35 protein-coding genes and 1 pseudogene (1 of these 36 cut by a window edge) are annotated in these 57,671 nt (G+C 65.7%); 16 read left to right on the top strand and 20 right to left on the bottom strand.

Annotated elements, in window-relative coordinates; translation table 11 throughout:
• Together CVN68_RS24210 and CVN68_RS23270 are read right to left on the bottom strand one after the other, a co-directional pair.
• A protein-coding gene (locus CVN68_RS24210) for a calcium-binding protein (protein WP_100282777.1) crosses the window boundary here: on the bottom strand, nucleotides 1-1,483 show its start. Its footprint begins 8,081 nt before the window's first position; the window shows 1,483 of its 9,564 coding nt (coding positions 1-1,483); it begins with the start codon at nucleotides 1,481-1,483; its stop codon lies beyond the left edge, outside the window.
• A 699-nt stretch (nucleotides 1,484-2,182) separates the two neighbouring features.
• Nucleotides 2,183-2,875: a hypothetical protein gene (locus CVN68_RS23270; RefSeq protein ID WP_233503361.1), complete on the bottom strand. Its 693-nt coding sequence runs from the start codon at nucleotides 2,873-2,875 to the stop codon at nucleotides 2,183-2,185.
• 952 nt (nucleotides 2,876-3,827) lie between these two features.
• Between CVN68_RS23270 and CVN68_RS14200 the strand changes: the two genes are divergently transcribed.
• A complete protein-coding gene (locus CVN68_RS14200) occupies nucleotides 3,828-4,073 on the top strand; it encodes a helix-turn-helix domain-containing protein (protein ID WP_100282775.1) in 246 nt (81 codons plus the stop codon).
• Nucleotides 4,074-5,375, top strand: coding sequence for a type II toxin-antitoxin system HipA family toxin (locus tag CVN68_RS14195; protein WP_100282774.1), 1,302 nt, complete (start codon nucleotides 4,074-4,076; stop codon nucleotides 5,373-5,375). It abuts the gene before it with no gap.
• A 15-nt stretch (nucleotides 5,376-5,390) separates the two neighbouring features.
• Here the strand turns inward: CVN68_RS14195 and CVN68_RS14190 are convergent, their stop codons facing one another.
• Nucleotides 5,391-5,597 carry a helix-turn-helix transcriptional regulator gene (locus CVN68_RS14190; RefSeq protein ID WP_100282773.1) on the bottom strand — a complete coding sequence of 69 codons (207 nt, stop codon included), beginning with the start codon at nucleotides 5,595-5,597 and terminating at the stop codon, nucleotides 5,391-5,393.
• A gap of 817 nt (nucleotides 5,598-6,414) precedes the next feature.
• Here CVN68_RS14190 and CVN68_RS14185 point away from each other — a divergent pair.
• The 3 genes and pseudogenes from CVN68_RS14185 to CVN68_RS14175 all read left to right on the top strand — a co-directional run.
• A pseudogene (locus CVN68_RS14185) lies at nucleotides 6,415-6,756 on the top strand (zincin-like metallopeptidase domain-containing protein); the annotation flags it as partial.
• Nucleotides 6,753-6,953, top strand: a complete 201-nt coding sequence (locus tag CVN68_RS14180) for a sigma factor-like helix-turn-helix DNA-binding protein (protein ID WP_100282772.1) — start codon at nucleotides 6,753-6,755, stop codon at nucleotides 6,951-6,953. The pseudogene CVN68_RS14185 and the gene CVN68_RS14180, both read left to right, overlap by 4 nt.
• 313 nt (nucleotides 6,954-7,266) lie before the next feature.
• Complete coding sequence (locus CVN68_RS14175; RefSeq protein WP_100282771.1) at nucleotides 7,267-7,869, top strand: hypothetical protein; 603 nt, start codon at nucleotides 7,267-7,269, stop codon at nucleotides 7,867-7,869.
• A 15-nt stretch (nucleotides 7,870-7,884) separates the two neighbouring features.
• Here CVN68_RS14175 and CVN68_RS14170 read toward each other — a convergent pair whose 3' ends face one another.
• Genes CVN68_RS14170 through CVN68_RS14160 form a run of 3 tightly spaced genes read right to left on the bottom strand, consistent with a single transcriptional unit; the run spans nucleotide 7,885 to nucleotide 10,087 of the window.
• Nucleotides 7,885-8,163, bottom strand: coding sequence for a hypothetical protein (locus CVN68_RS14170; protein WP_100282770.1), 279 nt, complete (start codon nucleotides 8,161-8,163; stop codon nucleotides 7,885-7,887).
• Nucleotides 8,160-9,752 (bottom strand): PepSY-associated TM helix domain-containing protein, encoded by a 1,593-nt coding sequence (locus tag CVN68_RS14165; RefSeq protein ID WP_100282769.1) that lies wholly within the window; start codon nucleotides 9,750-9,752, stop codon nucleotides 8,160-8,162. Before CVN68_RS14165 ends, CVN68_RS14170 begins: the two co-directional genes overlap by 4 nt.
• Nucleotides 9,749-10,087 carry a hypothetical protein gene (locus tag CVN68_RS14160; RefSeq protein WP_100282768.1) on the bottom strand — a complete coding sequence of 113 codons (339 nt, stop codon included), beginning with the start codon at nucleotides 10,085-10,087 and terminating at the stop codon, nucleotides 9,749-9,751. The genes CVN68_RS14165 and CVN68_RS14160 overlap by 4 nt, the downstream gene beginning before the upstream one ends.
• Nucleotides 10,088-10,199: 112 nt before the next feature.
• On the opposite strand from CVN68_RS14160, the gene CVN68_RS14155 reads away from it, so the two are divergent.
• On the top strand, nucleotides 10,200-12,302 hold the full coding sequence (locus CVN68_RS14155) for a TonB-dependent siderophore receptor (protein ID WP_100282767.1): 2,103 nt from the start codon (nucleotides 10,200-10,202) through the stop codon (nucleotides 12,300-12,302).
• A gap of 221 nt (nucleotides 12,303-12,523) precedes the next feature.
• Nucleotides 12,524-13,069 (top strand): hypothetical protein, encoded by a 546-nt coding sequence (locus tag CVN68_RS14150; RefSeq protein ID WP_233503360.1) that lies wholly within the window; start codon nucleotides 12,524-12,526, stop codon nucleotides 13,067-13,069.
• 317 nt (nucleotides 13,070-13,386) lie between these two features.
• Here the strand turns inward: CVN68_RS14150 and CVN68_RS23265 are convergent, their stop codons facing one another.
• The gene (locus CVN68_RS23265; protein ID WP_158298898.1) at nucleotides 13,387-13,776 is read right to left on the bottom strand and encodes a hypothetical protein; all 390 of its coding nucleotides are present in this window, start codon (nucleotides 13,774-13,776) and stop codon (nucleotides 13,387-13,389) included.
• 1,503 nt (nucleotides 13,777-15,279) lie between these two features.
• Nucleotides 15,280-16,176, bottom strand: coding sequence for an AraC family transcriptional regulator (locus CVN68_RS14145; protein WP_100282765.1), 897 nt, complete (start codon nucleotides 16,174-16,176; stop codon nucleotides 15,280-15,282).
• A 188-nt stretch (nucleotides 16,177-16,364) separates the two neighbouring features.
• Between CVN68_RS14145 and CVN68_RS14140 the strand changes: the two genes are divergently transcribed.
• Complete coding sequence (locus tag CVN68_RS14140) at nucleotides 16,365-17,096, top strand: SDR family oxidoreductase (RefSeq protein ID WP_100282764.1); 732 nt, start codon at nucleotides 16,365-16,367, stop codon at nucleotides 17,094-17,096.
• A gap of 180 nt (nucleotides 17,097-17,276) precedes the next feature.
• Here CVN68_RS14140 and CVN68_RS14135 read toward each other — a convergent pair whose 3' ends face one another.
• Nucleotides 17,277-17,615 carry a hypothetical protein gene (locus CVN68_RS14135; protein ID WP_100282763.1) on the bottom strand — a complete coding sequence of 113 codons (339 nt, stop codon included), beginning with the start codon at nucleotides 17,613-17,615 and terminating at the stop codon, nucleotides 17,277-17,279.
• Between the two features lie 347 nt (nucleotides 17,616-17,962).
• On the opposite strand from CVN68_RS14135, the gene CVN68_RS14130 reads away from it, so the two are divergent.
• On the top strand, nucleotides 17,963-18,283 hold the full coding sequence (locus tag CVN68_RS14130) for a hypothetical protein (protein WP_100282762.1): 321 nt from the start codon (nucleotides 17,963-17,965) through the stop codon (nucleotides 18,281-18,283).
• Nucleotides 18,284-18,488: 205 nt separating this feature from the next.
• Here CVN68_RS14130 and CVN68_RS14125 read toward each other — a convergent pair whose 3' ends face one another.
• Nucleotides 18,489-19,943, bottom strand: a complete 1,455-nt coding sequence (locus CVN68_RS14125; RefSeq protein WP_100282761.1) for an alpha/beta hydrolase — start codon at nucleotides 19,941-19,943, stop codon at nucleotides 18,489-18,491.
• A gap of 112 nt (nucleotides 19,944-20,055) precedes the next feature.
• Here CVN68_RS14125 and CVN68_RS14120 point away from each other — a divergent pair, with 112 nt between their 5' ends.
• The 4 genes from CVN68_RS14120 to CVN68_RS14100 all read left to right on the top strand — a co-directional run bounded on the left by CVN68_RS14120 (nucleotide 20,056) and on the right by CVN68_RS14100 (nucleotide 35,847).
• On the top strand, nucleotides 20,056-21,492 hold the full coding sequence (locus CVN68_RS14120; RefSeq protein WP_199560085.1) for a LytTR family DNA-binding domain-containing protein: 1,437 nt from the start codon (nucleotides 20,056-20,058) through the stop codon (nucleotides 21,490-21,492).
• A 129-nt stretch (nucleotides 21,493-21,621) separates the two neighbouring features.
• Nucleotides 21,622-23,316, top strand: a complete 1,695-nt coding sequence (locus CVN68_RS14115; protein ID WP_158298897.1) for a serine hydrolase domain-containing protein — start codon at nucleotides 21,622-21,624, stop codon at nucleotides 23,314-23,316.
• A 445-nt stretch (nucleotides 23,317-23,761) separates the two neighbouring features.
• Nucleotides 23,762-32,221, top strand: coding sequence for an SdrD B-like domain-containing protein (locus tag CVN68_RS14105; RefSeq protein WP_100282758.1), 8,460 nt, complete (start codon nucleotides 23,762-23,764; stop codon nucleotides 32,219-32,221).
• On the top strand, nucleotides 32,218-35,847 hold the full coding sequence (locus CVN68_RS14100) for a flagellar motor protein MotB (protein ID WP_100282757.1): 3,630 nt from the start codon (nucleotides 32,218-32,220) through the stop codon (nucleotides 35,845-35,847). Before CVN68_RS14105 ends, CVN68_RS14100 begins: the two co-directional genes overlap by 4 nt.
• 352 nt (nucleotides 35,848-36,199) lie before the next feature.
• Here the strand turns inward: CVN68_RS14100 and CVN68_RS14095 are convergent, their stop codons facing one another.
• Genes CVN68_RS14095 through CVN68_RS14060 form a run of 9 tightly spaced genes read right to left on the bottom strand, consistent with a single transcriptional unit; the run spans nucleotide 36,200 to nucleotide 49,366 of the window.
• A complete protein-coding gene (locus CVN68_RS14095) occupies nucleotides 36,200-38,506 on the bottom strand; it encodes a S8 family serine peptidase (protein WP_158298896.1) in 2,307 nt (768 codons plus the stop codon).
• A 9-nt stretch (nucleotides 38,507-38,515) separates the two neighbouring features.
• The gene (locus tag CVN68_RS14090) at nucleotides 38,516-41,344 is read right to left on the bottom strand and encodes an amidohydrolase family protein (protein ID WP_158298895.1); all 2,829 of its coding nucleotides are present in this window, start codon (nucleotides 41,342-41,344) and stop codon (nucleotides 38,516-38,518) included.
• 1 nt (nucleotide 41,345) lies between these two features.
• The gene (locus CVN68_RS23260) at nucleotides 41,346-42,566 is read right to left on the bottom strand and encodes a hypothetical protein (RefSeq protein WP_158298894.1); all 1,221 of its coding nucleotides are present in this window, start codon (nucleotides 42,564-42,566) and stop codon (nucleotides 41,346-41,348) included.
• Nucleotides 42,567-42,569: 3 nt separating this feature from the next.
• Nucleotides 42,570-44,135 carry a glycerophosphodiester phosphodiesterase gene (locus tag CVN68_RS14085; protein WP_158298893.1) on the bottom strand — a complete coding sequence of 522 codons (1,566 nt, stop codon included), beginning with the start codon at nucleotides 44,133-44,135 and terminating at the stop codon, nucleotides 42,570-42,572.
• Nucleotides 44,136-44,148: 13 nt separating this feature from the next.
• Entirely contained in the window at nucleotides 44,149-45,012 is an 864-nt protein-coding gene (locus CVN68_RS14080) for a uracil-DNA glycosylase family protein (protein WP_233503359.1), read from the bottom strand.
• The gene (locus tag CVN68_RS14075; RefSeq protein ID WP_158298891.1) at nucleotides 45,009-45,347 is read right to left on the bottom strand and encodes a Dabb family protein; all 339 of its coding nucleotides are present in this window, start codon (nucleotides 45,345-45,347) and stop codon (nucleotides 45,009-45,011) included. Before CVN68_RS14075 ends, CVN68_RS14080 begins: the two co-directional genes overlap by 4 nt.
• A 1-nt stretch (nucleotide 45,348) precedes the next feature.
• Nucleotides 45,349-47,097 carry a GMC oxidoreductase gene (locus CVN68_RS14070; protein ID WP_158298890.1) on the bottom strand — a complete coding sequence of 583 codons (1,749 nt, stop codon included), beginning with the start codon at nucleotides 47,095-47,097 and terminating at the stop codon, nucleotides 45,349-45,351.
• A 14-nt stretch (nucleotides 47,098-47,111) separates the two neighbouring features.
• Nucleotides 47,112-47,621, bottom strand: coding sequence for a gluconate 2-dehydrogenase subunit 3 family protein (locus tag CVN68_RS14065; protein ID WP_100282752.1), 510 nt, complete (start codon nucleotides 47,619-47,621; stop codon nucleotides 47,112-47,114).
• A 5-nt stretch (nucleotides 47,622-47,626) separates the two neighbouring features.
• Complete coding sequence (locus tag CVN68_RS14060) at nucleotides 47,627-49,366, bottom strand: DJ-1/PfpI family protein (RefSeq protein WP_158298889.1); 1,740 nt, start codon at nucleotides 49,364-49,366, stop codon at nucleotides 47,627-47,629.
• Between the two features lie 142 nt (nucleotides 49,367-49,508).
• Between CVN68_RS14060 and CVN68_RS23255 the strand changes: the two genes are divergently transcribed.
• The 3 genes from CVN68_RS23255 (at nucleotide 49,509) to CVN68_RS14045 (ending at nucleotide 54,685) form a co-directional block, all read left to right on the top strand.
• The gene (locus CVN68_RS23255; protein WP_158298888.1) at nucleotides 49,509-50,195 is read left to right on the top strand and encodes a Crp/Fnr family transcriptional regulator; all 687 of its coding nucleotides are present in this window, start codon (nucleotides 49,509-49,511) and stop codon (nucleotides 50,193-50,195) included.
• Between the two features lie 112 nt (nucleotides 50,196-50,307).
• Nucleotides 50,308-51,123 (top strand): hypothetical protein, encoded by an 816-nt coding sequence (locus CVN68_RS14050; RefSeq protein WP_100282750.1) that lies wholly within the window; start codon nucleotides 50,308-50,310, stop codon nucleotides 51,121-51,123.
• A gap of 1 nt (nucleotide 51,124) precedes the next feature.
• Nucleotides 51,125-54,685, top strand: coding sequence for a hypothetical protein (locus tag CVN68_RS14045; RefSeq protein ID WP_100282749.1), 3,561 nt, complete (start codon nucleotides 51,125-51,127; stop codon nucleotides 54,683-54,685).
• Here the strand turns inward: CVN68_RS14045 and CVN68_RS14040 are convergent.
• Nucleotides 54,666-57,602: an ATP-binding protein gene (locus CVN68_RS14040; RefSeq protein WP_100282748.1), complete on the bottom strand. Its 2,937-nt coding sequence runs from the start codon at nucleotides 57,600-57,602 to the stop codon at nucleotides 54,666-54,668. The two genes, CVN68_RS14045 and CVN68_RS14040, sit on opposite strands and share 20 nt — an antisense overlap.
• Nucleotides 57,603-57,671 lie beyond the last annotated feature (69 nt).

Genomic DNA, 57,671 nt, shown 5'->3' with positions numbered 1-57,671 from the left:
GCTTGACGCCACCGTACAGCGGGATGCCGCCATAGCTCGCAGTGTCGTGCGTTTCGCCGTCCTCGACATGGGTGCTGGCGCGTAACTCAAATCGGTCCTCGCCCGCGCCGCCATAGAGGTGCGACTCCCAGCCGCCCCCGACCAGCAAGTCGTTGCCGCCGCCGCCATAGAGGGCGGAATAGCCCTCACCCGCATCGCGACCGCCCCCGTTCGCAATCAGCACGTCATCAAATTGCGTACCCGTTACGCTATTCGCGTTTGCGGCGGTGAGCATGACTTCGGATCGGCCAAACAGGCCACCGAAGAATCCGGTCGCCGTCGTCAAGGCGCTGTTGCTCAGATACTGGATTGTCTGGCTGTCCGTGTTCCGCAGGTCCACGCGAACGCCATATTTGATAGTGCCCCCGAAGAGGCCGGTGATCGTCTTCCCCGCTTGCGAAAGGTCTATCGTGTCATCTCCGTAGGATGGTTCGCCCGCAGAGCCGAAATCGATCGTCAGATTCCGGAGAGGCGACCCGTTCCCGGACCCAAAGTCTCCCAAATCGGTAATCTTGAGCTTGTCCGACTTGTCAGTCAGATGAATCATCTCGACGCCGACGATCCGGTCGCGCCCGCCAAATCCGTCATCTACGACGACAACCTGGGTTCGCGTGTCGCCCTCCAGGTTGGTGAAGGCATTATCGAACTCGCCAATTTCGAGTGATACACCACGGTCCGGAGCAATCTGAACGCCGGCAATGTTTGCGATCTGATAGTGAACGACGTCATAGTCTTTGAGCGGAGAGTTGTTTACATTGAGATTGTTGTCCGGGTGTGCGACACTCGCGAAGCCGCCCCCGACAATGATATCGTCGCCTTTCGAGCCGACTAGGACATCGTTTCCGCGCCCTCCAACTATCACGTCATTGGTCTCGCTGCCGACAATAATGTCGTGACCATCGAAACCGTTGCCGCGCCCAATTGCCCCTTGTATGGTATTGGTGATGTTGACGGTGTAGTTAGCCTTTAGTAAATTACTGTTACCGGGGTAGGCATATTGCGGAAGCACGGGCGAAAAACTATCGAAGTCAATTCCGACATTGTATAGTACAGAAGCAACGAAGGAATTACTGTTAGAGTCATGACCAGTGCCAGCAAACGTGACGAGATCGTATGGGAAGTGCGCGTCATGGATCTGGCGCGCATGTTGTACCATCTGTGCCCAAACTTCCGCCGGATCGCGGCCATGCAAGTCTATGACGGTGCTCCCATACAGGGCACGATCTTGAATGGGCCTGGCATCTAACGTTTCACTCAAGGGAACATCGACCGAGCCGGTGATGTTGCCGAATATCCCATTGACCCAGGTGCTCGTGTCTTGGTCCGGGCCGGCCCTGATTGCACGTTCCGTGCCGTCATCCTCGACATACACGAGATAAGCATGCCCGAAGAGATCGCCGCTTGCTTCGGCGATCCGCTTACCTTCAATACGAATCTCGGGCATCAGATAGCAGTCCTTTTGGTGACAATGCCGGAAGTTAACTCGATAGTAATTTGCCGAGTATCGTAGTTAAGCATCGCGGAATTGCTCGGCCTTGCGCCACGTTCGCGATATACCTCCGTAACAATTCCGTTTTGATTCTGCGAATAGTAAAGCTTAAATCTTTTCGAGGGCAAGACTTTACGCACGCACGTCATGTTGGCGCCAACCGGGATGGCGGCTAGGATTGACTTCTTGAAACCGGAGATGTCGTCTAGATTCAAAGCGTCGACATCAAGCGAGCAGGGAGATGCCGAGACGGCGTGACCTGGTCCACACGAACAGAGCGCCAGAGAGATCGTCCAAACTAGGCAAGTCGTACGTAGCCCCGCGCGCAAGCCGATCCGAGACGCCGGACCGGCGCAGTGTCGCTCGATAGCGCAAGGAGCAGCGCCTCCCCGCGTCAGACAGATATCATCCGTCAATAGTTCCTCCCTGTTTTCTCGGTCGCTTTCCCTGTCGGGCCAAGTTCAGTTTGGTTTCCACGCCTCGCTCAGCTATTCTGCAAACTATGACTGGGAGGCCGCTCACCGGGGAGCACTCCCCGAGCTGTGCAGGCCGTTGAACGACGCATGTGCAGGCCGGCGGAAGAGCCTTGTAGAAGGTGTAGCTATGTTGTTGCCGAAGGCGGAATAGCTGGCGAACGCGGTCGCCGGATTGATGTCATCCGGCGTCGGCATTTGCACCTCGGGTCAGAAGATGGTTGCACAGGCGCTTTGCCAGCGTGTCGGTGTCGCGCGCCGCATCCCAATATTGCCGGTTGTCGGGAGTGGTGCCGTCGGGCCGGATCGGGATATTGCCGGCTACATGGCGATAGCTGGCACGTTCGATGCTGGCAGACCAGCGGGCGCCGGACTGCGATGCCGTCAGGCTGACGCGGTACGGTGTTCCTTTGCCGTTCGGCGTGATAGTCAGGCGGATCACCACGTTGTTGCCATCGTCCGCAATCTGTCCCGGCGAGGCGACGATCGACGACGGTTTGCCAGTGGCGCGAAGCATAGCCACGCAGGCATCGGAGACGCGATTCGCATAGGCCCGCTCACTGCCCTCCGCCAGGTGCAGCGGCGCAACCATGTCGACCGAAAAGTCCGTCGCCACGCTGATTCGAGTCGCGGAAGAAAATTGTAGTCTCTCTGCGCGCTCCAGCCGGACGCGTCCTCCATCGTCGCTTCTGTCCCGCACGGTCCTGCGCTCGCTTTGCTCGCCGGATTGCTCTGCCCCCGAATCTGCATTGCGGACCGCATGTCGTGCTTCGCGCAGCGCCGGATCGTTTGGCACGGTGTCAGCGCCGCAGCTCGCAGGAGCGAGTGCCAGCAGGACCATAAAAGGCTTCAGCTGCATCGAGAGGTCTTCCACAGCAGCGTGGTCTGATCGCCCTCTTCAACCGAGGCCATAGAAGATCGTGACACGCCTGGCACAAACAAAACCGCCGGGCAGCATGTTTCTGAGGCACGATGGCCTGAATCGCTCGAACAAGGCAGTGATTCAGGCCTCACGCTTACTCCAAACGCAAACAACCGTCGCACGGGATTATTCCCACTTTTTTCGACAGTACAATGACGGGGGGTAATTTATTTTCGCTTTGGGTTAAATACTCGTTCACTGCGTACCCGGAGGTGAATACTGGAATCTTTATACCGGCATCTTTGAGCACGACTGGCCATACACGGGCTTTGAGGCCTGCAAGACGAATGCGTGTGGATCAGGCCTGAGGCGTCAGCTTGCCCGATAGACATCGCAGGCTGGTACCTTCTCGCATGCGACAAAATCCCAATGGAGGAGGTGCCTCGAATTGTCCTCGGGGCGAGCGATGATTCTCAACGCAGCTTGGCCGCCTGTCTCGACATCGTTGCTCAGCCAGTTCGGCATCGCGTGGGAAGTACCATATCTGGGCGGGTGATCGGCTGCACGGAGGCTGCGGGAGCACATAGCTTCATGTCGTCTTCGATGCGAATGGCCCCCTGAGCTCCCGGTCGGGGCCGCGATTATGCTGGTGTGGCAACGCTTCCAACGACCTGCGGAAGGGCAATTGCTGTCCCGCGATCGCGGCGATTGGTCGGGATGTTCTGCCAGGCGCATCTAGGGCCGATATTCGAGATCGCAAAGCTCGGGCCGGCCCTCAAGCGTGTTCCTATATGGCGTTGCTCCGTCATCATCGTCACACTCTGCCTAAGAGGTCGCCTGCCGGGGCATAGAAGATACGGAAAAACGTATCTCTTAGGAGTATGCGTTTTTCCGTATATTCTTGCGCTATGCGCTTTTCCGTATACAGAGATGTCATGCGGAAAAACGTATAGGTCGTTCCAAAATGGTTTCCATCATCAGATCCTCTCAAAGCCTCGGTGCCGCATTGCGAAGCGCTCGACGCGCGGCGGGACTTACCCAAAAGGAGCTTGGGGCACGAACGAACCTGCGTCAGGCGACGATCTCGAGCCTGGAGAACGGCGAGGCAGGTACTCTCGAAACTCTGTTCACGATACTGACCTATCTGAAGCTGGAACTGCGGCTGTCGGAGCGCAGCCGGTCAGCGCCCGCGCTTGACGAGATCTTTTAGATGGCGCGCCGGTCCTCGACCCTTCGGGTGCTTCTGAACGGCAGACAGGTCGGATGGCTATCCCGTGCGGCCAACGGCGCCATCGACTTCCGCTACGCGCAGGAATGGCTCGACTGGGAATATGTGTCGCCGGTCTCGCTTTCGCTGCCGCTCGATACGCGCCGCTATACCGGCGGTGCGGTCACGGCAGTGTTCGACAACCTTCTCCCGGACAATGACGACATCCGTCGCCGTGTCGCCGGCCGGGTCGGCGCCGAAGGTGCCGATGTCTATAGTTTGCTGGCGGCTGTCGGGAGGGATTGCGTTGGCGCACTTCAGTTCCTGCCCGAAGACGAAGAGGCCTCGCCTGCCGGCACTGTCGAAGCCGAACCCCTCGAAGACGACGACGTCGCTGCGATGCTGCGCAACCTCGGCAGGGCGCCGCTGGGTCTGGAGCGCGACGATGCGTTTCGTATCTCGATTGCCGGCGCCCAGGAGAAGACCGCGTTGCTCTGGTGGGAAGACCGCTGGAACAAGCCACACGGCACGACAGCCACAACGCACATCTTCAAGCCGCAGATCGGCGAGCTTCCCAACGGGATCGATCTCTCGAACAGCGTCGAGAACGAGCATCTCTGCCTGACCTTCCTTGGCGCCCTCGGCATGGACGTCGCTCAAACCCGCGTGGCGACTTTTGGAGAGCGGCCGGTGTTGATCGTCGAGCGGTTTGACCGGCTGTGGGCGCGTGACGGGCGCCTGCTTCGACGTCCGCAGGAGGATTTGTGCCAGGCGCTGTCCGTGCCGCCGACGCGCAAGTACGAGGATCATGGCGGACCGGGCGTCGCCGAGATCATGAAGGTGCTGGCCGCCAGTGACCGGCCGGATATCGACCGCCGCGCGCTGATGAAGACGCTCATCGCCTTCTGGCTGCTCGGCGCCACCGACGGGCATGCGAAGAATTTCAGCATCTTCCTGTCGCCCGGCGGGCGTTTCGCGGCGACCCCCATCTACGATGTGCTGTCAGCGGAGCCGAGCCTTGCCGCGCATCAGGTGAACCGTCGGCAGATGCGTCTTGCGATGGCGATCGGCGACCGGCGCCGATATCGGCTCGATGAGATTGCGCCGCGTCACTTCCTGCAGACCGCGGTCCGCGCGGGCTATGACGAGGAATCCACGCGCGAGATTTTGCACGAGCTGCGCGTGACCGCAGAGCCGGCGTTCGAGGCTGCGGTCGCTGCTATGCCGACGGGTGCGCCGGCGGCGCTGGTAGAGCCGATCGGTGTCGCGATCCGGCAGCGCGTCGGGCAGATCGATCTGCTGTGAGGCGGCTGGGAGTGCCTATCGGTTAGCCCTGGTGCGATGAAGCATCGGGCCACGCATCCATGCCTCGACCGCGGATTCGCGCCAGCCGACGCAGCGGGTGCTGAGCTGTACGTTCTTCGGGAACGCGCCGTTCCGTATCATCCTGTACATGGTGGTGCGGCTTAGGCCGGTGCGGCTGAGCACGGCCTGGAGGCGGAGAAAGCGGTCGGGAGTGTCGGACATGGTCTGATCCTGTTCGCGCTGCCTTGGTCTGGTTGAAGCAGGATCGGGTTGAGGCGCCGGGCGCAAGAGGGGCGATCGGGCCAGCGTATCATGGCGAAGAAATAGAAACCGGCGGCAAGATCCAGTTCCAGGTTCGGGAGTCTCATGGCGTCTCACACCTGCGGCGTGACCGCGCTCTACGCCGCTGCGCGCCGCCGAGTCGCTCTGCGGCGTCGGTCCATCCGGATGACGATCGCTGACGCGGCCGGCTGGCGCCGGGAAGCGGAACGCGGGGATCAAATGAGCGCACACTGGCGCGCTCCTGCGGAGACGCCAGAGGCCGCAGCGTACTTGTGCCGCGTCGCACGCTCGATCCGTCCGGAGGGCACGGCGGCGGCTGGCCCACGGGCGCGCGCGCACGCCGCCGCGCCGGCCGGCCGGATTCGAGAGAGCGGCTTTTGTGCAGGCCCGCTGGAGCTGGGCAGCGCTGCGCGCTGAAGGGCTGCGGTCGCCGCGTGCCGCGGCGGCGTTTTGCCTCCGGCACTCGATCTGGCGGGGGGTGGGCGTCGCTCCCTCTAGTCCCGCCGCGGCGTGCCGCAAGCTGCGCTGCGCGCAGCTCCTTCTCTCCGTTTCGGCCCTGCGGGTGCGGCCCGCCTCTGTCGGCGGGACTGCCGGTCCGCTCCTGCCGCCCACCCCCGCCATTCCGGCGCCGGTTGCGGTGGTTTGAGGGAGTGAGGAGAGATGACGAAGACCGAGAACCGCGCGAGCCTCTATGCCGAGGTGACTTCCCGCGTGATTGCCGAGCTGAAGCAGGGGCGGCTGCCTTGGGTGCAGCCTTGTGCCGCCGCAGCTGGCGTTTCATTCGAAGATCAACTGGTATCGCACCGCGCTGCACGAGTTGGGACACTGGACCGGTCACCGCTCGCGGCTCGATCGCGATCAGTCGGGCGCCTTTGGTAGTGCTGCCTATGCGCGCGAGGAACTGGTTGCCGAGATGGCGAGTGCGTTCACCTGCGCGTCCCTGTCGATCCGTCCGACGGTTCGCCACGCGGATTATATCGGCAGCTGGCTTGCCGTGCTCCGCGCGGATGAGAAGGCGATCTTCCGGGCAGCCAGCGCAGCGACCAAGGCAGCGGATTATCTGCTCGGCTTCGTCTCCGACGGGGAGGCGGTGGCATGATCCGCTGGGTTGAAATGCGGCGGATGCGTCGCGTCTTCCGTGCGCTATCTGAGCGAGACCGTGCGATCTTCGGGTCGGTTCGGTTCGACGATCTCAGTTATGCCGAGGCGGCCGAGCGGCACGGCTGCAGCGTCGAGGAAGTGGAGGGCAGCGTTGCGAACGTGTTGCTCGCGCTGAGCGGGCGGAGCGGCAAATAGTGGTACCAGACAGCGCCGGCTGCGCTGCTCCCGGCCGCGGCGCAGCCGGCGTGAACGCGGCGGGCATCGAGCCCGCCGCGTTCACTTATCCCCTTGGCTTTTCGCGCATGAAGCGCGAGTCTGAGACTATGAAGACGAGCCTCGATCACCTGCCTGAGGGCAAGCGCCGCGAACTGGCGCATGTGGTCGATGTGCTGCGAGGCGGCTTCGCCTTCGCCACCGCGCGGCGCACGCAGCCAAGACGCGCGGCGGGCAGATCCTCAAGATCATCCTGTTCGAAAGCTACGCGCGGGGCGATTGGGTTGAGGATCCGGTGGGGCGCTACTTTTCCGATTATGACCTGCTCGTCGTCGTCAATCGCGAGGAGTTCACCGACGTTGCCGAGTATTGGGAGAAGGCCGAGACGCAGCTGCTTGAGGAGCTCTCCGCAGGACAGGTCCTGCGCACGCCGGTCAGCCTGATCTATCACGACATCGACGACGTGAACGAGAAGCTGCGGCTCGGGCGCTACTTCTTCATGGACATTCTGCGCGAGGGGATCGTGCTGTTCGACGAGGTGGGTTTCCCGTTTGTCGAGCCGCAGCCGCTGTCGCCCGAACAGGCGCTGCAGGAGACTCGCGACTATTACGAAGAATGGTTCGAAAGTGCTGTCGCGTTTGCCAAAGGCGCGTCCTACTATCGGAGCATTGAGCGGCCTAAGGAGGCTGCGTTTCAACTGCATCAGGCGGTCGAGCGCTTCTATCACCGCCTGTTCCTGGTGCGCACGCTCTATAGCCCCAAGACGCACAATCTGAACCGCCAGCGCGACATGGCCGAGCAGCTGGAGCCAGCCTTGAAGCAGGTCTGGCCGCGCGAAACGCGCTTCCAAACCACCAGAGTTGGGTCGCGAGTGGAATGGCAGCCAAGTTCGCGGTAAGCTAGCCGCCTCTAGCTAATAGGTTCGATCCTGGCTTCGCGCGACAAAACTGGCTGCCGCAGCCCAGCCAAGCAGTGCGGTCCCACCCAGCCACAACATGAAAGCGGCACTATCGCCGAGCAGCGCACAGGCGAAGCCGGGAATACACGCCATGATGACGAACATCGAGCGTGGCCGGCTGGCGGCCCCGCCACGTTCGCCGGCGGCGCGCCGCCGCTTCGGATCGCCAACGCAGAGCAAAATGACCGGAATCGCCGAGAGGAAGAGCGCACCCAGCGCGAGATAGATCGTCATGCCTCGACCGCGCCCAGGATCGGCCCGGATCCTCGCGCTGCACGTGGCCACGTCCTCCAGCAGTCGCGGAACAGCCATGCGCCGCCGCTCATGAACGCGAGGTCGAGCGCAGCAATGACCGGCTGGCCCGCTGAAACCGCCTCTGCCCAGTCCGGGCCGCCTGCTGAGAACAGGCGAAGCAGCGGCAGCAGGAGCATGGTGCCGCCCGTCGCCGCCTTCAGCACCAATGCCAGCCGGTCATTGCCGGGAACGAAGATCCCCGCGAGAATCGCCGCGCCGGATGCGATAAGGAACGCGGTAGTCGTCCAGTACACGGCCGAGCCGAGCGGCGAGGTGACCAGGAATGCGGCGGCGGAAGCGACGAGGCCGAACGGGAGGCCGAAGCCGACGACGGTCACCGTCCGCTCCAGCCAGGCGAGCGACCGCGCATCGTTCCTGCGCCGAACCACCCAGAGCCGCATGCCGGTATAGGTCACATAGCACATGGCGAAGCCGAGCCCGAACCAGATCGCCTTCGATAGCATACCGGCGAAATTGCCGAAGTGCAGCGGTCCCATGATTCCGACCAGCGTACCGCCCGCGGAGGGCTGCGCGCCGACCTGCGGCTTGGCGCGTACGAACTCCGCGGTCGCGCCCTTGTAGAGCAGCGCTACCGGCTCGAGGTCGCCTTCCCTGGGATTATGATAGCTGGTGATCTCCGCATCGGCCCGCCCGAACTTCTCGATCGCGATGAAAGCCGGCACCTCGCCCGTGCGGTGGATCGCATCGGCGGCGACCCGATCGAGATTGCCCATGGCGGCCGGGCGCGGATCGGGCGTGCCTGGATTGCCGAAGACGGCCTTGGTCAGTGCCTCGACGTCGCCGCCGAACGCCGCCATCGCGACGACCGGGACGCCGATCGTGCCATAGAACGAGAAGAAGCTGCCGGTGAACGCCAGGACGAACGCGAACGGCAGGCTCCACGTGCCCGCGACGCTATGCTTGTCGCGATTGACCAGCGCCGGGCTGGCGCGGCGTCGCAAGGTGAAGATGTCCTTGAACAGATGGCGGTGGATCAACAGGCCCGAGATCGCCGCGACGAGCATGGCGAGGCCGAGGATTCCGGTTAGCAGCAGGCCCCAGGGATTGGGAACGTGCAGCCTGACATGGGTATCGACCAGGAAGGAGCTGAGCGCGTCGTCGTTGCGAGGGCCGAAGACATCGTCGACGGAACCGGTCACGGTCGCAAGGGTGCGGCCGCTATTGTCGAGCTGATAATAGATGCCGTTCTCGGTCGGGACGCCCTGCGCATCGACCTCGTGGCGGTGAAAGAACACGCCGAGGCCATGATCGCCGATCTCGAACAGGTTGACCGCCTCGCGATATTGCGGCGGGGTCTGTGCGGTGAGGCGGCGCATCGTAGCATCGATCGGCTGCTCGAACGACGAGCGCGTGGCAAGATGCCCGCCCGACCATGCGCCGATCTCGTGCGCGAAGACCGCGGCAGCGCCCGTCAGCACCACGGCATATAGCAGCAGGCCGAGCAGGATGCCGGACCAGCCGTGCACCGCGACCATCGCCTTGGTCTCGTCCTTTTTCAGGTGGATCATCGGGCATCCCCCAAGGCGGGCGCAGCCGCGGGCGCGGCGGCCATGAAGCGCGAAGCGACCATGCCGCCATGGACGAGAAACAGCGCCGCGGAGACTAGCGCGACACGCGTGATCCTGCGGTCCAGGCAGGCGTGAAAGAACAGCGTCGCCCAGATCAGCGGGGCCAGGACCAGCGGGAACGCCAGGTTGTCGATGCCCGCCGCGCCGCCCGGCAGCCACAGCGGCATGCCGGCGAGCAACGTTAGCGTCACGACGATCGCGCCCGGCCCGGCGAGCAGGATTCGCGCCCATCGGTGTTGAGCCTGGATCGGTTTCGTATCCGTAAGGTGAGACATGCGGAACGGATAAATGCGCCGGGCGGTGTTGGCAAGAATAATGCTATTGATAATCTGTCGCAATTATATAGGAGCGCCGCAAATCGAACAGGCATGAGACGAAGGGCGGAAAATGGGGAAGTTGATTGTTGCGGCCGGTCTGGCAAGCGTGCTGGCGAGCTCCGCTGCCTGGGCTCAAGATGCGGAGCCGGTGTCGCCGGAGAATGAAATCGTGGTGATCGGCACGAACGCCGGCACGAAGACGGAAACCCCGCTGATCGAGCTGCCGCAGCCGCTCACCATTATCCCGTCGGAACAATATCTGTCGCAGGGTGCGATCAACATCAGCGACACGGTGAAATACGCCGCTGGCGTCCTCGCCAATCCCTATGGCCGCGATACGCGAGTCGACGGCTTCAATGTGCGCGGCATCAATGCGCTCCAGTTTCGCGACGGCATGCGCGACATCTTTTCCTATTATGCCAGCATCACCTCCGATCCCTATAATTTCTCCCGCGTCGAGATCGTGCGCGGCCCGGCATCGGTGCTGTTCGGCCAAGGCTCAATCGGCGGGCTCGTCAACCTCGTCTCCAAGACGCCGGAGTTCCGCACCGGCGGCGAGTTGAACCTCGTCTATGGCAGCTATGACCGCAAGGAAGCGTTAGGCGACGTCAACGTCGCGCTGAGCGACACGCTGGCGATCCGTGCGGTCGGCCGCGTGCGCGACGCCGACACCTATGTCGATCATGTTCCAGATGATCGCGTGATGTTCGCGCCATCGATCCGCTGGCAGCCCACGCCCGATACCGACCTCATCCTGACCGGCCTGTACCAGAAGGACGAGACCGGCTCGACCTCGCAATTCCTGCCCATCGTCGGCACTTTCGCGCCCAACCCCGACAATCAGGGCGGGCAGCTCGACCCCTATACCTTCGTGGGCAAGGCAGGCTGGGACCGCTACGCCGGGCGCTCGCTGCAGGGCGGCGGGTCGCTTGTCCATCGCTTCTCCGACAATATCCGCGTCAGCCTGAAGGCGCGGTACATCGACAGCGACCTCGAATATTTCACCCATTACGCCGACAGCTATACCAACCCGACCAACCCGTTCGCAGTCTATGGCGCCGATGGCCGCACGATCGGCCTCTATGCTGACGCGAGCGATGCGCGGATGAACGTCTTCTCGACCGACAACAACGTCCAGCTCAAGTTCAACACCGGCGCGAACATCGAGCACACGCTGCTGGCCGGTCTCGACTATAGCTGGAACAAGGTTGGCAAGCGTTACGCGACCGCTGCGCTGGAGACGGTCGACCTTTACGACATCGATTACGATTCGCTGCAGACCTATGACCCGAGCGGTCCGTTCGCCTATGAATCGCAGAAGCAACTCGGTGTCTATGTGCAGGACCAGATTCGCTTTTTCGACCGCGTCTCAGTGATCCTGGGCGCGCGCCGCGATCGTGTGAGCAACTCCTCGGACCAGACGGACAATGCCACCACCTTCCGCGCCGGGATCATCGGCGAGCTCGGCGCAGGCTTCTCGCCCTTCTTCAGCTATACCGAAAGCTTCCTGCCCATCGCCGGCCGGCTCACCGGGCCAGGCGGCGTCCCGACCGATCCCTTCAAGCCGCAGATGGGCACGCAATATGAGGCCGGGGTGAAGTGGCAGCCCGGCCCCCAAACGCTGGTCACCGTGACCGGTTTTCATATCAAGGAAAGTAACCGCGTCCTCTATCTGGCCAACAACGTCACGACCCAGTCCGGCGAGCTGACCACCAAGGGCGTCGAGTTCGAGGCGAGCCACGTCCTGCCGGGCAACTTCGAGCTGCTGCTCAACTATGGTTACAGCCAGCTCGATTCCGAGGTGAACACCAGCCTCGACTATATGCCGCGCCACACCGCGTCGTTCTGGTCGACCAAGACCTTCGGCGACACCAGCGGGCCGCTGCTGCGACTCGGCGCGGGCGTGGTGTACAGCGGCGAGAGCAAGTCGACCGGCCCGCTCGACCCCTATGCCCTCAACCCCGCGATCGTACCCGGCACGCTGTACACGATCGTCACCCCGTCACGTACGACGGTCGATGCGCTGGCGGAAATCACATGGGACAAGTGGCGCCTCGCCATCAACGCGACCAACCTGCTGAACGAACGCGCGTTCGCCTCGTGCCTTGCGCGGGGCGACTGTTTCATGGCAGCCCCACGTAACGTGATGGCCGCGCTGGGCGTCCGTTTCTAGTAGGCGAGCGTGCCGATCAGATTGCTGCCTGCTGTCAGCGGGCAGATGTTCGACTCTTTCCGGGCTACAAGCAGTCGGGCTGCATTCCACCCAATGTCGGTCTTGGCCGGCCGCGTCGCCGTAGATCGGCTTCCTTGGCAGCAGGGAGGCGCGGCAAAAGACCACGGCCACATACGATGTCGAGTTTCAATCGGCGTGAGATCGCCCAGAAAGGAATGTTCATGGTTCGATTAGCTATATGCTTCCTCCTGGCACTGGCCGGCGTGGCCCCGAGCCCCGTTGCGGCGCAGGGCATCACACAAACCGACCGCGCAGCCATCGAAAATAGAATCGGCGCATTCGACAAGATGATGCGGGAGGGTCGGACGGGCGATAGCCTTGACTTCGTTCCTCCGCGTTTGCTCGGCGTGATCGCGAAGAAATTTGGCTTGTCACCAGCCGATGTGAAGCCGTCGTTCAGGCAACAGGTCGCCGAGGCGATGAAGCACGTGAAGATTGTATCGTTCCGGATGGTCTTGAGTAATGGGACGGCAGGGGCCACGCCGAACAAGAGCAGGAACTACATGTTGATTCCGACGGAAACCGTCGTGGAAGTGCCCGGCACCGGCCGGCTCCTGAGTAAGTCGTCGACTCTCGCTTTCCAGGACAACGGCATTTGGTACCTCGTCCGCATAGGCGAGGCTGAGCAAGTACTCGTCCTGCGTGAAGCATATCCCGAGTTTGCGGGCGTGGAATTCCCGAGCGGTTCCACGACACCCATCAATTGATCACAGCGCTTGCTTGGTCACATAATCCTCCGGATGCGGACACAGCTGCCCATGATCAGGCCAGCCGATCTAGATTCGCTCTGGGGCGTTGGGCGGCGCGGTAGCGCCACCCTGCGGCCGCTTCAGCAGAAGTGAACCTTCCAGGCGATGACTTCGCAGCCGAAGCGCTCGATGCCGTCGCGCTCTCACCCCCGAGTGTAGTGGAGCCGGCCCTGGATCGCGAGCGTGCCGCCCTTCTGCTTATGCTTGTGAATTCCGCCCGGAAGCGGACGTCTCCGGCGCGGTGAACGATCGGTGATGCGAACAACGTCGGCAGGCTAGGAACGACGTACGCCCCACTCATCTTCTTTCTTGGCCGCTGCCGTGCGAGCCAGCAACTCACTGTAGTTAGATTCCCGGAACGCCAGCGCGAATTCGCTGCGCGTCCACCGCGATGCCGGAACTGTCAGATGAGAAACGTTTTCGGGATACGCGTTCGAGCAATAGTTCATATTCTGATCACGCTCCTGGCCCGCTGCGTACTCACACAGTTCTCGAAGCCACGCATCGCCCCAACCTCGGGAAGCGCAGTCGGCGAGCTGTTGATAGAAGTGTGCTGAATAGTACTCGGTGCATTCGGCGTAATTAGAGTACTGCGCCATGGCAGGGCCGGTCATGAATAGCGAGGCCGACAGCGAGGCGACAATGCCGAGAGTATAGCGTTTCATATGAGCCCTCCTACATTCAGGAATAGATCAAACGCCAACATCAAGATTGATCGAGCTGGTGCAGCTCCAGCATGCTCAGTATCAAAGGCGGAAGTTCAGCGCTCAACTTACTGTCTGATTCGGCGATTGCTCGGCACTGCATAGCGAGGTTCGATGACAGAACAAAGACCCTAACCGAACCAGAGTGGGTAAACTTCTTTGGAGGCGTGGCGTTGGTGACGGCAATGTGCCCACGTCGCGGCCATCGCTCTCGTCGCCACCGTCACCGAGTGGATCAAACGAGTCTCAACCTAGTCGCGAACCGGCATAGCCGTGCCGATCTCGCCTCGATAGGATTGTCACATGATCGACGGCTCATCATCTGCCTCTTACTCTGGCCTTGCGCTGCAGCGGCTCAAGAACACGCGAGATTGCCGACAAAATATGCGGCCGCAGCTGCTGCGGAAACTCACGATGCGAATGTTTGCCAAGCGCTGATCGAAGTTTGCGACGGATCGCCCCTGCCAGACCGGAATGGATAGAAAGTTGAGCTGCCGAAGACAGCCGCGGGGACGGGCCACAACACGTTCCGCTACGCGGGAGAGACTTGCCGCGCTCGCTTCGAGCGATCGAACGAGACAACAGACGGTTGGGGTGTCGCATATCGTTACCGGGGGCTCAGGGGGTCGGACGTCACGTGTGAATAACGTCCGCTCTTGGGCGTTAGCCGCCGCTGACGGCGGCCGGCCGGGAGCGGCAGCTATTGCGCGCATCCATCTTAAAGCTGCTAGTCGGCTGTCGGCTCACAACAAGACTTTGATCAGCGCGACGAAAGGCGCGTGGAGTCGACCATCCGCTCTGTCTTGGCGCGCCATCGGCGCATCGCGGAGCGAATCGAGGCTTCCTCACCCGCGGCGCGCGAGAAAGATTGTCCCAATACGCATGATTTCGTCCGACGATGTTTTTCGTACGTTTTCCGTACGACCATCGACGAAGGCATCTAAGCTATTGAAAATATGGCGCACCCGACTGGATTCGAACCAGTGGCCTCTGCCTTCGGAGAACAGCGCTCTACGCATTCATGTGAAGACGTCGGCTTTCGTCGCCGGCCACCTAGCCCGGACCGGCCAACTTGAGAGACTCGGTTGCGGTTTAGGGCAGGGTGCAGATCGCTCACTGCGCTCCACTGCAGCTCATCAAAGCCGAGGATTTGTGTGGGACGAAATGTGGACACCTTTTGCGGCGCATCGCCAAGAAGCGCAGAATTCTCACGTTTCGGTCTTGACGATGGTGACCCCTACGGGGAGCCGAACGGCTGGAGCTGGGCCGATTGCGGAACAGCAGCTTTCAGGCAGCGGACACGCCATAGCTGCCGTCTGTACTAGGAAGCTTCCGACAGCAGCTCCCGACGAGAGCCGGTCGTTCTAATCGGCAACCGGGAACGTCAGTTTCTGATAGAACCTGCCGGTCGAGAAGTCGCAAGCGAACGGCGGGAACGCATAGAATCGAGATACGCCCCTCCCCTCAAACCGCAATCGCCATCTGCGGCGTCGTCCTTAACCGCCCGATGTCGCGTACGGGCGGGGCGCCGAAGAGGCGACGATATTCGCGGCTGAACTGGGAGGGGCTGTCATAACCGACGCGGAAGCCCGCCTCTGCCGCGTCGAGCCGGTCGGCGAGCATCAGCGCCCGCGCTTCCTGCAACCGCAACTGCTTCTGGTATTGCAGCGGGGTCATGGCGGTGGCGCGGCGGAAATGGTCGTGGAAGCTCGACAGGCTCATGCCGGCAAGGGCGGCAAGGGGCGGCCCGCTGAACGGCTCGCGGAAATGGGCTTTGAGCCAAGCGATCGCTTGGGCAATCTGGCCGGTGCGGCTTTCGCCGTTGGCGATCGCGCGCAGCACGCCTCCGCCCGGCCCGGTCATCAGCCGCACCAGCAACTCCCGCTCGATCAGCGGTGCGAGCAGCGGCGCGTTCGCCGGATCGCCGAGCAGCGCCGTCAGCCGCGTCGCCGCGTCGATCAGTTCAGGCGTCATTGGGTGTAGCCTCATTCCGGCGCTATCCTCCGCACCCGCCGACACGGGTGGCAGGGTTAGCGCGATCTCCGACAGCAGGGCGGGGTCGAGATAGAGGCAGAAGCAGAGATAAGGGGCGTCCGCGCTCGCCTGCGTCACAGCGCCGGTGATCGGCAGGTCAAGCGAGGCGACAAGATAGCTTGCAGGGCCATAGTCGATCACCGCATCGCCCAGCAGCACGCGCTTGCCTCCCTGCGCGATGATGCACAGCGCCGGGCGCTGCACCATGTGCACCGGCTCGCCACTCTGGCCCGAGCGGACCAGCGCCAGTCGAGCGATGGGCGTGTCGATGATGCCGTCGCGCTCGGCATATCGGGCAATCTGCTCCGCTAGTTCCTGATGCGCCATCTGCGCTTCTCTTCCTCAGATTGGAACAACCACCCTACAGGGCCGATAGCAACCGATCCAGCTCGCCACCCGCAATCTGGAATATCGTGCAACCATTTAGGACGACCATTCTACCGCCTCCCGACCAGATAGCGCCATCTACGGACATCGGATCGAAGGTTCGGTCCGCCTGAACAGGAGTGACTATCGTGGCTATCGAGGACAAGGTCATCGCGATTACCGGCGCCAGTAGCGGCATCGGCGAAGGCACGGCGCGGTTGCTGGCGGCGCGCGGCGCAAAGCTGATGCTGGGCGCACGCCGCACCGACCGGCTCGCCGCGCTGACGGAGGAACTGAACGCGGCGGGAGGCACGGTCGCCTTCCGGTCGCTCGACGTCACAGACCGCGCTGATTTCGAGGCGTTCATCGCCGCGACGGAGGCAGATTATGGCCGGGTCGATGTGCTGGTCAACAATGCGGGCCTGATGCCGCTGTCGCGCTTCGACAGTCTGAAGGTCGACGAGTGGGACCGGATGATCGACGTCAACATCCGCGGCGTCCTTCACGGCATCGCCGCAGCGCTCCCTCGCTTCAAGGGCCAGGGCAGCGGCCAATTCGTCAACATCTCCTCAATCGGCGGCTATGCCGTGTGGCCGACCTGCGGCGTCTACAGCGCGACCAAATATGCGGTGCGCGCGATCTCGGAGGCGCTGCGCATGGAGCATGACGACATTCGCGTCACCATCATCGCGCCGGGTGTGGTGGAATCGGAACTGGCACACACGATCACCGATCCGGTCGCCGCGCAGGCGATGGTCGATTTCCGCGCCATCGCGCTTACCCCGGACGCCATCGCGCGCGCCATTGCTTACGCGGTGGAGCAGCCGGCGGATGTGGACGTTAACACGCTGATCATCCGACCCGTTCGCTCAACGATCTGACGGGAATGGAGCATTTTGCATTTGGGGCGGATGCAGATGTGGCGGAGCTGGCGAACGGAGCCCCTCAGTGAAAATGTCGTCTATCGCGGCTTGGTGTCGAAAGCCGCCAGGCCGCACCCGGCCCATTTCACGGCCCTCCCCATCATCGCGCAGAGCATCCCGTGTCCGCGTGCAGCTCGATCAGCGTTGCTTCTTCGCAATTGTCGCGGTGAACTCCGGATCCTTGTTCGCCACCCAATCTACGAATTTGCGCACATTCGGATTATCGAGCAGGCCCGCCACCTCCATCCCATGACGTTGTAGTTCGGAATTGGTGAAATTGGCGACCAGCGTCTGCTGGCAGATCGAATGCATCGGCACGACATCGCGGCCGCCCCGGCTCTTGGGCACGGGATGATGCCAGACGATGGTCTTGCCGGTCGGCCGACCACAGAGCCAGCAGAGCACTGGCGCTGCTGGAGCCTCGTCTTCTTGCGGGAGGTGGTCATAGGGATCGTGTTTCGAACGCTTGCGGGCCATATGTCGATCTAACTGCCTTGATTTCGTTCAGCCTATAGCGATGCGAACGGCGGCATCACATTGGCAAGTTCATAACGCCGGCCTTAGCTGCGAATCGATTGGGAAAGAGCGATGACCAATCGGTCGAACCGTGGGACGGCGACCTGGTCTACAAATGGCTTGAGCGCCGTTTCGAGGCGTCGCGGCTGGCAGGCGGCGGGCACCTATGACGATAAGCGGTTCGAACGGCACTTTCGCACGCATCTCAGGAAACTGGCCGAGATGACCAAGGCGAATGAGGGATCGAGAAGACCCCGCGCCACCAGTGAGATGGGTGAAGTGCCGTCGCTGGCATGCTAAGTCATGACATGCTTCATACGCGCGGCCTTGGCGGCACTGTCGAAATCGACGGTTTCGAATATGACTGGGAGCTTCAGAGTGAGCCCCAGCAGTCCTCTGCCGATGGCTGGAAGGGCATGACGGTCTCGTTGCGTCAAAAAGATATGCCGCGCGAGGCCGTGCTGGAATTTCCCACGCCGAAGCGTCTTCTGAAAGGACTGCCGAAAGGGCGATCCCACATCAACGACGCGATTGCCGCGAGAGGGGTGCGGGCTGCGTTATTGGCAGGATGGGATCCGGCGTCGCGGGGCAAGACCTTGGTCTTCATGGTCGATGCCAACGGCGACTAGCGGTGGTTGGCAGCCATTCGCGCCCATTTCGTGAATGACGCTTTCGCTGCTGCCGTTGCTGAAAGTTGCCGGATAGCAAGCGGCCATGAGCGGCTGGACGGTTCTTGGCGTAGTCCGCTGGTCGGCGCCCCACTTGCAGCCTTTCACCCGCCTCCGCGTGCCCCCTGAAGGCGGCGCTTCGTTCACCTCGTCGCTGCCCGCCCGATCACGTCACCCGGAACTTCGGCGGCGGCAGGGCCAGCCGGGTGTCGGCCACGGCCTCGCCGCGGAAGAACCGCACCAGCAGGGCCTGCACGTCGGGATGGGACTCGAAGACATTGTGGCCGGCGTTCTCCACGATCACCCGGGACTTGCGCCGAAACTGGGTTGCCACTTCGTCCTGCTCGGCCAGCGGGGTGCGACCGTCCAGCGATCCGGCGACCAGCAGTGCAGGATGATCGATGCGGATCGGCGCCCGGAAGTGCTCGCCCAGGTCGACGCCTGGAACAGCGCCCAGCAGCTGCGGCATCGGGAAGTTCAGCGTCTCGCCCAACACCGCGCTCCGCGCCTCGCGTCGCACCAGGGCCAGCCGGCGTGGCGAGATCCCGGACGCCATATCCATGGCCTCGGGCATACCCCTCAGCCTCAGCAGGCCGGCCACATCGCCCAGGAACGGCGTCAGCACTCCGGTTCGCCCGGTCTCCAGCGCCAGGTACAGGCCCGGCAGCATGGCCAGAGTATCGGGATTGGCGATCAGCCCACCCGCCAGCATCTGGACGCCGAAGCCGCCCATTCTGATCTCGGCTGGCGCGCCCTTCAGCGTGACCGCCGTCACGACCGGCTGCGCCTCCAGCCTGGTGTGTACGCGGCGCATCAGGGCCAACAGGTCCGGCACCGTCGCGCGGGTGGCGGGGTCGGTGGCGAGCAGGGCGTCCACGTGGCGCAGATAGGCGTCGATCCGCGCCGGCCGCTTCACCGTCTGGTCCTGGCCCTCCAGGCTTGAGAGGGCCACGCGGTTCACCCTGCCGCCGTGCCGTTTGAGCACGCTGAGCGCCAGGTGCGAGCCGTAGCTGGTGCCCCAGAGGTCGATCTTTTCCGCGCCCAGCTGACGTCGCAGGTCCTCGATGTCGTCGGCGCTCTGTTCGGTGTTGTAGCCGGACATGGCCACGCCGGCCTTCGTCCAGTCAGCCCAGGCGCTCTGGAGTTCGGAGCGGAACCAGGAGGTCAGCCCGGCCTGGGTGAAGACCGGTGGCTGGCGCGTCGGGGCGGCTCGCTCCGGGATGGCGTTGGACAGACCCGTGCCCCGCTGGTCGAACGCGATGACGTCGGCCACCGCGCGCAGGGCCATGAAGATCGGAAAGCGCGGTCCGGTCGCCGCGCCCGTCGCCTCGCCGCCCGGTCCTCCGGCCAAATAGACGATCGGAGGCCCCGGTCTGGCCGCCGTCGAGGCGAACCGGACATAGCCCAGCCGGATTTTCCGCGAGCCGGGATCGCGGCGATCCTCCGGGACCTCGAAGAAGCCCCGCTCGGCGTCGGTCTCCTCGCCGCGCCAGCCCTTGAAGCGGAAAGGACCAGCTTGCGACGGAGATGCCATCTGAGCGGAGGCCCGGGCGAGCGGCAGGACAGGAAAGGCGAGGGCGGCGGCGAGCACGGCGCGGCGATTGAGCAATGTGTGGATCATGCCGACTGCTGAGCCGTCCGCGCCGCCGGCCGCCAGCCCGCTTCGGTCAATGGCGTCGGGTCATCGGCGAACGGCGGTGCATCTCGGCGAACCGCGCCCTAGAGAGAGCCGTATGTGGCGAATCCTGCTCCTCTCCGTCCTCCTGTTGGGCCTCGCAACGCCGGTCCGGGCCGAGGACATGCCGTGGCAAGCGTGTCACGGTGCGGTCGGTCCGGCCGGTCCGGTGCTGAGCGACTGCCACCCGATCCAGGATTTCGTGGACCCTCAAGGCCGCGAACTCTGGATCCGGTCCGCCGTCAGCCCCCCCACCGATGCCCGGCCGCGCGTCCTCTACATGGCGGGCGTCGCCTCGTCCGAGGCTTGGCTCAACGGCCAGCGCCTGGGCGTCAACGGCCACCCCGGCGCCTCAGCGCGGGCCGAGGTTCCCGGGCGCTACCAGGCGATCTTTCCGATCCGCGAGGTCGTCTGGCGGCCCGACGGGAACATGCTGGTGCTGCACCTGTCATCCTTCCATGGCGGCCTACGTTTCGCTCGCCCGATGAGCGCCATAGAGATCGGGCCCTACCCTTATCCGGGGCGGATCGCGCCGCTGGCCGTCACCTTCGTGGCGGCCGGTGCCCTGCTGGCGGCGGCCTTCGGTTTCGGCGTCATCCACGCCATGCGTCGCACGGGGTCCAGTCTGGCCCTCGCCGCCATGGCCGGAGTCGCGTCTCTGCAGGCAATCGTCGAGAGCCTTCGGACGCTGTTCGATTATTCCTATCCCCTGCATGCTTGGCGATTGAGCACCATCTGGGTGCTGGCGGCCACCTTCGCGATTCTGCTGGTGACCTATGTCGCCGCCCGGTTCCTGCCCAAGGCCCGCGGTTTGATGGTCGGCTTGGCCCTGGGCGTGGTCGCAGCCACGGCGCTGCTTCCAGGCTTCGACGCGAAGACGGTCTGGGCGCTGATCCTGGGGGTGGCGCTCGCCGCCGTGCCGGCCGCGGCGGGCGTGCGTCGGCGTATCCCCGGCGCGCGGCCGAGCTTGGCCTGGCTGGCGCTGTTCCTCGCGCTGGCCCTCGCGTTCCCCCGGTGGCTGGCTGACCTCTCTTACTTCCTGCTCGCCGCCGGCCTGGTGCTGCCGGTGCTGATGGTCGAGGTCGTGCGGCTGGGCCGCGATGACCGCGGCCGCGAGGCCGCCCTGACCCGCGCCGTCAGTCGGCCCGACCGCCTGACCGTGGCCTCCGCGCGAGGCGTGGAGTTGGTGCCGACCGCGGAGATCCTGGCTGTGATGGGGGCCGACGATTATGTCGAGCTGCGGTTGGTCGGCGGGCGCAGCCTTCTGCACGCCGCTCGCCTCGACAGCCTTGCGACCCAGTTGCCGGCGAGCTTCCTGCGCGTTCACCGGTCGGTGATCGCCAACCTCGCCCAGGTGCAGCGGCTCGAGCGCGACGGCGACCGCTGGTGGCTGCACCTGAGCGAGGGGGCGCCCGTGCCAGTCAGCCGCTCCCGCCAGCCCGCCCTGCGCGAGGCCCTGGACGTTCCTCTCCCTGTGGCGGTGGTGGCCGCGTAGAGAACTTCTGATTCACCGCTCTCGGCGGATGTTCACCGCTCTCACAGGGCGTTCACCGATCCGCTATTGGTTTGCCGCTGGAACTGGACTTGAGCGGCCCCGAGTTCATCGGAGAGTTCAATGCGTCCAATGCGTTTCGTTACCGTCGCGGCCCTGTCGTGCCTCGCTGCCGGTGCCGCTGCAGAGAATAGGAACCTCCCATCCGCCGCGACGCAACAAGCTCGGCCTGTAATCGATCTCGATGCCGCCTTTGCGTCGATCGCTCCAACAGGACCCGGCTGTGCGGCGGGCGTAAAGATCGCCGGCGCGGCACCCCTGACGCGAACCTTTGGCCTGGCCGACCTCGAACATCCGGTGCCAATCACGGCGGACAGTGTTTTCGAGACCGGCTCGCTCGCCAAGCAGTTCACCGCTGCCGCGATGCTGCTGCTGGTTCAGGACGGCAAGCTGGCGCTCGACGATGATATCAGACGCTACTTGCCGGAGATGCCGGACTACGGGACTCCGATCACGATCCGGCATCTCCTCACCCACACCAGCGGCCTGCGGGAGCAGTGGAGCCTGCTGGCACTGAGCGGCAATCCCCCCGGGAACCAGGTGCACAGCCAGGGAACGATCCTGGATCTGGCCTCACGTCAGAGGGGCCTGAACTACACACCGGGGGCTGAATTCCTCTACACCAACACCAACTATGCCTTGGCGGCGATGATCATCGAACGGGTCAGCGGCACGAGTCTGCAGCGTTTCACCAACCGGCGCCTCTTCCAGCCGCTCGGGATGAGTCAAAGTCGCTGGCGCGAGGATTTTCGTACGATCGTGCCGGGGCGGGCGATGGCCTACGCGGCGACCGGCGATGGCTTCCTCGCCAACATGCCCTTCACAAATGTCTACGGGAATGGTGGCCTGCTCACCACGATCGGCGATTTGCTGCGCTGGAACGCGTTTCTCGACGATCCGTCCGCGCTTCCGGGCGGCGCGGCGCTGGTCGCGGCTTTGCAAGCGCCAGGCAAGTTGCAGAGCGGAGTCGAGCTCGAATACGGCCTTGGTGTGGAGGTGACCCGCGCCCACGGATTGCGCCTGATTTCGCACAGCGGTTCGACAGGAGGCTACAAGACCTGGCTCGGCCGTTACCCCGACAAGGGCATCTCGGTCGCCATACTATGCAACAATGGTAGCATCGACCCGGTGGCTATTGGCGAAAACATCGCCGGAAAGGCGCTTGATACCATTGGCTACACCGAAGGCGCCGCCGGTCCCGTATCCCGGTCTGCCGGCCCGCCGCAAAAAGGGGAGCGTTCGGACCTGCCGCAATACCAGGGTCTTTTTCGAAATCCGGTGACCGGTGAATTGGTCGAGACGAAAGTGGTCAATAACCTGCTTACGTTGCGGCAAGGGGCGACCCAGATGCTCATCCCCGTCGATGGCGGGCATTTTGCGCGCGAGGACGGTGACCGCGTGCAGTTCACAACGGCCAAAGGACGACCGGTCGAACTTATGCTTGCGCACGCTGCGACGCGCCAGCGCTTCGTCGCGGTCGCGCCCGCCAGGACGGACGGCGATACGCTCGCTGCCTATGTCGGCATGTACTACAATGCGGAACTGGATACGCGGATCGCCGTGGTGCGACAGGGAGGTTCGTTGGTTATGCGTCAGCCCTTTGCGGTCGAATGGCAGTTGATGCCGAGCTTCGCCGATGGCTTCACCACCCGCCTGCGAGGGACGACCACGTTCGTTTTTTCGCGAAAAGGTAACGGCCAGATCGATAGCTTTGCCGCTTGGGCGAATGGCGCCCGCAATGTGCAGTTCGTACGGCTGCGTCAGTGACAAGGCCGAAGATGCGGCTCGTGCCGGCGAAAACACCCGAGCAGCAGAGCGTGATGATGCTGCATCGTGTTCGGCTGAGGCGCAACCGTCAGCGCACCCAACTCTCGAATACCCGGTTCGCTAAGCTGGGCAGCTAAGCGCCCAATCGTTGTCGTCCAGAGCGGCTCTCGCACCTCTCGAAAGCGAACTTTCGCCCCGCCCGCGCGCCCCTGCAACAAAATGGGCAATAGAGTTGCGCGCTGTCGGCCCGGAATCTCGCGGCGGGTGCCGTTACACCTTGTTACGAACTGCATCGACGATTCGGACCGTACTAATGCGCGGTCACCTCGTCTCGCTCCCGCAATTTTGTAAAATGATGTAACATCAAGGTGTTAGTTGTAGATAGTTAACCCGGATCAGGCCATCCGGTCCGCGTCCGTCTCATCCGAGCCGAACGGGGGATCGTGTGAAAAAGCGTAATTCCGCTGCTCTTGGCAGCTGGTCCGTGCTGCGGCGCATTCTGCTGGTGCTTGCTTTGCTGGCGCCTTTGCCCGCGATTGCTGCAGACCTGCAGGTGTCCGGCTACAGCTGGCTTCCGGATCCAGTTCCGAACGGCGCCGAGACGCAGTTTAATGTGCGCGTCACCAATAACGGGCCCGGCGCCGTGTCCGACGCGGTGGTGACGATCGCCATTTCGAGTCGCTTTCGGGTCGATCCCGGCGACTTTCCGTCCTTCTGTTCGCTGACCGGCGCAGTCGGGGCGCAGACGCTCACGTGCAATCTCACCTCGCTTGCGGTCGGAGACCGAACCTTCGCCTATAGCGCGACGGCGATTGCGACCGGGTCCGCCAACACTACCGCCACGATCTCGAGCGCCACCGCGGGCGATAATAACCCCGCGAACAACGCGCTCACCGTGACGCCCGCCGTGCAGACCGGTGCCGACCTCTCCGTAGCCAAGGATGATGGACTCCCAGGCAACACCATCGCCGCAGGCGGCCTGATCTCATACCAGATTGTCGTCACGAACGCGGGGCCGGACACGACGTCGGCCATCCGCCTGACCGACAATCTGCCGCCTGCCTCGGATTTTCAGTACCAGTCGGCGGGAGGCACCAACTGGAGCTGTTCGAACAGCGGCGAGACGGTCACCTGCAACTATAATGGCGCGGCGACCACCGGCGCCCTGCCGGCGATCACCGTCACCGGCCGCGTCATCCGTCAGTCGAGCGGCACGATTACGAACAACGCCTTTTCCGCGCTGACCAATCCTCTGGTGCTCGACCCGAACCTCACGAACAACGCGGCGACGCCGGTCGTCACGACCATTGTCGAGGGTAGCGACCTGCGGGCTTCCAAGACAATGCCGGCGACGATCGTCGAAGGCTCAACCGCGACCATAAATCTGACGATCTTCAACGATGGCCCGCAATCGGTCACCGGAGCGACGATTTCCGACACGATCGCAGCGAACTTCACGATCGGAACATTGCCGGGGGGCTGCACCAGAAGCGGTCAGGCGGTGACCTGTGCCGGCGGCGTGCTCGCCAGCGGTGCCAGCCGTGCGTTCGCGATTCCCGTGACCGCGGACAGCGTGACTGCCGGCAATCAGACCAACAGCGCTACCATCAATCTTCCAGCCGGCTTCGCCGATCCAAACGTCGCCAACAATACGGCCTCGGCGCCTTTCCGGATCGTGCCGCCCACGGCCGATCTCAGTCTCAGCAAGAGCAAGACGCCCAATCCCGTCGCCGCCGGCGGTGACATGACCAGCACGATAACGGTGCGGAACAATGGCCCTTCGGCGCTGAGCTACGCGCCGGGCACGCCGATCCGTATCACGGACACGGTTTCGGCCGACGAGACCTTCGTCTCATCGAACGCCGCCTGGAACTGCGCGCAGGCCGGCAATGTCATCACGTGCGAAACGACGGGCACGGGAACGCTCGCGCTCAACCAGACGATCGGGCTGGCGCTGGTCACCCGCGCGAGCCTGACGGCCAACGCTAACCTCAACAACACCGCTTGCTCCGGCGCGACCGGAGGGTCGCTGGCGACGCCGTCTGACACCAATACGGCGAACGACTGCAATGGTGCCGGCGTGCGCGCCACGACGGTCACGACCGATCTGACCGTCGTGAAGGAAGTCTCGCTCAATCCTGCCGGACCGTGGTCGCAGACGCCGGCGCTGACGATTCCGTCGACGGCAGCGAGCTTCTACATTCGCCTCCGCGCCAGCAACATCGGCAGCGCCCCGGCGGGCACGGTGACGGTCACCGACGCCCTGCCCAATGCGCTCAACGCCCCCGGCTTTGTCACTGGTTTCGGCCAGATCAGCGCGTCGAGCGGCAACACTGCCTACACGGCTTCGAGCGGTCAGATCAGCTGGACGCTCACCAATCTGGCTGCCGGCGCAACCGAGACGGCGATCGTGCGCATCGATCGGCCCGTGAACAGCGGGGCGTTCACCAACACCGCGAACATCACCTCGTCGGATACGATCGACAGCGACAACACCAACAACAGCTCGCAGGCCCAGTACACCGTCGTCCCGCTGGCCGATATGCAGGTCACCCAGAAGTCTGTGTCTCCGAACCCGGCGCGGGTGGGCGTGGTCTCCACCTACACGATCAGCGTGCGCAACAATGGCGCCAACCCGGCAGCGAACGTGGTCGTCAGCGACACCATCGATCCGACCCGCTTCGAGCTGGTCGGTAATCCGTCGACAACCAAGGGCGGCAGCAGCTGCACCAAGGACGATGCGACCGGGGCGATCAGCTGCGACATGGGGCAGTTCACCCGCGGGCAGGCGTTCCAGGTCTCGCAGCCGGTGCGGGCGCGCTTTCCCTTCGGCGGCGCCACGTCGGGCTTCCCGATCAGCCATACCAATGTGGCGAGCGTCGCAACCGACACCGACGAGAGCGATGCCGGCAACAACAGCGGCCAGGTCACGCACAACGTGTCGGCGCCCGGTTACGACCTCGCGATCACCAAGCAAGAGCCAGGACCCGAATTCGATCCGCTGCGCTTCGGCGAGGAACTCCTCTACGATCTGCGAGTCTCGAACTTCGGCCCCTCGCGCGCCACCAACGTCGTCATCATCGACATCCCGCAGCCGCCCGCCGGCTACACGATGGCGCTCGCCGGGTTCAGCGTAAATCCGGTCGGCGCGACCGGTGGGCTGACGCTCTACACGCCACCCGCACCCTCCTGCATCCAGAACGGCGCCAATGTCGAATGCCGTCTCCACGCCGGCTCCACGGCAGGGAATTATCTCGATGCGCTGAACCAGGTGATCTTTCGTCTGCGCTTCACGCCGGGCGGGCCCGCGCCGACGGGACCGCTGACCTTCACCGACGAAGCGCAGGTCACTGCGCTCGAGCAGGACAATGTGACGGTCAATCAGGCCGACAGCCAGCTCGCCAACAATAAGGCGGTCCAGACGACTACCGTCCTGCCCTCGGCGGATCTGGAGGTCGTCGCCAAGACGCGCGTCACCCCCTCTCCGGCGAGCATCAACGAACCGGTCGAATATGCGATCGTCATCCGCAACAACGGCATCTCGCCGATCAACCAGGTGCGCGTCACCGACACGCTGCCCACCGGCTTCGAACTCACCGGCGCTGTCCCGACGGCAACCGCGTCGGGTGCGGCGAGCGTCAGCGGTATCGCCTGCACCGGCACGTCCTCCATTCTCTGCACCCTCGACGGAAGCTTCCCGCCCGATGGGAGCCAGGTCACAATCCGCCTGCGCGCTCGTGCCGCCTATCCTTATGCCGGCGCGCTGCTGGCCGATCAGGTGAATACCGCCTCGATTGCGCCGGGGCTCGACAGCGGCGGCCAGGAGCTGGCGCGCGACGCGGTTCCGACCAACAACAGCAAGACGGCAGCGGTCCAGATCGCGCAGTCCTCGATCGCCGGTTCGGTGTTCGACGACGCCAACCTTGATAACGCGATCCAGGCCGGTGAAGGCCTGAGCGGCGTTACCATGGTGCTGAGCGGCACTGACGCATGGGGCAGCCCGGTCGCGCCGCGCACCCTGACCACCGATGCAAGCGGCAACTTCCTGTTCGACCGTCTGCCCGCTGGCACCTACCAGATCGTCGAGACCCAGCCTGCCGGGCTGCTCGACTTCCGCGAAACGGCGGGGAGTGTCGGCGGTACCGTGAACAACGCGGCCTTCGGTAGCGGAACTGCGACCAACAGTATCACCGCAATCGTTCTGCCGGCGAGCACGGCCGCAACGGGCTACCTGTTCCAGGAGACTCGTGCGGGCTCGATCGAGGGCATCGTCTGGCGTGACGCCAACAACAATGGCGTGATCGACGGCGGCGAAACCGGCGTCGGCCCCGGCGAGTTCGCGTCGACGCCACAGATCCGTCTGACGGGCAACGATTATGCCGGCACCGCGGTCGATCTGACCACCACGGTGGATGCAAACGGGCACTATCAGTTCACCGGCCTCGCCCCGTCGGACGCGACCGGCTATACCGTGACCCAGCTCGTCCAGCCCAGCGGCCTGTCCGATGGCCTCGACACCAATGGCGCGGGCAGCATCGTTCCCGGCTCGGCGGGTCGCACTGCGCCCGAAGCCATCGCAGTCGGCGCGCTTGCTCCGGGGCAGGCGTTGACCGGACGCAATTTCGGCGAGATCCCGACCTCGACGCTTTCGGGCATCGTGTTCCTCGATCCCAACGGCAACGCCACCCGCGATGCCGGCGAGAATAGCGGCCTTGCCGGCGCACTGGTCCGGCTGACCGGCACCAATGATGTGGGGCAGCCGGTCGACTGTTCGATCACGACCGACGCGACCGGCGCCTACAGCTTCCCTGCGTCCGGCACTGCGGATCCCGCGTGTCGCGTGCTGCGGCCGGGTACCTATACCGTTACCGAAACGCCGCCCCCGGGGCTCGAGCACAGTGGCGCATTCATCGGCAGTGCCGGAGGCAGCTCTGGTGGAGTGAGCGGAGCCAATACGCCCGCTCCCGGCCTGGCGAACACCAACGTTACCGGTGTGGTAATCACCGCGGGCACCACCGCGACGCGCTACGACTTCGGCGCCACCGGTCGCGGGCTTGGCGGCTATGTCTATCTCGACCGCAACGGCAATGGCACTCGGGATCCGGGGGAGGTCGGCATTGCCGGCGTCACCATCACCTTGTCGGGCGCGACCGCTGGCGGTCAGGACGTCTGCACCTTGATCACCTGCGCCGCGACGACCGACGCCACGGGCAACTACCTGCTCCTCAACGTGCCGGGCTCGTCGGCAGCTGGCTATGCGCTCACCGAGCAGGCGCAGACCAACGCCCCGCTTTCGTCCTATGCCGACGGCACCGACGCCGCAGGCCAGGTCAATGGCAGCGTGCGCGGAACCGCTGGAAACGACGCGATCACCGGTATCGTGCTCGGGGCAGGCGAGCTCGGCATCAACAATGCCTTTGGGGAACGTGCGGGCTCGCTTGCCGGCGCCACCTATATCGACGCGAATGATGACGGTGTCCGCCAGCCTGGCGAAACCGCACTTGCCGGTGTCATCGTCACCCTTTCGGGCACAACGGCCGCCGGCCAGGACATCTGCGCGGCACGTGCCGCGCTCGATCCGGCACTGGGCTGCACGGCCACGACCGCCAGCGACGGAAGCTATCGTTTCGATGATCTGCCTGCCGGGAGCTACACGGTCACTGAGAGCCAGCCGAGTGCCTATGCGGATGGTCGCGAAAGCGCCGGTTTGCCAGGCGGCAGCGTCAACAATGCGAGCTTCGGCAGCGGCGCGGCGGAAAACCGCATTGCCAATGTGACGCTCGGCAACGGCACCGCCGGCAGCGGCTATGACTTCGGCGAACGCGCAATTACGATCTCCGGCCGAGTCTTCAAGGATCCGGAGCGCGACGGGTCGGACGCCGGCAACGAGCCCGCCATTCCGGGTGTGACGATCACGCTGCGCCAGGGCGGCGCGGTCGTGGCGACTACCACCACGGGTCCGGACGGCAGCTATCGCTTCGAGAACCTGCCTGCCGGCAGCTACACCGTCGAGGAGACCCAGCCGGACGGCTATGGCTCGTCGACTCCGGACAGCCGCGCGATCAACGTAACCGCCGGCGCCAACCAGACGATCGACTTCGGCGACACGGTCTCCAGTCTCGCAGGTTCGGTCTTCGTAGATTCGAACAATGACGGTGTGCGGGATGCGGGCGAGCGCGGGCTCGAAGGCGTCACCCTGCGCCTGACCGGCACCACCGCCGGAGGAGACCCTGTCGATCGCACGCTGACCACCGATGCGAGCGGCGCCTACCGCTTCGATGACTTGCTCGCCGGTACCTATGCGGTCGTCGAGACGCAGCCGGTCGGCTTTGGTGACGGCAAGGATAGTGCCGGCACCGCTGCCGGAGTGGTGGCGAACGACAACATCTCTGCGATCACCCTGCCGACCGGCACCGACGCGACCGGATATCTGTTCGGCGAACAGGGGCAGGCCCAAGGTGGGCTCGTCTATGTCGACACCAATCTGAACGGCATTCAGGATAGCGGCGAGCCCGGAATCCCCGGGGTGGTCGTCGAACTGCAGAGGCCGGACGGTACGGTCGTCAAGACGGCGAACACCGGTCCGGACGGGCGCTACGAGTTCACCGATATCGAGGCCGGCGACTATGTCGTCGTCGAGCAGCAGCCGCTCGGCTATGGCGACGCGGAGGAGCACCGCGCCAACCGCGCGACGCTGACCGTCGGCGTGGGCGCCCCGGTGACGCCGATCAACTTCGGCGAGCGCGTCGGTTCGCTGGCGGGCAGCGTGTACAACGACACCAACAGCAATGGCAGGCGCGACGCGGACGAGCCGGCGATCCCGGGGGTCACCGTGACGCTGACCGGTAGCGATGCCCGCGGCAACGCCGTCACCCTGACCACTGTTTCGGGGGACAACGGGAGCTATCTGTTCACCGGCGTTCCGGGCGGCACCTACAATGTCGTCGAGACGCAGCCCGCGGGATATGACGATGGTGTCGATACTCCGGGCAATGCCGGCGGCAGTGCCGCAGGCGATACGATCAGCGCCGTTGCGCTCGGCGCGGCGCAGGATGCGACGGGTTACCTTTTCAGCGAGCGGGGCGCGGGCGCCCGCATCGCCGGGCGGGTCTGGCTCGATCGCGATCACGATCGTGCGCTGGATACCGGCGAGCCGGTCTATGCCGACTGGATCGTCGAGCTCCGCCTCGGCGACGCGCTGATCGGCACCACCCGCACGGGCGCCGACGGAGCCTACGCCTTCACCGGTGTCGCGCCGGGGGCCGGCTATCAGGTGCTGTTCCGCAATCCGGCGAACAACGCGATCTACGGCAGCGCGCGGCCGAATGAGACCGGTGCGGCGATCACCGAGGGCGTGGTCTCGCCATCGAACCCGGCAGGCGCGCGCACCGAGGACGGCACCCTCTCGCAGCTCAAGCTCACTCCTGGCGCCGACGTGCAGCAGCAGTCGCTGCCGCTCGACCCCTCGGGCGTGGTCTACGATTCGGTTCGCCGCGTGGTGGTGCCCGGCGCCACTGTCCGCATCACCGGCCCGGCAGGGTTCGATCCTGCGGTGCATCTGCTCGGCGGCACGACGAACGTGTCGCAGGTCACCGGCGAGGACGGCATGTATCAATATCTGCTGCTCCCCGGCGCACCGGCAGGCACCTACAGCCTCGCCGTCACGCCGCCGAACGGCAGCTATAATCCGATCCAGCCGTCGAGCATCATCCCGCCTTGTGCCGGACCGCTCGTCGTCGGCTCGACCCCGGATCCGCTGCTGGTCTCGAGCTATGACGGGGCACCGCCGACCTCGGCGCTGGCGGCCTGCACCACCGGCGGCCAGACGACGGCTTATTATCTGAGCTTCACGCTCACCCCGGGCACGTCGGCGAATGTCCTGAACAACAATTTGCCGATCGACCCGATCCTCGAAGGCGCCATCGTCGTCACCAAGACGACGCCGATGGTGAATGTCAGCCGCGGCGGTCTCGTGCCCTACACGATCACCGCCCGGAACACCCTTGCCGGCGCGATCACCGGCATCACCATCACGGATCGGACGCCGGCGGGCTTCCGCTACCGCGAGGGCAGCGCGACGATCGACGGCAAGCCGGTCGCGCCGCTGCAGGCAGGGCGCCTGCTCAGCTGGCCCGGACAGAGCTTCACGGCGGGCGAGGAGAAGACGCTCAAGCTGGTGCTGACCGTCGGCGCGGGTGTCGGCGAGGGCGAGCACGTCAACCGGGCGTTCGCGGTCAATGCGCTCGTCGGGGCGACGGTCTCGAACGTGGCCGATGCAGCGGTGCGGATCATTCCCGATCCCGACTTCGACTGCACCGACATCCTCGGCAAGGTCTTCGACGATCGCAACATGAACGGCACGCAGGACGAAGGGGAACCCGGCTTGCCCGGGGTGCGACTTGCAACGGTCAACGGCCTGCTCATCACCACCGACGTCGAGGGGCGCTACCACGTCACCTGCCCGATGATCCCCAACGAGGACCGCGGATCGAACTTCATCCTGAAGCTCGACACCCGCACGCTTCCGACGGGCTATCGGATGACGACGGTCAATCCGGAGACGGTGCGCCTCACTCGCGGCAAGTTCGCCAAGCTGAACTTCGGCGCCGCGCTCGGACGGGTCGTGCGCGTCGACATCAACGCCGAGGTCTTTGAGGGAGACAAGGTGGCGCCTTCCTTCCTGCCGAAGGTCGACGCGCTCATCGCGACCCTCGCGGAGAAGCCCTCCGTCCTGCGGCTCGCTTATGGCGCCTCGGGAGAAGACGCATCGCTGATCCGCCGGCGCGCCGCTGCGCTTCGCAGGATGATCGAGGAGAAGTGGCGAGAGAAGGATGGCCGGTACCGGCTGATTATCGAGGAGGAGACCAGTCTCCGCAGCGACACCGCGAAGGGAGACGTGCAATGAACCGCCTGACCCTCCGCACCGCCGCTACGCTCGCCGTCGGCATCTCCAATCTCGCGCTCGGTACGGCGCTGGCCCAGACAGCGGAGCCTTTGGACCATTGTGGTTCGCCCGAACGGCCCTGTGGCCCGTTGGTCGACGATAGCGGCGAGGATACGCGTGGCGTGGCGCCCAATCTTGAGCGCGGGTCCGCCCAGGGTGCGTTCCGCGTCACCGTCGACGGGCAGGGCGACGGCGCCACCGCTGCCGATGTTCAGCGTCAGTCGGATGTGGCACTCGCCGGCGATCGGATCGACGTCCAGGTGACCACGCTCGAAGCGAGGCCGATGCTGAGCGTCGTCCCGTCTGCACCGGTGGTCGCTCCCGGAGACGTGATGCAGTTCCACCTGCTCGCCAACTATACGGCGTTCATCACGCGGGCCGAGCTCCGCGTCTTCGGAGCGGGCGACAGTGTCGAAGGCACGCCGCTGACCGTGGTTCCGGTGACCTTCGGGTCTCCGGCAAGCTGGAAGGCGGAAGCACCTGCCGGAACGCAGCTGCGCGTCGTCCTGCGAGTCTACGACGCGAAGGGGCGATTCGACGAAACGGCACCACAGGCGCTGTCCGTGTCCGCGGCCCGGCCCGATGGGCTGCGTGACACCCGGCAAGGTCCCGTGTTCGAGAACCAGCGCACCACCGCCAACATTCCGGTGACCGGCAGCGAGGTGACCGTCAGCGGCGTGGTTGAGCAGCAGGGTACCCGGGTGCTCGTGTTCGGGTCGCCGGTGCCGATCGATCGCCAGCTGCACTTCGTCACCCAACAGATCGTGCCGGCCGAAACCAGGTCGGTGCAGGTGCGGGTCGAGCCGGTGAATGGTGAGGCCCGCGAGCACAGCCGCGAGCTCAATCTGCCGAAGGACGATCAGTTCTTCGTCGGCATCGTCGATCTTACCGCCGGCCATCGCAGCTTCGATGCTGCCAAGCTCGATCTGCAGGGCACCGACACTGCCGATCCGCGCAAGGACTTTGTCGATGGGCGGATGGCCTTCTATTATAAGGGCCAGCTTTCGCAGACGTGGCGCCTGACTGCCTCGGCGGACACCGGCGAGCATCCGCTGTCCGATCTGTTCGACGGATTCCTCAAGAAGGATTCGCGCTCGTTCCTGCGCCGGCTCGATCCGGACCTGCACTATCCGGTTTATGGCGACGATTCGACGACAGTCGAGGATGCGCCGACCTATGGCCGCTTCTATGCCCGGGTCGAGAGCCCGAACATCATCGCGATGTGGGGCAATTTCCAGACCACGCTCCCCGGAACCGAGCTGATCCGCTACCAGCGCGGCCTGTACGGCGCTAATTTCGGCTTCCGGCCGTCGGCGATGACGAGCTTCGGCGAGCGCAAGACGGAAGTCACCGGCTTTGCCGCCGACCCGGGCACGATCGGTGCGCGCGAGGACTTCGCCTCCACCGGCGGCTCGGTCTATTACTTCCGCAATCGGGACCTCGCCCAGGGATCGGAGCGGCTCTTCGTCGAGGTTCGCGATCGCGATTCCGGTCTCGTGCTCGAACGTCGGGAGCTGGTGCCGGGCCGGGACTATGAAGCGAATTACATCCAGGGCCGTGTGCTGCTGCGCGAGGCGCTGCCGATCACTGCCGACACCAGCATGTTCGTCCGCGACGCCTCGCTTGCCGGTAATCCGGTCTGGCTCGTCGCAACCTATGAATATGTCCCGGGTCTCACCCGTCCCGACGCGCTGACCATCGGCGGGCGCGCCCAGCAATGGATCGGCGATATCCTGCGCGTTGGCGTGACCGGTTATCATCAGGGGCAGGATCAGGCGCAACAGGATCTGTACGGCGCCGATTTGCTGTTGCGGTACAAGCCGGGCACCTATCTGCGCGGCGAGTTCGCCCAGTCGGATGGGGCGGGCACCGGCGCGTCCTTCTCATCCACCGGTGGCTATGACTTCACCCAGCTGACCAGCGCGCCTCGCAAGTCCGACGCGCTGATGGTGGAAGGCGCGGCGGATATGGCCGAAGTGTTCGGCGGCGGCGAGGGGCGCATCGCGGCGTATTGGCGGAGCCGCGAAGCCGGCTTCTCCGGCCCCGGCGAAGTCAATTTCGGCGAAAGCCTCGATCAATATGGCGGCAGCGCCGACATCGCGATCGCCGGTGGCACCCGCTTCAAGGCGAAGGCCGACATCACCGACGGCCGGGTGACCGACCGCAAGGCGATCGAGGCGGGCGTGACTCACCAGACCACCAACGGCGTGTTCGGCAGCGTCGGTGTGCGCTCGGACAAGCAGGAGGGCCAGGCCACCGCTTATACCCCCTATCCCGCCGCGCCCGGCTTCCAGGGCTCGCGGACCGATGTCGCGGCGAGCATCGGCTATCGCCACACCCCGGCGCCGGCACAGGCGGCACAGGGCGAGGCAAAGGCGAAAAGCGGCTTGCCCTGGGCGCTGTCGGTGTTCGGGCAGAAGACAGTCGATCGCGACGGCGGACGCCTCGAGAATGACCGTGTCGGCGTGGCCGGCGAACTGCAGCCGACAAGCCGTCTCACGCTCGCAGGAGAGGTCTCCGACGGAGATCTCGGGACGGGCGCCAACGTCAAGGCCAACTACGCCACCGGCGAACGCGGTTCGCTCTATCTGGCCTATGCGCTGGCGGCGGAAAATCCCGACGCCTTCACCACCGGCCGGCTCGGCCGCGTCACCGCCGGCGCCCGGCGGCGGTTCGGCAGCAGCACCAATGTCTTCGCCGAAGGGCGCTATGAGCATGGCAGCGGTCCAACCGGCTTCACCCAGGCCTATGGCGCCGATTTCACGCCGATCCCCGGCTGGACCTTTGGCCTGCGCTACGAGACGGGTTCGCTCGCGGACGCACTGGGCGGGCGGATCGATCGCGAAGTCGTCGGCGGCACGGCGGACTATGGCGGCAAGCGGCTCCGCTGGTCGACGGCGATCGAGTACCGCACCGACGGCAGCGAAAGCTATGGCGACCGCACCAGCTGGGCGACGCGCAACCAGGTCACCTTCCGCGCAACCGATGCGCTGCGGCTCTTCGCCAAGGCCAATGTGTCGCTCTCGGACGGCGGGCTCGGCAGCGACAACTCGCTCGACGCCGATTATTACGAACTGGTCGCCGCGGCGGCCTATCGCCCGACCGAGGACGACCGGTTCAACCTGCTGGCCAAATATACCTATCTCGCCGACGAACCTTCGCCGGCGCAGGTCGACCAGCTCGGCTTGAACCTCGATTATGCGCAGCGCAGCCACATCGCCGCGATCGACGGCACGTACCAACTCACCCCCCGCCTCGCGCTCGGCGGCAAATTTGCCTATCGCGTCGGCCAGCTTCGCACGTCACGCGATGCCAACGCGCCGTGGTTCGACAGCCACGCGACTTTCTGGGCAGTGCGCGCGGACTATCGCGTGATCGGCAAATGGGACCTGCTCGCCGAAGCGCGCCAGCTCTCGAGCCGCGAGGCTGGCGATTCCCGGCTTGGCGCGCTGGTCGGTGTCTATCGGCACATGGGAGATCATGTGAAGCTCGGAGTCGGTTACAACTTCACCGACTATTCCGACGATCTCACCGACCTCAGCTACGACGAGCGCGGCTTCTTCGTGAACCTGATCGGGAAGTTCTAGGCCTCACTGAACCCCCGAGGGAAAACCCCGGGTCGCACCGCCGCCGGGTCGAGGCTCGGCGGCGGTTTCGCTTATGGGAAAGCTCGAGGGTCACGGAGAAGGTAATACGGACAGGACGGTTGATCGCAGGAGCGGTGTAGCTCGTCGGCGCATGCGCGTCTCCGCTGAGCCGCGAAGTCCCGCGAGCGCGCGGCTGGCAGATGCCACCCGCCCATTGGTGCCGGTGCCTGGATCTCCGCCAGCGCCCGACTTGCGAGCAAGGCCACCCGGTACGCGCGGGCAATCGGGCCCGGCCGCCCCCTCGTCAGCGTCCGTCGAGACGCCGGGAGTGCTGCCGCCTGCGATAACGGGATCAGCCCGGCAATGTCACCGCCAGCGCAAAGCCTTGCGGACCACGGAAAGTGTTCTGGGCGACGATGCTGATCGTCCAGTCGCCGGCGGCGGCCTCAGCGATGCGGGCCTGCTCGACATTGTTGGCCCGGTCGAATCGGTCGAAGGGCAGCCGGTTGAGGCCGTCATTGCCGACGGTCTTGGTGCCGTCCGGCGCGATCAGCACCAGATCGAGATTGTGCTGGATGTAGCGCGCGGGCGGATCGGTCCACGTCATGGTGACCGAAAGCGGCCCCGGCCGGGTCAGGCGGATCCGCCGGATGAAGGTCGCGCGTTGCGTGTTGCCGGCAAGCAGCGCCCCCGGCGCGGCATTGTCGACATCGTCGAACATCAGCGTGAACCCGGCGCCGGCATCCAGCGGAATCGCCCGGGCGAGGTTCAGCCGGCCATAGCCCTGGTGGAAATTGGGCTTTCCGATCTTGTCGTCGGTGAAGGTGGCCTGGTCGATCCATTCGGTGCCGTTGATGAGCGTCGCCTTGAGCAAGGCGGCCGACGGCACGTGCAGCCGCTCTTTGCGGTAATATTCCCGCACCACTGCCGCCGCTCCCGCGACCAGCGGCGCGGCCATGCTGGTCCCCGACATATATTGATAGGCGTTCGGATCGGCCGGCCAGGGATGGATCGGCGCGTCCGAATCATGGCTCTTCGCGGCGAGAATGCCGACGCCCGGGGCGACCAGGTCGGGCTTGACCCGTCCGTCGTCGGAAGGCCCGCGGGACGACAATGCGGCGACGACATCGGGGTCGCCGGTCAGCTTCAGATCGGCCATCGCCGGACGCTCTGGTGGGCGCCGCCCGTCATAGTCCCTCCATCTTTTGTCGGCGTAAGGCCCGTCGGGGCGGGGCGAGCAGCAGGCGCCCACGGTCAGCGCATTCTTGGCTCCGGCGGGCGAGGCGAGCGATCCCAGCCGGTTCCGGCCGGCCGGGTCGTCCATGTCCTGCGCGCCGTCATTGCCGCCGGCGATGACCACCAGCAGATCGGGATGGCCATAGACGAACGCGTCCACGTCGAGCGTGTCGAGCGTGTAGCGGCCCTCGACATAGGCGCCCCACGAATAGTTCTGGATCCGCACATCGGCGGCATAGGCCTCTGCGAGCATGTCGGTCAGCCCGACCCCGAAGCGATAGACCAGTCGGTCGTCGGCGATGCTCTGGACGAACAAATGCGCCGCGGGGGCGGCCCCGGCGAGCAATCCCTGGCTCGTCGCGCCGCTTCCCGCCGCGATCGACGCGACGTGCGTGCCGTGCCCCTTCGGGTCGCGCGGCGAGAGCGGTTGCTCGCGAAGCACGACGGTCACCCGCCCGGTGAAATCGGGATGATCGGCGTCGATACCCGAATCGGCGATGCCGATCGTCTCGCCGGTGCCGAGCCACGGCAGCGGCGCGGCGAGCGGCGTCTTGCTGCCGACCAGCGCCGCCCGGGCATAGCTCAGCATTGGTTCCGGCGGCACATAACGCTCGACCAGCTCGACCGTCCCGTCCCGCCCCATGTCGGCGAGCAATGCGGCCTCGGCCTCGTCCCCGTCGCTCACATGATAGCGCAGCCGGTCGCTGCCGCACTCGACCCGGTCCACCCGCGGATCGAGCTCGAGCTGCGCCGCGAGCGAGGCGAGCCGCGCGGTATCGGTGCAGCGAACATCGTAGAGTGCCGGCCCGCCCGCCCCCGGCATATCAGCCAGGCCTTCGGGCGCATCGGCGCTTTTGAACAGGCTGCCCCCCGACAGCGTGACTTCGACTGCGCTGGCCAGGCGCCGGCCCACCGTCTCGCGCAGCCCATAGGAGCCGATGCGCAGCCAGTCTGCCTCCCGCTCGGCCGTTTCCACGGTGTTCCGATCGGCGGAAACGACGAAGCGCGTCTTCCCGATCCGGCGACCCAGCGCGAGGCCCTGGTCCTCGAACCACGCCTGGCGATCGGCAGTGAGCGAACCCTGCACCGTCGCAACCCAAAGGCTTTCGGCGCTTTCCTCGACCGCGGCAGCGGCGGCTGCTCCCGGCCCGTCGCCGAAGCTCTCCATCATTACGCCGCCATGCTCCGCATCCCTGTCCGCGCCGATATCCGCTGCGGCCCCGGACGCCTCTTCGGCCGCTGCGACATCTGCCTCCTGCGCCGGCTCGGCAGTGAACAGGATATTGGCCGCATGCAGCGCATCCATCGCCGATTCGTCTGCCTCGGCGGTGAGATAGGGGCCGTTCTCGAGGACATCGTCGCCCAATATCGCCTGGGCGATCTGCCGTTCGTCGTCGGTCATCGGCAAAGCAGTGAGCTGCATCACAACCTCCTATGTGTAGAAGCGCCGCAGGCCGTTCGGGCCTTTCAGGAAATCCGGCAGGTGGGGAATCGAATCGATCGTCGTCCAATAAGCGGGGTCGTCGATCACGGTGGCCGCATCGAACGGCACCGAATCGGGCAAGGTGACGTCGGCCAGCTCCCCGATCTCGCCCCATTCCGGTTCGGGCGGCTGGAGGTCGAGGTCGAGCTCCAGCGCGGCACCGTCGTCAAAGGGTTCGAACACGGTCGCGTCGCGCGCTGCCGGCAGATCGGCGAGCGCCGCCGCCAGCGCGTCCCGCGCCGCCGCGAAGCCGATATGGTTGAGCGGCGAGGAGGGATGCTCGAGATTGAGCAGCCGATCGCGCCCGCCGACGGTGATCGGCTCGGTCCTCGGCCCGTCGAATCCGGTGGCGGCCATCAACCCGCGATCGCCATAGCGCGGATGCCCGGCGATGATCACCATGCGGACATGCGATTCGTTGGCGCGAAGCAGGTTCGCATACGGATCGGGATCCACTTCGTCGAGAATGGTCAGATCGGCATAATAACCGGGGCGGATCTGCCCCAGCCGGTCGCCCCAGCCGGCGATCGCCATCGCGTCCGAAGTCACTGCCCGTACGAGCTGTTGGGCCGGCAGCGGCGTGCCCTGTGCAGCGGCCGTCAGCGACGCGACCTTGATTTCCTGAAGGATGTTGCGGCTGCCCGAAGGTGTCCAGTCGCTGCCGAGCGCGAACCGGGCGCCCGAGCCGGTCAACGCCGCGACATCGAGCGTCTGGCCGTACAGCACCGAATTGCTGAACGGCGACCAGACGACCGCGGCGCCGGCAGCGGCGAGCGCGGCATAATCGGCAGCGTTCAGGCCGAGACTGTGGACACCGACCAGGGCCGGCTGGATCAAACCGTTGTTCGCCAGCAGCTCGAATTGGCCATGTGCGTTCGCGTCGACGCCCTCGGACAAATGGAAGAAGAATTTGCGCCCGCGCGACAGCGAGACGCGGAATTTCGCGATGTCCTCGGGCCGGTCCTTGAGGTCGATGATGGCGTGGCCGATGGACGTCAGATCGACATCGTCGGATGCCTCGAAATTACGGACGAGGCCGGGATATAATTTGTCGCTGCTCTTGTACTTGCTCTTCATCCCCTGACCCGAAGTGACCCCGCCGAGCAGCAGCTTGACTTCGACGTAGCGGATCAGCGCCTTGATCAGGTCCTGGCGGCCGGCGATGACTTCCATCGGCAGCCCGACCGCGCGTTTGTAGCCCGGCTTGCGCAGCCATTGCGATCGATTGCTCGATTTGGGCGTCGGCCACCACAGGCTGAGTATATTGTAGGCGAGATGGTTGTGGAGGTCGGCGAGGCCCGGATAGATCACCCCGCCGGTGTCGACTGCCGCCACCGTTTCGAACCCTTCGGGCGGCGCCGCACCTTCTTCGCGCACGTCGATGATCGATCCTTGGTGGAGGTAGACGGTCCCCCGCTCGATCGGGGGACCCGACATCGGCACGATCTTGCCGCGCAGGGCCAGCCTCGGCGCACTGGGCGCCGCATCGTCGAATAGCTGGATCGGGGTTTCGTCGGGCATCGCGTCGGGTTCCCTGGTGAAGGCGGCGAGCAGCCGCTGATGTTCGGCACGCTCGGCGGACAGCCCGGAGGGGGCGTCCGCCATCGCGCCGACGCCGACGCCGGCGCCGGCGAGCGGCTGCAATTCGCCGCGATAGGCGCAGTCCCCGATCCGATAGAGCGCGTTGTCGCAAAACAGGCAGCCGCCGCGGGGGCGGGCCAGATGGCCGGTCTCCGGGTTGAGCGCCAGCCGCCCGGCGGTGACCTCGGCGGCGAGATGATCGACGATGGCGTCGCGCGCTTGCGCGAATTCGTCCTGCCGCGCGGAGGCGTGGGGCGAGAAGACGATGCGCGCGTCGAGTTCCTCGCCGTCTTCGGTGTGCCCGAAGCTGAGGCGGATCTCGCGCTTCAGCAGATTTGCGATCGGTTCGCCGGGGCGCGGATCGCCTTTGGTGAAATGATCGCGCATCGCGACGACGAAGGCGTCGGCGGTGGTCTGGCTGAATATGATGACGACGCGCGGCAAGGTCTGCAGCATCTGGCGCAGGAAATAGCGGCGGTCGTGGAAGCATTCCTTGACGATGCCGCGCGCGCCGGCCTCGCCCATCACCGGCATCGGCGGGTTGCCGGGAACCGGGCGGGTGGTCCAGCGTGCCGATCCGCAGGCCACCATATTGGCATAGGCCACGTCCTCGCCGACGGCGAGCTGGTGGTCGGCCCATCCCATCCGTTCGGCGAGCGCGTCGAGCAGCGACTGATAGCCGTGATACATGGTGACCGGTGCCGGCTCGACCGGGATGGCGTCGCCCCGGCGGGTCAGGCCGCGCGTCTCGTATGGCCCGTCCTCGCGGCCGCCGAGCAATGCGTCGAAATCGGCCATCGGGATCCGCAGCTTCTCGGTCGCGCGCCAGCGGAAATGATGGGCGTATTGCAGAGTGTCTTCGAAATAGGGGTGGACGGCGTTGCGCGAGCCGTTGGTCCACCCCGGCAGATTGGGATTGATGCCCACCGCGAGGATCGGCGCCTTGCGGCATCCGCTCAATATCTCGGGGACCAGCGGCCGCTTGCCGGCATAGATGCTGTTCTGGACGATACCCGGCGCCGGTGGCGCGCCGCTTTCGCGATAATCATAACTGTGAAAGGCGCCCCATTCGCCGAAATGCGCGCAAGGGTGCGGGCCGCCGACGCCGTCATACGTGCGCCGCATCGCCTGGCAGGGCATCACCTCGAGCGCGAGCTCGACTTCTACCGGCAGCGTGCGGGTGGGCGGCGGCGGCATGTCAGGCGACCATCGCCCAGACCGCGATCGCGCTGTTGACGCTCGTCCAATAGCCATAGGTCTCGTAATACCAGACCGCCCAATGCGCCTGCATGTCGAGGCCGCGGCGCAGCTCGGGCGGGATGCCGGGCGCGCGCCGGTCGGGCAGCCGTCCGTTGATCTGCGGATCGGAGGCATTGCGGATGACCAGCCAGTCCGGCGCGGACTTGCCCGCCGCCTTGCGCGTCTCGACGACGAGGCCGAGCACCGCATCGCCCATCTCGACTCCGCAGCCCTGCTCCCACAATCGATTGGTCGAGGTCCCGAATTCGAAGAAGTCGGTGGTCAGGATCGGGTGGAATGCGGGGAAGTCGATTCCGTCGATCTTGAAATCGGGGGCGTTGGCGAATCCCGGCAGCGGATTGCCCTGCGGCCAGGCGTATTTGGTGTGCGGCGGGGCGAAAGCGGGCTCGACCAGCTTACCGGCGTGGCGCGCCAGCAGCGCGCGCGCCGCTGCCAGCCTTTCGGTCGGGATGGTCAGGCTGGCGCAGCGATAGGCAGCATCGGCGAACGCCTCGTTGGCGAATTCCTGGCTCAGGCGGAACTTCGCGCCGCGCGTGATGATCACGTCGCCCAATTCGTGCGCCGGGCAGTCCATTCCGCTCACCGTGGTGGTGGCACCCGGCGGGAAGGTCGCGCCTGCGGTCCCGACAGTGATCACCAGCGACGGTTTGACCTCGTCGATCATCTGGTCGAACAGTTCGCGCACCGGCAAGGTCGCCTTGCCGTCGGCGGTGCGGATGCCGTCCTGGTTGAGGTGCAGCTCGGACTTGAAGCACAGGATCCTGCGCCCGGCGATGCTGGTGCGGAAATAGGAGCCGAGCCGCCCGACCTTGAGCGACGGCGCGCCCTTGCGGATGCGCGGCACATAATGCTCCTCGAAGCCGCGGGCATAGCGTGCCCAGCTGTTGCGGCCGAAGCCCGGTGTCAGCACGTCGGCGAGCGCCTCGTGCTCGGCCACGGTCCAGGTGACCACCAGCACGTCGGCCTCGGGCAAGGCGTCGCCGGGCAGCGGCGTGTTTCCCGGCGCCCACGGCTCGGGTTCGGGGCGCGCGTCGGCCGGCCATGGCAGGCCGAGATCGAGGAACGGCGTCTGTTCGACCGGGAACGGGCTGAAATCCTCGGAGTCGGCGCCGAAGTCGATGATCTCGCGTGCGGGATCGCGGCGTTGCGGTTGCGGCATGATCTACCCTCGGCTGGCTGGCGGGAAACAGGTGATCCGCAGATCGCGGAACACGAAATGGTTGGGCAGGATCGGCTCGTGCTGTGACGGGTCCGATTCCTTCTCCTGGCGCCAGCGTTTGCCGACGCAGCGCAGATAGACGGTGCGGTTCAGGCTCTCGTTGGCGACCACGCCGACGCAGACCCAGTCGCGCGGCGCCAGCGGATTGTCGTCAGCGTCGACCGGATCGCGAAAATAGGCGGCGTGGAAGGCGCCGCGGCGCTCGAGCCGCAGCCGTCCGCCATGCGGGGTGCGCCCTTCCGACACCGGCCGGCCATATTGGTTGTTGTCATATTCGCATCCGAGGTTCCAGTTGATGCGGAACCCGTCATCCTCGTCATGCTCGACGCCGACATAAGGCGGCGCGCCGTGCGGATCGTAAAAGCTGTCCTTGTCGCGGAAGCTCTGCGGCGGCGCGGCGCGATGCGCCCCCGGATCGACATTGGTGACGGCCATTTCGAGCGTCGTCGCCTGGCCGACCCGCGCCACGCGATACGCCACCTCCGCCGCGAAATCGTCGCCGATGCCGCGCACCGTCCCCAGCCCGCCGCCCGAGTAAAACGGCCATTCCTTCGCGACGTTGATCAAATCCCATTCGAGACGCGTGATCCGCCGCTCGGTCGGGGATCCGCCGCCGCCCGGCATCGGCCCGGCATAATCCGCGATCTCGAGATGGACGCCGTCGTCGCAATGGACGTTGGCGAAGCGGTTCGCCTTGGCATAGCCCAATGCGAACTGGCGGCGATCGATCTCGGTCCCGGCGAAATCCGATTGGCTATGGACGTAACCCGGCCGCAGCCGCTCCATGTCGAAGGTCGATCCGGTGCACACGCCCCATAGCCAGGCGGTCTGTGCCAGCGCGTCGAGCGTCGCGGGATCGGTGCCGGCGTCGTCCAATACCGCGCAGAGTCCCATCGGCCATTCCCCGGCCAATTTGCGCTCGCGCAGCGCGATGCCGGCCTGGCTCCATCCCCCGCCGTCGCGCAGTGCCCCGACCGGCACGATCAGCAAATCCACATCGCTGGCCGCGACCATGCCGTCGGTCGCCCATAAAGCAGTACGAAGCCCGGGCCTCGCCGCGGCGAGCGCGGCAGGCGAATCGCTCACCAGCATCGCCGTCTCGATCCGCCCGCGGCTTTCGAGCAGCGCAACCGCCGCCTCCGCGAAAGCCCCGGCGTCGATCAGCAGCGTCACGTCGCGCGGCAATGCGTCGATCACGTCGTCGAGCCGCGGCAGCTTGAGCCGCCGGCCCGAAACCGCCGGATCGCAATAATGGAAGCTCGCCTCGGTCCGTCGGGGCAGCCAGCCCGCCGAAAAGTCATATGCCTGCAGCGCGGCGAAGCTGCTCGCCGAGATCAGGACCTCGCTCCCCGGAACCCGGTCGTCCCCCGCGGGGACTAGCACGCCGTCCGCGGTCTGCCGCACGCCGATCAGCAGCGCGTCCGCCCCGCCGGTATAGCCGCTGATCAATGCCGCGAGGCTGTTGGCCGGAGCGTGGAGGCGGTTGCCGCCCGATGCGATGATCCTCATTGCGTCATATTCCTCACCACGCCACTGCCGGCGCGCCGAGCCCGGCAAGCGCCGCGTTCACGCCTTCGAGTGGATTGCCTCGTGCCAGATAGCCGGACGGCCCGACTCTATTGGGATGCGGGTGCGTGACGGTGCGGATCCGGTCGACATATCCGCCCGCGGCGCCCCGCGCCTCGACGCCGCTTTCCCGGAACAAGTCTCTCGCGAAATTGCCGAGCAGCAGGAACACCGTCGGCCGGCCGGGTCGCTCGGCCAGGCCGTGGAGCAGCCGACGCATCAGCGGCCGCCACATCGCGATATGGCATTTCTGTTCCTCGCCGCCGCCCGACACGAACCGCGTCAGCGTCCAGCCGGCATTGACGAACAGCACGCCCCCGGCTTGAAGCCGGTCGAACCACGCACCGGGCGGTTCGAGCGCGATCTCGCCGGCGGCGGCCGCGGCCTGCACCGCCGCCCAGTCGCCCGGCGACCGCGCCAGTTCGGGTCGGCTGTAGCGCAATGAGACCGCCGATTGCACCAGCCGCTGCAGGCTCACTGCAACCTCGCCCTGCCAGTCACCGAGCGCGCCGTCCTCGAACGCGCGGCCCGTCGCGCGCGCCACCCGCGGATAGGGATCCTGTCCGATCAGCACGACCCGGACGGCGTCGGGCGCAACGCCGTCGAATGCACGGAAGATATGCGCGCCTGCCGGCGCCCCGGGGAGCGGCTTCGAGCGGAGCGGCGGGATGACCGGGTGCTCCGGATCGTAGACCAGCTCGGGCAGGATCGCCTCGAAATCGGGCTCGACTCCGGCGAACAGCGCGCGCCATTGCGGATCGAGATCGTCCCGCCAGCCCCCCAGATAAGTCTCCAGATAGGATCGCAGCATTACCATCATGCCGTCTCCCCGGCATCGGTGCCGGCGATCGGCAGGTCGAACACCACCACCTCGCGGTAAAAACCGTCGGCGGCTGCGGCGGACAACTGGAGGTGCGTCGGGTGGGTGAGGAAGCGATCCCGCTCCGCCGGCCCGGCCATGGTCATCACGGCGCCGTATTCCCAGCCGCGGGCGAACCGCGAAACGCTGACATTGTGCCCGAATTCTATATCGAGAATTTCCGGGATCTCGTCTCGGCAGCGCGCGAACAGCGCCTCCATCTGCGCGCACTTTTCCGGATTGAGGCCGTCCGCCAGCCGATAGACGACGACGTGATAGAGTTGAGCGGTGCTCATCTCAAACCTCCGCCATCGTCGCCGCGGCGGCATGGGTTCGCGGACCCGGTTTGGGGATGCCGTCGCACACGCGATAGGCGTTGGCGATCATCGTCAGCGAGGGGTTGCTCGCCCCCGCCGTCGGCATGAACGCCGCGTCGATGACGTACAGGCCCTCCACCTCATGCGCCTGGCAATTGGCGTCGAGCACCGATGCGCCGCGATCTGTTCCCGCGCGGAGCGATCCGTGATTGTGCCCATAGCCGGGATTGGCGACCGTCTGGGGGCTGCGGACGCGAAGCTCGCCGCCGGCATTGCCGACGATGTTGGCCACCCGGTCCAGCGCATAGGCACTGAGCGCCACGTCGTAGGGGTGATGCTGGTAATAAGTCAGCGCGACTGGCTGGCCATAGGGATCGGTCTTGAGCGGGCGGCCGCCCAGCCCGTCGGCCAGCTCGACGCGATTGTCGTATTTCGACATCGTCTCGCCGGTGAACGAGAAGGAGACGCCGCCATTCTCGCGCAGCTCGATCAGCCGCTCCTGCAGATGCTTGCCCCAGAGCGGCGCGCTTTTTCCGGGCATGCCGGTGCGGTACAGCGCCTTGAGCGGCGGGTTGATCGTGATCGGATCGTAGATCGAGAACTTGCCGCCTTTGCTGAGCGGCGAGTTGCTGTCGTTGATCACGTAGAGATCGCGCAGCTGGAGGCTGCCGAGCGACGTGCTCGGCTGATAGGGATAGGTGGGGTCCATCGATCCCCAGACCGGCTGGTTGGGGAAAGTGAATTCGAGATCGCCCTTGGTGTGATAGGTCAGATACCGCCCGGCGAGCCCGTTGGGATTGGGCAAGCCCGACAGCAGATAGAGCCGCGCCGATTCGATCGCCTGGATCGATACGATCACGATCGGGGCGGTGATCGTCTTCGCAACGCCGCCCGGCTCGGTGACATATTCGACGCCGGTGACGCGGTGGCCGCGCTCGCTGCCCGGCGCCGGCTGATGGAGGAGGCGCAGCACATTATGGCCGGTGCGCAGCTCGCAAAGCCCGGATGACAATGCCTTGCGCAGCACCGTGTCCGCCGCCCCCGATCGGCAGTTCGATGCGCAGCCAAAGCCCTGGCAGAAGCCGCAGAACGGGCAGCCCGGCCGGCTGTCGCTGGTCCGCGAATTAATCCCCCTGGGGCTGCGATAGGGAAACATCCCCGCCTTGTTGAACATGAAGCGGAGAAAGGGAGAGGACCCGTGCTCGCGGATCGGCGGCATCGGATAATCATATCCGGCGCGCATCGGCTCCTGTGCGGGCGATTGCCGCGCCTGGCCGGAGACTCCCCAATCCCATTCGGCGCGTTCGAAATAGGGCTGGAACTGCTGGTAGGTCCACGGCCAGTCGATCATGCTGACATCGCCGGGGATGTCGCGCAGATATTGGGTGACCGAGAAATCTTCCTGCGTGTAGCGCGGAAGATTGGCTTCCCATTGATTGGTCGCGCCACCGACCATGTTGCTGATCCACCAGCGCTCCCTGTGGTCGGGCTCGGCGTCCGGCCTGGACGTGTCGATGTACAGCATCGGATCGTCGCGCTTCGACGGGACCAGCGCCTTGTGATCGAGGAAATGCAGCTCGTCGAGCGGGATGAAATCCTCGGCGTTGCTCGGGCCACCGCGCTCGAGCACGAGCACGCTGAACCCGCGCTGGGTGAGCGCACGGGCGGCGGTCGATCCGCCGGCGCCGCTGCCGACGATCAGGACGTCGGGCTTGTCGATGGTGGGCATTTCGTCCCCTCCGTTCAAACGAGGTCGAGCCGCTCGGCGTCGCCGAGATAGCCGAGCCAGCGCCACATGATCCGGTCGCGGTTTCCGGCCCATCGCGGGTCGGACCAGCACCCCTGCAGGCAGTGGCGCCACAGCGTGTCGAACAGCCGCTTCTGGTTCTTCGCGTTGCCCGCGCCGGCGAGTTCGCCGCGCTCGAGCTGGTCGAGCAGGCTTGTCGTATCCTCGATGCCCAGCCGGGCCAGCGGGGTGCCGAACAGCGCCGTGGCCGCGGCATCGAGCGCGGCCAGCCAGCCGCGATAGCTCGCCTGCCACAGCGCCAGATCCTCGTGCAGCTTCACCGGGCCGCCGACCGGCATCTCGAGCAGCCGGTCGAGAAACTCGGCGGCATCGCAATCGTCGGCACCGGGGATCCCGCGCGCCGCGTCGCGGGGCTGGATCGCGCGAAACAACGTCGCGATCTGCGCTCGTTCCGCATCGGTGAAGAACCGCGTCTCGGGAAGGCGGAATTCGAGATCCCAGGCCATGGCGGTCAGCTCGCCATCGCTGGCGCGCGGCGCGGCAGCAGCATGTCCTCGAGCGCGTCCTGGATCCCCGCTTCCAGTGCAGGGAAGCTCAGATATTGCGGACCGCGCTCCTCGAAGATCTGTTCGCCGAGCGCCGGATAGGTATCCCAGCCCATGCCGAGATACTGGCCGACCTCGCGGCCGAAATAATTGGCGATCATCGCGATGGTGCTGCCATGGACGCCGCTTCCCCCCGCGGAAGTCCAGATCTTGCCGTCGGCCTGCCCGGCCCACATCGTCCGCGGCTGGAGGAGGTTGGCGCCCTCTTCCTTGAGCCGACGTGCGACGGTGGCGGCGGAAGTGACCGGGGTGTCGCCCAGGATCTCGGCGCGGTGCAGGATCGAGATGCCCGAGCAGTTGGTCGCGACGACCTTGCCGGCATCGTGGTGCTTGCGCACGATCGCCCGCAGCCTTTCGTCCTTGCTCGCCTCGCCGCTGCCCAGCCCGCCGGGCACGAACAACAGGTCGAACATGTCCTCCGGCTCGACTGCGCCGTCGGTGAAGACGCGGGTGCCCATCTGCATCTCGACCACTTCGGGGTCGCTTGCGGCGACGCGCAGCAGCCGGACCCGGAGTTGCTTGCCCTGTTCGGCAAGCACCATCGCGGCGTGCTTCAGGATCTCATAGGGGACGAGCGTGTCCTGCTCGCCGCAACGATGATAGGCCATCACGGCCACGGTCTTGATGTCGGGCATGCCGTTTCCTCCGGTTGATGCTTGAAGTTCCTGTTCGAGATCGGCGATCAGCATGAGCCACGGGCCGAGGTCGCCGGGGCCGAACCGCTCCATCAGCTCGACCAGCAATGCGTCCGAATGGCCGTTCAGATGCGCGCCGATTCCCGGCAGCGTCTCGTCATTCTCGCGGCGCGCATGTTCGCGGTAGAGGACGACGAATGCGTCCAGCGCCTCGCGGAACAGCGGGATCGCCGCGGTGTCACCGGCCCGGATCCGCTCCAGCGTGTCGCGCATCGTCGCGAACAGCTTCCGCCCCGCGTCGTGATCCGCATAGACATAGGCGGCGTCCGCCTGGGGAAAGCCGTTGGCGAAAGCGAGCGGCAGCAGCACCCGCTCCTCCACCGTGTGATGATAACGGTCGATGAATTCGTGGAGCAGGAAGACCAGCAATCCCATCGCGCGCAGCGGCGGCGCCTCGCCGGCGGCGATCTTCTTCGAGATCGCCGCGGATGCCATCACCAGCCGCCGGCCGATGAGGTGATCCTCCTCCATGATCTGTTCGGAGAGGCGCCCGCTGTCCTTGTCGGTCGACGGCCGCGCCGCGATGTCCTTGGTCAGGAATTCGCGTCCCGGCGGGCAGGGCTTCAGTTCGGCCTGCATGCCTGCCGCCCGCGCGCCGAGCACCTCGAGGAAGTTCTCGCCGACGAACATGCATTGCTCGGGCGCAAGTCCCAGCTTCGCGGCGGCGAAGCGGTAGATCTCCGGGGCGGGCTTGTCGGCGCCGGCGTCATGGTTGGTGACGAAGCCGGCCGGGTCGAGGAAGCGGGCGATCCTGGCATCGGTGATCATCTTCAGGCCGGCGGCGCTGTCGACGTTGCCCGGCAGGTTGGTGATGATCCCGATGCGGCAGCCGATCGTGCCGCCCACCGTCTCGAGCAAAGTCTCGGTCGACGGCTTGTAGGTCACCAGGTGACCCGGGCGGTCGACATAGCCCAGCGTGTCCTTGGCATCGAAGAAAATGGCTTTGATCACGTCGATTGGCCCCATTGCTCTCGGTCACCGGGATAGCCGGGGGCTGCGATCGGCGCGGTGGGGCTTCGCACGCTGGTTCTGTGATTTTTCGCACGCTTGCCTTGTCGGCGGCGCTGCGGTCTATTCGTGCGGGGGACAGGCGATGCGCGAGCGACAGGGGCTGCTCGAGATATTAAGCGCCGACGCGCGCCGCGATTTGCTTGCCCGCGCCGGCACGATCCGGGTGCGCAAGGGTCGTTCGGTGGTGGCGCGCAGCGAAGTTTCGGGCGACGTCTTCATCGTGCAGGAGGGCCGCTTCAACGTCGTGCGCTATTCCGCCGACGGCCGCGAAGTCTCCTTGCGCGAACTCGGGGAAGGCCAGATGTTCGGCGAGCTCGCGGCGATCGACGGGGCCGCGCGCTCGGTCGGCATCGTCGCCGCGACCGACGGTCGGCTGCTGGCGATTCCGCCCGATCTGTTCCGGGCGACGGTGCGCGATCATCCGGAGGCGGCCGATTGGCTGATTCGCCGGCTGACCGCGCAGGTCCGCGGCCTCACCGAGCGCGTGTTCGAGCTGAGCGCGCTCAATGTCCGCGCCCGCCTCCATTGCGAGCTGCTGCGGCTCGCCCGGTCGCGCGACGGTGGCAACGCGGACGCCCCCACGCACGCCGAACTGGCCAACCGCATCGGCACTCACCGCGAGGCAGTCACCCGCGAACTCAATCTGCTCGCCGAGCAGAAGATCATCCGCGCCGGCCGCCGGCGTCTCGAATTCCTCGATCTCGCCGGCCTCGAGCAAGTCGTCGCGGCCAGCCTCCACGATCCCGCCGGGGATCCCGGTTGGTGGTAGTTCCGGTTGTTCTTTGGCGGGACAATTCTGCCGAGATTATGACTCGTCGCTGACCTTGTGGTGAGTCATCCTGTGCCGCGTACGTCTATCCAGATACCACAGGATACGCAGCATGCCGGCTCCACCGCCCACTCGCCGACCGCGCCTGCAATGGGCGACCTCCAAACGCGTCGGCAACCTCTCGGAGATCGCCGTGCTCGCGCCGATCCGGAAAGGCTGCGTCCCCGGCGAGACCATGACCTGGGAAGAGACGCTACGCGGCGTGATCGCCAACATCACCCAGCGCGTCCAACAGGGCCTCCCTTCCGAGCTCGACAAGGTCCCGACGATTCATTTCGGGCGGATGATCATCCTGCGTCCCGAACAATATCTCGTCTATTCCGAAAACGTCGCCGGATTGCCGTATGAGGATCAGCAGGCATTGCGCCCCGGCGGCGCGCTGTCGCGCCAGATCCCCCAGGCGATCGACGATTTCCGCGAGGCCGTGCCGCAAACCAGCCCCGCGCCCGCGCCCGAATTCCGCTCGTGGATCCTGACTCTGGTCGAGTTCGACGGCGACCTCAAAGTCTATATGCGCGACATCGCCCGGATCCTGAATTCCGATTTCGACCGGGTCTTCCGCAATTGCGAGGATTATCCGGGGACGCGGCGCTTCGAGCAGTTCTGGCAGTGGATCCGCCGCTATCAGATCAACACCGACCTGTTCTACGCGCCTTATGCCGAGCTGTCGGTCGCACGGCTCAAGCAGCTCGAGGCGTTCAAGCGCCGTTTCGACGCATTCGTCGCGCGAGTGCGCTCGCCGCTCGGTCCGAGCGTCCGCTCGATGGACGAATTGTTCGACGAGTTCCTGCGCGAGAACCAGCAATATGCCCGCGATTTCCCGTCCCCGGGCGGAGTCTATCGGGCCGCCGGCGGCGAGGGGGGCTAGAATGGACAGACCGACGCAAAAGCCGGACGCCGCGGCGACCCGCGAAAACGTACAGGCCAATTTCCTCCGCGCCGCCAAGACCGGGGGCGCCCGGCCGCGGACGCGCAACTGGGCGATGTTCCTGTTCTTCCGGATCATGCGCGAGGACGAGCTCGCCGCGACTCGCGAACGGATCCTCCAGCTCCGGGGCGGCGGCGAATCGACCGATCCCGACCAGCTCAGCGCGGGCGAGATGCTGAAGCTCGACTTGTCGTGGCCGGGCGTGATGAATGCCGGCCTCGTCGATCCGCCGGCCGCCGCTCCGGCCGGGGCGTTCCGCAACTGGCTCACGGCGCTCGTGTCGAAGGATCCCGAGCCGATGAAGGCGACGCTCGCGGAGTTCGGCGAGGCGCTGGAAGCCAGCTTCGCCGTCGCCGCCATGGCAGACGGCGATGGGATGGCCGCCCCTATGATGGCCGTCCCCGCCGCGGCAGCCGATGCCGCGCCCTTGTTCGAGATGTCGTTCACTCGAGCCGGGGCCAACCTCCTCGAAGTCCTGAGTGCCTTCAGCAGCGAGGAGCGCTATGCCGGCCTGGTCGAGCGCGCGCTCGAGAATTTCAAGACCATCGCGAGCGGGGCGACGACCGGGCCCGCTTTACCGGCGCTGCTCTTCTACGAGTTCCTCCGCGTGGCCGCCCCGGCCATCGAGGCGAGCAGGGATCTGCCGCCCGCCATTCGCAGCGAAGCGGACGAAGCGATGCTCGGGGTGGATCGCGGGCAGGGGGATCGCATCCCGATCAACTTCGCCTTCACTTATGCCGGCCTCGCGGCGCTCCAGCTCGACGCCGACACGCTCGCCTCGTTTCCCGACGCGTTCAAGGAAGGCATGGCGGCGCGCGCGCGGCGGCTGGGGGATGTCGGTTCGAGCGCTCCCGAATATTGGGAAGGCGAGCTCGGCCTGAACAGCGTGCATGGCTATTTCACCGGGGGGGTCGGCACCCATGCCTGGCCGACGGCGCCGGCGTTCTGGAAGCAGCTCCGCTCGGAAGTCCGCGCCTTCAATGATGCGACCGATGGCGACAAGGAGCAGCTTCGCGAGTTGATCGGCCTGTTGTTTCGTCCGGTCGGGCTCGAGATCGTCCATATCGAGCTCGGCCAGGACCCGCATCAGCATGACGACGATCAGGCCGCCTTGCTCGACGGGGCGGTTGGCCAGACGCCCCGGACCGAGCATTTCGGCTATCGCGACAATCTCAGCCAGCCCTTCGTCGATCTCGGCCTCGGCGATACGCTCCCCGGGGGCGGCACGGCGTCGCGCCGGTCGAGCTGGACGCCGGTGGCGCCGGGAGAGATCTTCCTCGACGCGCCCGACGAGGATGGCGAAACGCACGAATTACCCGTCCATCCGGTCTTGCGCCGCGGATCGACCTTCCTCGTGTTCCGCAAGCTCGAACAGGATGTGCAGGGATTTCGCGCGTTCCTCGAGCGGCAGCGGCCCAGGGACCCGCAGGCGCAGGACGCGCTCGGCGCGCAGATCGTCGGCCGATGGAAGAACGGGGCGCCGCTCGTCACTTCGCCGGGCCACCAGCCCGATGTCGACGCTGATGCAGAGGCGATTCTCAACGACTTCCGCTATGCCGCCGACGATCCAGACGGTCGAAAGTGTCCGCTGGGCGCGCATGTCCGCCGCGCCAATCCGCGCGACATCGGCGGCCGCAACGACGTCCGGCGGCACCGCATCCTGCGCCGCGGGATCAGCTATGGCGGCCCGTTGCTGCCGGAAAACTCCGCCGGCGACGGGGAAAAGCGCGGGATGCTCTTCATCGCCGCCAATGCGCGCATCGATCTGCAATTCGAAGTGATCCAGGCCGACTGGCTCAATGGCGGCGAATTCCTCGGCCAGGTTGGGCTCGATCGCTGCCCGCTCACCGGGGCGAATGCGGGCACGGTCGCCGACCGCTTCTTCGAAGCCGGTGCGGCGGCGCCGGTCACGGGATTGCCGCGCTTCGTCCACACCAAAGGCGGTGACTATTTCTTCCTGCCCGGGATCGACGCGCTGAAGGCGATCGCCGAGGGCGAGACCTTCGCGGTTCCGCCCGAACAATTGCCCTATCACGGCTACAGCATGGGCGATGCGGCCACCCCGTCGCTCTACAGCCAAAGCCGTCTGAAACTGTACGGCCAGACCATGCTCGGCACGCCGAAGCGCATCGTCCGGGTCGCCACGCCGGGCACCGGTCAAATGGTCGCCTTTGTCGGCCGCCATGCCGACGTCACGCGGGTGCTGAGCGACAAACTGGTGAACGGCGCGGTCGAATTCTCGGTAAAGGCCTATCACGACGCCGGCCAGCGGATCACCCGGGGCAGCGACATGCTGGTCGGCACCGACGAATCCGGGCCCACCTGTCCGGCGCGGCGTCGGTTGCAGCCCGTCCTCGAACGCGCCTGGACCCGCCTTGCCGGGCAGTTCGGTCCGTCGGGCGGGATCGATGCCGCCGTTCGCAATATTGCGAAGATGCGGATCGAGGCCGCGCTGCGGCGCACCGCGCATGCGCGTCGGATAGACCTTGTCGCGGATGTCGCCGCGCAGGCATCTTACGGCGTGGTCACCGATCTGTTCGGCCTGCCCGGCCCGTCATGGGTGACCGAGCTCGGCCTCGCTTTGCCGTTCGCGCGGCAGCATGTCGGGGATCTGCCCGCCGACTGGCTGGCCGCGCTCAAGGGCGATCAGACCGCCGATCCCGGCCTCACCACGATGCAGATCTGGTCGGCGGTGCTGGTGGTCGATCTGATCGGCAACCTCCACTCTCAAAAGAGCCTGCAAGCTCTGTCGCGCCAGGCGGGTTCGGAGATGCTGACGCATATCGATGCGCGGCTCGCGGAAGTGCGCGGCCGGCCCGGTGCGGCGCCGCGGAGCTTGATCGAGGCTTTCGTGCTGAACGAAGCGCTGCCGGAGATACGGGATCTCTACAAACATGTCCCGGCAGGCGACGATTGGCGTAGCCTCTATTATCAGGACGTCTCGATGATCCTGATCGAGATCGTCGGATCGACTCTCGCAGTGATCCCGCTGACCTTCGCCTCGGTCATGACCAGCCTGCTGAACATGCGGATCGCGCCCTCGGCACTGCCCCGGCACGATGACAAGGCGCTCGCGGCCGTGATCTACGAGGCCGAGCGGCTCAACCCCAATCTGCCGGTCCGCATGCGCCACTGCGAAGTCGATACCGATTGGTCGAAGGCGGCCGGGATCGCCGGCAACGACACCGTCGCCGCGCTGGTCGGCGCGGCGAACCTCGATTCGCGCGCGTTCACCGATCCCACCCGCTTCTCGCTCACCGGGGCGGGCATCGGCGAAGGCCCGGCCCGCAGGCTCGAGGATTATCTGCTGTTTGGCGTGCCGGGCAGCAACAAGGATTGCTGGGGCCGCGACCGTATCGCTATGCCGGTCCTGCAGGAATGCCTCCGCGCCTGCAGCCGGCTCACCGGTCTGCGCCGGGTGGCCGGTTCCGCGGGCGAGCCGCAAAAGCTGGCAGGAGTCACCATCGGCCTGCTCGCGCGCTTCACGCGACTCGCTTCCTGACGCCCTTGCGGCGGTTGAAGGCGGGGGCGGCGACCAGGCCGTGGCGGCGGCAGATCGCGTCGCGCTCCGCCAGATCTTCGTCGATGCGCGGATCGGCGGGCACGGTTTCGGCAAGCAGCCGCGCGCGCAGGCCCAGGCCATCGACGATCAGGCACGGGCTGCCGGTTCGCCGCGCGATCGCCAGCGCTTCGGCCAGCTTGTCGAGTCCTGCGACGGTGTCGCCACTGCGATAGAGCGCCTCGGCATGGCCGATGTGGAGATTGTACACCTCGAGTTGCCCGGTCCGCTGATGCAGCCCGAGCCGCAGACATTCCTCGACGATCTCCAGCCCTTCGCGCGCACGGCCGATCCGGGACAAGGCCGCGGCCGCGCGGCCCGCCAGATTGGGGCGGATGGCGTCATAGCCGTTGCGCTCGCTGATCCCGCGGGCGATCGCCAGGCAAGTGGCGGCCTCGGCGTTGCGACCGAGGAGCAGAAGGTTTCGCCCCAATGCGTTGCGCGCCAATGCCTCCGAATAGGGGTCTTGCGCGCGCACCGCGATGGCGAGACCCCGTTCGGCGAACGCCAGCCCTTCGTCGAGCTGCCCGACATCGACCAGGAACCAGCTCATGAACGCCAATGCCGTCGCGCTGGGAATGCCGGCAGCGCCCAGCCGCGCCGTTTCCAGCGCGCCGGTCAACATGACGCAGAGCGCGCGCTGCTCGGTGATCGCCCGGTGTACGTCGCCCATGCCGTGCAGGATGTTGGATTGCATGATCTGGTTGGAGAAGATCAAAGCTGGCGATTCCAGCGCACGCGCGATGGCGATTCCCTCTTCGGTGGCCCGCAGTCCTTCCGCGTACCGCCCCTCGAACCAGCAGAGCATGCCCAGCTGCGAAAGCGTGCTGCAGGTCAGCGCCGGCCGGTCGAACCGGCGCACCAGTTCCATCACGCGGGGCAGATGGAGGTTGACCTTGTCGAATTCGCCGAGCTGCACCATCGAGGCGAAGGCCATCAGCACGAAATCCATATATTTCTCGTCGGCCGCCGCGCCGAGACGGCCGATCACCTGCAGTGCCCGGTCGAAGATAAGGTTGAGCGACGCCGCCGCCGAGCTGCGTCGCGCCTCGAGCCCGGCCTCCCAGAGATAGCCGAGCGCCGCCATGTCGTCGCCGGCGCCCTCGGCGTGGAAGGCGAGCTGCTGATGCCGTCCGTTCAGACCCGGATGGCGCGACAATATCGCGGCGACCGCGGCGCCGTGGATTTGCCGGCGCCGGTCGCGCCCGATCGTGTTGGCGCAGGCTTCGGCGATGATCTGGTGGCGCAGATGAGTCGCATGCTGCGACAAAGGGTGGATGAAGGCGAAGCGTTCGAGCGCGGCGAGATCGTCGTGCAGTGCCTCCTCCCCGATGCCCATCACTGCGGCTGCGAACCCGATGTCGACATTCTCGCCGAGTAAGCTCAATGCCTGCGCCAGCGCCTTGCCGCCCGACGGGAGCCGCTCGAGCCGGGCGTGGATCGCCGATTCGACGGTCGGCGGCAGTGTCGAAAGCGCGGGCGTCTCGCCATTCTCGACCGAGCGGACCAGTTCTTCGAGGACGAAGGGAATGCCGTCCGCGCGCGCGACGAAGCGCTCCAGCATCGCCTCCATGTCGCGGCCCGCGCCGAGCTGGCGCCCGAGGCTCGCCATGTCGGCAGCCGGCAGCGGATCGATCGAAACGGCCATGCTCGCGATGGCGCATGCCTCGGCGCGTGATTCGGGCCGGCCGGTCAGCAGGAGGAGGAAAGGCTGTTCGGTCTGCCTCTCGGCGAGGAGCCGCAGGAACAGCCGGCTTTCGGTGTCGACCTGATGCAGATCCTCGATCAGCAGGATCGTCGGGCGGTCGAGGGCGAGCGCGCAAAAGCCGTTCACAAAGGCTCGGGCGAGTTGATTCTGGGTCAGCGTCGCGGACCGCCGCCGCGTGCGCGGCTGCGGCGCGGCGAGAGCGATTTCGAGCGCGCGGATATCGTCTTCGTCCAGTCGCGGCCCGGCGAGCAGGTCGCGCAGGCTCTGCTGCGGTCCCGGTCGGGTGCGGTCGAGAAGCCCTTCGATCAGGCCGCGGGCGGCGGCAAAGGGCGTAGTCCGCTTTTGCGCATCGCCGAAAAAGATGAGGTGCCGGACGCCAAGTGCGACGGCGTCCGCCACCGCGGCGAATGCCAGCCGGCTCTTGCCGACCCCCGGTTCGCCGATCAGTGCGATCGACCGGCTCGGACGCCCGGCGCGCGGCAGGGCCGCGGCGAGCAGGGCGACCTCGGCATGACGGCCGACGATCGGCGAACGATAGCGTTGGGCGATCTCCGTTGCCGTGTCGCTCTCCGGGCGCGCGTCCAGCTTCCACGGCAGGGCGTCGATGGCGCGGAGCGCCTCGCTCGGCTCCCCCGGAGTCAAGGTCAGCCGCATGCGGCACAGCTTCGCGGTCTGCGCGCTGATCAGGATGCCGCCACCGGGGGCTGCCTGCTGCAGCTTTGCTGCGATGTTCACCGTCGCGCCGACCGTGTTCAGATACGGGCGTCCATCGCGATCGACGCGGCGCAGCGCCGCCAGCCCCGAATGGATGCCGACGCGGAACCGGATCGGTTTGCCGCCGGGTCCGGTCCGGCTCGCGGCGGTGGCCTGAAGATCCCATGCTGCGGCACAGGCGCGGTCGGCGTGATCCTCGAAAGGGGTTGGCCAGCCGAATACCGCGATGCCGCCATCGCCTTCATAGCTCACCAGCTTGCCGCCTACCCGCTCGACCGTCTCGCGGAAGTGCTCGAACCAGCGATCGAACAGTTGCAACGCGTCCTCGGGATCGCAATCGACGATGTGCTGCGTCGAATTGGCAATATCGGCCGCCAGAACCGTGACGATTCTACGCTCCGAATCGGCCGTGCCGCTGGATAGTGACTTTGCCCCCATGCGGCGTTCAGGCTACAGCAAAATCCGGAACATGGCCAAGGTCGCTCTCTTCGGAATCGGGACATGATC

The organism is Sphingomonas psychrotolerans, from assembly GCF_002796605.1.
GTDB lineage: Bacteria > Pseudomonadota > Alphaproteobacteria > Sphingomonadales > Sphingomonadaceae > Sphingomonas > Sphingomonas psychrotolerans.
Note: the sequence above shows the minus strand (reverse complement) of the source record. Positions and strands in the feature narration are given on the sequence as shown.

Coding starts and splice junctions, on each gene's coding strand:
- CVN68_RS14160 (WP_100282768.1), bottom strand. CDS start 10,087: ATGTCTCACCTTACGGATACGAAACCGATCCAGGCTCAACACCGATGG.
- CVN68_RS14040 (WP_100282748.1), bottom strand. CDS start 57,602: ATGGGGGCAAAGTCACTATCCAGCGGCACGGCCGATTCGGAGCGTAGA.
- CVN68_RS14200 (WP_100282775.1), top strand. CDS start 3,828: ATGGTTTCCATCATCAGATCCTCTCAAAGCCTCGGTGCCGCATTGCGA.
- CVN68_RS14180 (WP_100282772.1), top strand. CDS start 6,753: ATGATCCGCTGGGTTGAAATGCGGCGGATGCGTCGCGTCTTCCGTGCG.
- CVN68_RS14095 (WP_158298896.1), bottom strand. CDS start 38,506: ATGCAGCTCACTGCTTTGCCGATGACCGACGACGAACGGCAGATCGCC.
- CVN68_RS14100 (WP_100282757.1), top strand. CDS start 32,218: ATGAACCGCCTGACCCTCCGCACCGCCGCTACGCTCGCCGTCGGCATC.
- CVN68_RS14170 (WP_100282770.1), bottom strand. CDS start 8,163: ATGACGATCTATCTCGCGCTGGGTGCGCTCTTCCTCTCGGCGATTCCG.
- CVN68_RS14120 (WP_199560085.1), top strand. CDS start 20,056: ATGTGGCGAATCCTGCTCCTCTCCGTCCTCCTGTTGGGCCTCGCAACG.
- CVN68_RS14085 (WP_158298893.1), bottom strand. CDS start 44,135: ATGAGGATCATCGCATCGGGCGGCAACCGCCTCCACGCTCCGGCCAAC.
- CVN68_RS14150 (WP_233503360.1), top strand. CDS start 12,524: ATGGTTCGATTAGCTATATGCTTCCTCCTGGCACTGGCCGGCGTGGCC.
- CVN68_RS14075 (WP_158298891.1), bottom strand. CDS start 45,347: ATGAGCACCGCTCAACTCTATCACGTCGTCGTCTATCGGCTGGCGGAC.
- CVN68_RS14130 (WP_100282762.1), top strand. CDS start 17,963: ATGCTTCATACGCGCGGCCTTGGCGGCACTGTCGAAATCGACGGTTTC.
- CVN68_RS23255 (WP_158298888.1), top strand. CDS start 49,509: ATGCGCGAGCGACAGGGGCTGCTCGAGATATTAAGCGCCGACGCGCGC.
- CVN68_RS14045 (WP_100282749.1), top strand. CDS start 51,125: ATGGACAGACCGACGCAAAAGCCGGACGCCGCGGCGACCCGCGAAAAC.
- CVN68_RS14065 (WP_100282752.1), bottom strand. CDS start 47,621: ATGGCCTGGGATCTCGAATTCCGCCTTCCCGAGACGCGGTTCTTCACC.
- CVN68_RS23265 (WP_158298898.1), bottom strand. CDS start 13,776: ATGAAACGCTATACTCTCGGCATTGTCGCCTCGCTGTCGGCCTCGCTA.
- CVN68_RS14125 (WP_100282761.1), bottom strand. CDS start 19,943: ATGATCCACACATTGCTCAATCGCCGCGCCGTGCTCGCCGCCGCCCTC.
- CVN68_RS14090 (WP_158298895.1), bottom strand. CDS start 41,344: ATGCCGCCGCCGCCCACCCGCACGCTGCCGGTAGAAGTCGAGCTCGCG.
- CVN68_RS23260 (WP_158298894.1), bottom strand. CDS start 42,566: ATGCCGCAACCGCAACGCCGCGATCCCGCACGCGAGATCATCGACTTC.
- CVN68_RS14195 (WP_100282774.1), top strand. CDS start 4,074: ATGGCGCGCCGGTCCTCGACCCTTCGGGTGCTTCTGAACGGCAGACAG.
- CVN68_RS14115 (WP_158298897.1), top strand. CDS start 21,622: ATGCGTTTCGTTACCGTCGCGGCCCTGTCGTGCCTCGCTGCCGGTGCC.
- CVN68_RS14135 (WP_100282763.1), bottom strand. CDS start 17,615: ATGGCCCGCAAGCGTTCGAAACACGATCCCTATGACCACCTCCCGCAA.
- CVN68_RS14070 (WP_158298890.1), bottom strand. CDS start 47,097: ATGCCCACCATCGACAAGCCCGACGTCCTGATCGTCGGCAGCGGCGCC.
- CVN68_RS14080 (WP_233503359.1), bottom strand. CDS start 45,012: ATGATGGTAATGCTGCGATCCTATCTGGAGACTTATCTGGGGGGCTGG.
- CVN68_RS14165 (WP_100282769.1), bottom strand. CDS start 9,752: ATGATCCACCTGAAAAAGGACGAGACCAAGGCGATGGTCGCGGTGCAC.
- CVN68_RS14145 (WP_100282765.1), bottom strand. CDS start 16,176: ATGGCGCATCAGGAACTAGCGGAGCAGATTGCCCGATATGCCGAGCGC.
- CVN68_RS14155 (WP_100282767.1), top strand. CDS start 10,200: ATGGGGAAGTTGATTGTTGCGGCCGGTCTGGCAAGCGTGCTGGCGAGC.
- CVN68_RS14190 (WP_100282773.1), bottom strand. CDS start 5,597: ATGTCCGACACTCCCGACCGCTTTCTCCGCCTCCAGGCCGTGCTCAGC.
- CVN68_RS14050 (WP_100282750.1), top strand. CDS start 50,308: ATGCCGGCTCCACCGCCCACTCGCCGACCGCGCCTGCAATGGGCGACC.